41 protein-coding genes are annotated in these 57,671 nt (G+C 71.7%); 19 read left to right on the forward strand and 22 right to left on the reverse strand.

Annotated features, from left to right (window positions below):
* The 3 genes from ACRYCC_RS41500 to ACRYCC_RS41510 all read left to right on the forward strand — a co-directional run.
* Positions 1–723, forward strand: a 723-nt coding sequence (locus ACRYCC_RS41500) for an endo alpha-1,4 polygalactosaminidase (RefSeq protein WP_433819613.1), incomplete at its 5' end; no start/stop codon positions are given.
* Positions 724–1,467: 744 nt separating this feature from the next.
* The gene (locus ACRYCC_RS41505) at positions 1,468–2,175 is read left to right on the forward strand and encodes an RlpA-like double-psi beta-barrel domain-containing protein (RefSeq protein ID WP_433819614.1); all 708 of its coding nucleotides are present in this window, start codon (positions 1,468–1,470) and stop codon (positions 2,173–2,175) included.
* Positions 2,176–2,530: 355 nt separating this feature from the next.
* A complete protein-coding gene (locus ACRYCC_RS41510) occupies positions 2,531–12,589 on the forward strand; it encodes an amino acid adenylation domain-containing protein (protein WP_433819615.1) in 10,059 nt (3,352 codons plus the stop codon).
* 4 nt (positions 12,590–12,593) lie between these two features.
* On the opposite strand, the gene ACRYCC_RS41515 is transcribed toward ACRYCC_RS41510, so the two are convergent.
* Positions 12,594–14,237 (reverse strand): PucR family transcriptional regulator, encoded by a 1,644-nt coding sequence (locus ACRYCC_RS41515; protein ID WP_433819616.1) that lies wholly within the window; start codon positions 14,235–14,237, stop codon positions 12,594–12,596.
* A gap of 160 nt (positions 14,238–14,397) precedes the next feature.
* Here ACRYCC_RS41515 and ACRYCC_RS41520 point away from each other — a divergent pair, with 160 nt between their 5' ends.
* The 3 genes from ACRYCC_RS41520 (at position 14,398) to ACRYCC_RS41530 (ending at position 17,655) form a co-directional block, all read left to right on the forward strand.
* On the forward strand, positions 14,398–14,673 hold the full coding sequence (locus ACRYCC_RS41520) for a 4a-hydroxytetrahydrobiopterin dehydratase (protein WP_433819617.1): 276 nt from the start codon (positions 14,398–14,400) through the stop codon (positions 14,671–14,673).
* Positions 14,674–14,842: 169 nt separating this feature from the next.
* Positions 14,843–16,153, forward strand: a complete 1,311-nt coding sequence (locus ACRYCC_RS41525) for an aspartate aminotransferase family protein (RefSeq protein ID WP_433819618.1) — start codon at positions 14,843–14,845, stop codon at positions 16,151–16,153.
* The gene (locus ACRYCC_RS41530) at positions 16,150–17,655 is read left to right on the forward strand and encodes a CoA-acylating methylmalonate-semialdehyde dehydrogenase (protein ID WP_433819619.1); all 1,506 of its coding nucleotides are present in this window, start codon (positions 16,150–16,152) and stop codon (positions 17,653–17,655) included. The genes ACRYCC_RS41525 and ACRYCC_RS41530 overlap by 4 nt, the downstream gene beginning before the upstream one ends.
* On the opposite strand, the gene ACRYCC_RS41535 is transcribed toward ACRYCC_RS41530, so the two are convergent.
* The gene (locus ACRYCC_RS41535) at positions 17,591–19,195 is read right to left on the reverse strand and encodes a phospholipid carrier-dependent glycosyltransferase (protein ID WP_433819620.1); all 1,605 of its coding nucleotides are present in this window, start codon (positions 19,193–19,195) and stop codon (positions 17,591–17,593) included. The two genes, ACRYCC_RS41530 and ACRYCC_RS41535, sit on opposite strands and share 65 nt — an antisense overlap.
* A gap of 245 nt (positions 19,196–19,440) precedes the next feature.
* Between ACRYCC_RS41535 and ACRYCC_RS41540 the strand changes: the two genes are divergently transcribed.
* Together ACRYCC_RS41540 and ACRYCC_RS41545 are read left to right on the forward strand one after the other, a co-directional pair.
* A complete protein-coding gene (locus ACRYCC_RS41540) occupies positions 19,441–19,755 on the forward strand; it encodes a hypothetical protein (RefSeq protein WP_433819621.1) in 315 nt (104 codons plus the stop codon).
* Positions 19,756–20,142: 387 nt separating this feature from the next.
* Positions 20,143–21,330 (forward strand): ABC transporter substrate-binding protein, encoded by a 1,188-nt coding sequence (locus ACRYCC_RS41545; protein ID WP_433819622.1) that lies wholly within the window; start codon positions 20,143–20,145, stop codon positions 21,328–21,330.
* Positions 21,331–21,475: 145 nt separating this feature from the next.
* On the opposite strand, the gene ACRYCC_RS41550 is transcribed toward ACRYCC_RS41545, so the two are convergent.
* The 4 genes from ACRYCC_RS41550 to gabT form a co-directional block, all read right to left on the reverse strand.
* Positions 21,476–21,739 carry a hypothetical protein gene (locus ACRYCC_RS41550; protein WP_433819623.1) on the reverse strand — a complete coding sequence of 88 codons (264 nt, stop codon included), beginning with the start codon at positions 21,737–21,739 and terminating at the stop codon, positions 21,476–21,478.
* Between the two features lie 101 nt (positions 21,740–21,840).
* Positions 21,841–23,247, reverse strand: coding sequence for a carotenoid oxygenase family protein (locus ACRYCC_RS41555; protein WP_433819624.1), 1,407 nt, complete (start codon positions 23,245–23,247; stop codon positions 21,841–21,843).
* 32 nt (positions 23,248–23,279) lie between these two features.
* A complete protein-coding gene (locus ACRYCC_RS41560; protein ID WP_433819625.1) occupies positions 23,280–23,924 on the reverse strand; it encodes a TetR/AcrR family transcriptional regulator in 645 nt (214 codons plus the stop codon).
* Positions 23,925–24,179: 255 nt separating this feature from the next.
* The gene (gene gabT, locus ACRYCC_RS41565) at positions 24,180–25,523 is read right to left on the reverse strand and encodes a 4-aminobutyrate--2-oxoglutarate transaminase (RefSeq protein ID WP_433819626.1); all 1,344 of its coding nucleotides are present in this window, start codon (positions 25,521–25,523) and stop codon (positions 24,180–24,182) included.
* Positions 25,524–25,611: 88 nt separating this feature from the next.
* Between gabT and ACRYCC_RS41570 the strand changes: the two genes are divergently transcribed.
* Together ACRYCC_RS41570 and ACRYCC_RS41575 are read left to right on the forward strand one after the other, a co-directional pair.
* On the forward strand, positions 25,612–27,027 hold the full coding sequence (locus tag ACRYCC_RS41570) for a PucR family transcriptional regulator (protein ID WP_433819627.1): 1,416 nt from the start codon (positions 25,612–25,614) through the stop codon (positions 27,025–27,027).
* A 154-nt stretch (positions 27,028–27,181) separates the two neighbouring features.
* Positions 27,182–28,609, forward strand: coding sequence for an aldehyde dehydrogenase family protein (locus tag ACRYCC_RS41575; RefSeq protein WP_433819628.1), 1,428 nt, complete (start codon positions 27,182–27,184; stop codon positions 28,607–28,609).
* Here ACRYCC_RS41575 and ACRYCC_RS41580 read toward each other — a convergent pair.
* Both ACRYCC_RS41580 and ACRYCC_RS41585 read right to left on the reverse strand, forming a co-directional pair.
* On the reverse strand, positions 28,590–29,099 hold the full coding sequence (locus ACRYCC_RS41580) for a GNAT family N-acetyltransferase (RefSeq protein ID WP_433819629.1): 510 nt from the start codon (positions 29,097–29,099) through the stop codon (positions 28,590–28,592). The genes ACRYCC_RS41575 and ACRYCC_RS41580 overlap by 20 nt on opposite strands.
* A 60-nt stretch (positions 29,100–29,159) precedes the next feature.
* The gene (locus ACRYCC_RS41585) at positions 29,160–30,110 is read right to left on the reverse strand and encodes a trypsin-like serine peptidase (RefSeq protein ID WP_433819631.1); all 951 of its coding nucleotides are present in this window, start codon (positions 30,108–30,110) and stop codon (positions 29,160–29,162) included.
* A 164-nt stretch (positions 30,111–30,274) separates the two neighbouring features.
* Between ACRYCC_RS41585 and dxr the strand changes: the two genes are divergently transcribed.
* From dxr to ACRYCC_RS41615, 6 genes are all read left to right on the forward strand, one after another.
* The gene (gene dxr, locus ACRYCC_RS41590) at positions 30,275–31,474 is read left to right on the forward strand and encodes a 1-deoxy-D-xylulose-5-phosphate reductoisomerase (RefSeq protein ID WP_433819633.1); all 1,200 of its coding nucleotides are present in this window, start codon (positions 30,275–30,277) and stop codon (positions 31,472–31,474) included.
* A 50-nt stretch (positions 31,475–31,524) separates the two neighbouring features.
* A complete protein-coding gene (locus tag ACRYCC_RS41595; protein WP_433819634.1) occupies positions 31,525–32,718 on the forward strand; it encodes a M50 family metallopeptidase in 1,194 nt (397 codons plus the stop codon).
* A gap of 57 nt (positions 32,719–32,775) precedes the next feature.
* Positions 32,776–33,936 carry a flavodoxin-dependent (E)-4-hydroxy-3-methylbut-2-enyl-diphosphate synthase gene (gene ispG, locus ACRYCC_RS41600; RefSeq protein WP_433819635.1) on the forward strand — a complete coding sequence of 387 codons (1,161 nt, stop codon included), beginning with the start codon at positions 32,776–32,778 and terminating at the stop codon, positions 33,934–33,936.
* 410 nt (positions 33,937–34,346) lie between these two features.
* Positions 34,347–35,930, forward strand: a complete 1,584-nt coding sequence (locus ACRYCC_RS41605; RefSeq protein WP_433819637.1) for an alpha/beta hydrolase — start codon at positions 34,347–34,349, stop codon at positions 35,928–35,930.
* A 249-nt stretch (positions 35,931–36,179) separates the two neighbouring features.
* Positions 36,180–37,784 (forward strand): alpha/beta fold hydrolase, encoded by a 1,605-nt coding sequence (locus ACRYCC_RS41610; protein WP_433819638.1) that lies wholly within the window; start codon positions 36,180–36,182, stop codon positions 37,782–37,784.
* A 127-nt stretch (positions 37,785–37,911) separates the two neighbouring features.
* Positions 37,912–39,399, forward strand: coding sequence for an alpha/beta hydrolase (locus tag ACRYCC_RS41615; protein WP_433819640.1), 1,488 nt, complete (start codon positions 37,912–37,914; stop codon positions 39,397–39,399).
* Between the two features lie 32 nt (positions 39,400–39,431).
* Here the strand turns inward: ACRYCC_RS41615 and ACRYCC_RS41620 are convergent, their stop codons facing one another.
* From ACRYCC_RS41620 to ACRYCC_RS41630, 3 genes are all read right to left on the reverse strand, one after another.
* Positions 39,432–40,424 carry a TolB-like translocation protein gene (locus ACRYCC_RS41620; RefSeq protein WP_433819641.1) on the reverse strand — a complete coding sequence of 331 codons (993 nt, stop codon included), beginning with the start codon at positions 40,422–40,424 and terminating at the stop codon, positions 39,432–39,434.
* Positions 40,421–41,686 (reverse strand): MFS transporter, encoded by a 1,266-nt coding sequence (locus ACRYCC_RS41625; RefSeq protein WP_433819643.1) that lies wholly within the window; start codon positions 41,684–41,686, stop codon positions 40,421–40,423. Before ACRYCC_RS41625 ends, ACRYCC_RS41620 begins: the two co-directional genes overlap by 4 nt.
* 83 nt (positions 41,687–41,769) lie before the next feature.
* Positions 41,770–42,699: an alkaline phosphatase family protein gene (locus tag ACRYCC_RS41630; protein ID WP_433819645.1), complete on the reverse strand. Its 930-nt coding sequence runs from the start codon at positions 42,697–42,699 to the stop codon at positions 41,770–41,772.
* Positions 42,700–43,035: 336 nt separating this feature from the next.
* Between ACRYCC_RS41630 and ACRYCC_RS41635 the strand changes: the two genes are divergently transcribed.
* Positions 43,036–43,878 (forward strand): GNAT family N-acetyltransferase, encoded by an 843-nt coding sequence (locus tag ACRYCC_RS41635; RefSeq protein ID WP_433819755.1) that lies wholly within the window; start codon positions 43,036–43,038, stop codon positions 43,876–43,878.
* Positions 43,879–44,072: 194 nt separating this feature from the next.
* Positions 44,073–44,993: an MmpS family transport accessory protein gene (locus tag ACRYCC_RS41640; protein WP_433819756.1), complete on the forward strand. Its 921-nt coding sequence runs from the start codon at positions 44,073–44,075 to the stop codon at positions 44,991–44,993.
* A gap of 69 nt (positions 44,994–45,062) precedes the next feature.
* On the opposite strand, the gene ACRYCC_RS41645 is transcribed toward ACRYCC_RS41640, so the two are convergent.
* The 7 genes from ACRYCC_RS41645 to ACRYCC_RS41675 all read right to left on the reverse strand — a co-directional run bounded on the left by ACRYCC_RS41645 (position 45,063) and on the right by ACRYCC_RS41675 (position 53,361).
* Complete coding sequence (locus tag ACRYCC_RS41645; RefSeq protein ID WP_433819646.1) at positions 45,063–47,339, reverse strand: glycoside hydrolase family 3 N-terminal domain-containing protein; 2,277 nt, start codon at positions 47,337–47,339, stop codon at positions 45,063–45,065.
* Positions 47,340–47,565: 226 nt separating this feature from the next.
* Positions 47,566–48,747: an ROK family transcriptional regulator gene (locus ACRYCC_RS41650; protein ID WP_433819648.1), complete on the reverse strand. Its 1,182-nt coding sequence runs from the start codon at positions 48,745–48,747 to the stop codon at positions 47,566–47,568.
* A 178-nt stretch (positions 48,748–48,925) separates the two neighbouring features.
* Positions 48,926–49,303 (reverse strand): DUF3037 domain-containing protein, encoded by a 378-nt coding sequence (locus tag ACRYCC_RS41655; protein WP_433819649.1) that lies wholly within the window; start codon positions 49,301–49,303, stop codon positions 48,926–48,928.
* Complete coding sequence (locus ACRYCC_RS41660) at positions 49,300–50,139, reverse strand: HipA family kinase (protein ID WP_433819651.1); 840 nt, start codon at positions 50,137–50,139, stop codon at positions 49,300–49,302. The genes ACRYCC_RS41655 and ACRYCC_RS41660 overlap by 4 nt, the downstream gene beginning before the upstream one ends.
* 78 nt (positions 50,140–50,217) lie before the next feature.
* A complete protein-coding gene (locus ACRYCC_RS41665) occupies positions 50,218–51,111 on the reverse strand; it encodes a TIGR03619 family F420-dependent LLM class oxidoreductase (RefSeq protein ID WP_433819652.1) in 894 nt (297 codons plus the stop codon).
* Positions 51,112–51,272: 161 nt separating this feature from the next.
* Entirely contained in the window at positions 51,273–52,526 is a 1,254-nt protein-coding gene (locus tag ACRYCC_RS41670) for an LLM class flavin-dependent oxidoreductase (protein ID WP_433819654.1), read from the reverse strand.
* A 19-nt stretch (positions 52,527–52,545) separates the two neighbouring features.
* Entirely contained in the window at positions 52,546–53,361 is an 816-nt protein-coding gene (locus ACRYCC_RS41675; RefSeq protein ID WP_433819655.1) for an alpha/beta fold hydrolase, read from the reverse strand.
* A gap of 140 nt (positions 53,362–53,501) precedes the next feature.
* Between ACRYCC_RS41675 and ACRYCC_RS41680 the strand changes: the two genes are divergently transcribed.
* On the forward strand, positions 53,502–54,386 hold the full coding sequence (locus ACRYCC_RS41680) for a TIGR03619 family F420-dependent LLM class oxidoreductase (RefSeq protein ID WP_433819657.1): 885 nt from the start codon (positions 53,502–53,504) through the stop codon (positions 54,384–54,386).
* 21 nt (positions 54,387–54,407) lie between these two features.
* Here ACRYCC_RS41680 and ACRYCC_RS41685 read toward each other — a convergent pair whose 3' ends face one another.
* The 4 genes from ACRYCC_RS41685 to ACRYCC_RS41700 form a co-directional block, all read right to left on the reverse strand.
* Entirely contained in the window at positions 54,408–55,313 is a 906-nt protein-coding gene (locus ACRYCC_RS41685) for a DUF4870 domain-containing protein (protein ID WP_433819659.1), read from the reverse strand.
* Positions 55,314–55,456: 143 nt separating this feature from the next.
* Complete coding sequence (locus tag ACRYCC_RS41690; RefSeq protein WP_433819660.1) at positions 55,457–55,930, reverse strand: nuclear transport factor 2 family protein; 474 nt, start codon at positions 55,928–55,930, stop codon at positions 55,457–55,459.
* Between the two features lie 44 nt (positions 55,931–55,974).
* The gene (locus ACRYCC_RS41695; RefSeq protein ID WP_433819661.1) at positions 55,975–57,078 is read right to left on the reverse strand and encodes a zinc-dependent alcohol dehydrogenase; all 1,104 of its coding nucleotides are present in this window, start codon (positions 57,076–57,078) and stop codon (positions 55,975–55,977) included.
* Complete coding sequence (locus ACRYCC_RS41700; protein WP_433819662.1) at positions 57,075–57,653, reverse strand: carboxymuconolactone decarboxylase family protein; 579 nt, start codon at positions 57,651–57,653, stop codon at positions 57,075–57,077. Before ACRYCC_RS41700 ends, ACRYCC_RS41695 begins: the two co-directional genes overlap by 4 nt.
* Between the last annotated feature and the right edge of the window lie 18 nt (positions 57,654–57,671).

Here is a 57,671-nt window from a genome sequence, read left to right on the forward strand (position 1 = left end):
CCGGCCACGGCGGCCGGCGACCGGGCCCGCTGGTCGCCGCGGCCGGGCCATGCCTGGCAGTGGCAGCTCACCACCCCGGTCGACCTGCGGCCCGACGTGCCCGTCTACGACATCGACGGTTTCGAGAACAGCGCCTCGGTGGTCGCCGAGCTGCACCGCCTGCGGCGCCGGGTCATCTGTTACGTCAACGCCGGCGCCGCCGAGAGCTTCCGCCCGGACCACGGCGCCTTTCCGCCGGCGGTCCTGGGCCGGGCGGACGGCTGGCCGGGGGAGCGCTGGCTGGACATCCGGCGGATCGACGTGCTGGGCCCGATCATGGCCAGGCGGTTCGACATGTGCCGGGCCAAGGGCTTCGACGCCGTCGAGCCCGATCTGGTCGAGGCCTATCCGGAGCGGACCGGCTTCCCCCTCACCGCCGCCGACCAGCTTCGCTACAACCGGTACCTCGCCCGGCTCGCCCACGACCGGGGGTTGTCGGTGGGGCTGAAGAACGATCTGGGGCAGGCCGGCGAACTGGTGGGGGACTTCGACTTCGCGGTCGTCGAGGAGTGCGCGCAGTATCACGAGTGCCGGCGGGCGCTGCCCTTCGTCAGGGCCGGCAAGGCCGTGCTGCACGTGGAGTACGCGGTGCCCAACGCCGTTTTCTGTGCCGAGGTGAAAGGGCTCGGGTTCAGCTCGATGCGCAAGCGCCTCGCCCTGGACGCGCCCCGCCGGCCCTGCTGAGTCGCCTTCTCCCCATCGCCGGCCGCACCGCTTCGGCTTCTTCGGCTTCGCGCCTCCGCCGGGCCGCCTCGACCATTGAGCCGCCTTTACCGCTGCGGCGCCTCTGCCGTCCCAGCGGTCCCTGTGGCCCCGCCCGAGTCGCCGCGCCTGGGCGGCGGAACGCGTCGAGACCCGGCCCGGGTGCCCGGAACCACCGGCCTCCCGGCGGGCCCGCACAGGCTCCTGACAGACCTCCGTCAGGCGTCATAACCCGTTCCGTGTAAGGGATGGCGCAGGATACCCCAGGTGGCGGCGCTGCCCGGCTCGGTCTCTGACCGAAAAAGATCTACCTTTGTCAAGTCCACTTTTACGTACTTTGCCGTTAATGTGCCTGTACTCGACCAGTACATCACCAACCCCTCAACTCCATTGCTTTCGCAAGACTGTCGCTCTTCGCAGACGTGGCGAAGAGGTTCGGCCTCGTCGGAGAAGCCCGGTAGCTCCGGGCGGTGACGACCAGGTCAGCGAGTCAGATCTCTCGCGAAGGGGCCACGGACCCCAGCTTTCGGCCGCACGAAAGACCGTGACCCATTCCCCTTCCGGGATGTCGGAAAAGCGATCCCGAAATCGCGCTCAGGCAGTCTCCCATGTCCTCTCATGAGGCAGCTCCGACCCTTTTGCAAGACGGGTGCGAAGCAGCTGTGTCATGCCCAAATAGACGGGAACTCCATGGAGAACCGAGCGACCAAGATAATCCTGGCAGGCGTGGCTGCGATCGCCGTGACCACTAGTGTCTCGGCCGTCATCGGCGCCTACCAGGACGATGCCTCGCTCACCCCCGCGCGGAACGTCTCCGGCCGGCAGAACCCGGCGGCCCCCACCGCCGCTGCCGCCCGCACCGCCCCCCAGAACGCGGACCGCGCCCCCCAGAGCACCACCCCCCAGCAGGACGCGCAGAACCAGGAGAGCGTGCACCCCGCGAAGGAGCAGGCCGCGAGCAAGCAGACGGCCGGCGAGCAGACGGCCGACGAAGAGGCGGGCAAGCAGGCCGCGGGCAAGCAGGCGGCGAGTAAGCAGGCGGCCGAGAAGGCGGCCCGGAAGCCGGCGAAGAAGCCCCTGCCGTCCGGAACCGCCACGGCCACCTCGTTCTGGGACGCGGCCACGGCTTCCGGCAGGCCCATGTCCTTCCGGACCCTCGCCAGCCCCTACTGGCCACTGGGCACCCGAGTGAAGATCACTTATGGGGGCAAGAGCACGATCGGCGTCGTCGACGACTTCGGGCCGGCCGAGTGGGCCGTCGCCCAGCACGACATCCCCGCGATCCTCGACCTGTCCGAGAAGATGATGGCGTTCTTCACCGGTGTCCGGTCCAACACCGTGCACGCCCGCTTCCAGGTGCTGTCGTTCGGCCATGGCCGCTCCTACCGGTCGTCCGGTACCGGCTACCGTCTCGCCTACGGCACCGGCAAGTGACCGCGCGGGGCCCGGCCCCCGGCCCCGCGACCGCGGTGACCACTCGTCCGTGACGGGTCGCCCGCCCGCACCGGCGCGGGCGGCCCGGCGGACGACGCTCCGGCTCGGGGGGTCCGGGCTCCAGGGTGTACGGCGGCGCCGGACCGTACTACGGTCTGGGCCCATAACCCGTCGTATCCGAGCACGCTTCCTCGGGCCTTACTCAGTTCGGTGACAAAGAAGCGGCGCGAATTCGTCCTCTGGCGTATGTCTAATAGAGGACGATTCCTTCCGCTTGCACCCCACATGCCCGGCTGATTCACTTGCCTCTCTTGAGGCGCGGGGTCTTGCAGTGCTGCATCGGGTGGGGTCTTCCATGTCTGACATCGAGAACGAGCGCCGGCCTCTCACGGCCGCCCAGCTGAGTGTCTGGATGACCCAGCAGCTGGCCCCCGAGGCGCCGATCACCATCGGCCAGTACACCGAGATCAACGGCCCGGTCGACCTGGACCTGCTGGACTCGGTGGCCCGCCAGGTGGCCTCCGAAGTCGAGTCGATCAACGTCCGGTTCGGTGAGACCGGCGGGGTGCCCTGGCAGGCCCCCGGGCCGGCGCTGGAGCGGGAGATCCCCGTCATCGACGTCAGTGCGGAGAGCGACCCCCGGGCCGCGGCCGAGGCATGGATGTGGGACGACCTCACCACCCCGATCGACCTGCTCCACGACCCCGTCTTCACCTACCAGGTGTTCACGGCCGGACCCGGGCGTCTGTTCGCCTACGTGCGCAGCCATCACATCGCGCTGGACGGCGTCTGCGGGTCGATGATCATGAAGCGGGTGGCCGAGGTCTACACGGCGCGGGCACGGGGTGAGGAGCCCGCCGGGGACATGGGCTCGGTGGACCTGCTGGCCGAGCAGGACGCCGCCTATCGCGCGTCCCAGCGGTTCCAGCAGGATCGCGAGTACTGGACCCGGAGGTTCGCCGAACCGCCGGAGGTCACCAGTCTGTCCGGGCGGACGGCGCCGCCGTCGGCCCGCTACCTGCGCGAGACCCGCACGCTGCCACCGGAGCCGACCGAGCGGCTGACCGCGGCCGCCCGGAGACTGTCCACCAACGCGGCCGGGCTGGTGATCGCCGCGTCCGCCGCCTACACGGCCCGGCTGACCGGCAACCCCGACGTCGCCCTGGGCATGGCGGTGACCGGGCGGACCACCGCGGCCGCGCGCAGGACCCCGGCGATGATGGCGAACGTGCTCCCGCTCCGGTTCGACCTGCGGCCCGGCACGACGGCCTCCGACCTCGTACGCCAGGTCACCGCGGAGGCCGGCGGGCTACTGCGGCGGCAGCGTTACCGTCTGGAGGACCTGCGCCGGGACCTGCAGCTCACCGGTGACGAGCGACGGCTGTACGGCCCGATCATCAACATCATGCAGTTCGACCACACGGTCGACTTCGACGGCAGTACCGGCATCCTGCACGGACTGTCGACGGGCCCGATCGAGGACCTGGCCATCAACGTCTACGACGGCTGGGGCGGGCGCGGCCTGCGCATCGACTTCGACGCCAACCCCGCGCTCTACACGCCCGGGGAACTCGCCGCGCTGCACCGCCGATTCGTGGCCTTCCTGGAGGCGATCGCCGAGGCGGACCCCGACCTTCCGCTCGCCCGGATTCCCGTGCTCGGCGACGACGAGCGTCAGCGGCTGCTGATCGACTGGAACGCCACCGGCCGCGACGCCGCCTCCCCGGCTCCCCTCGGGCCGGCTGCGTTCTTCGAGGCACAGGCCGCCCTGCGGCCGGACGCCCCGGCGGTCGTGGACGGCGGGGCGACGGCGCATCCGACGGCGCATCCCGCAGTGATCACAGGGTCGCCCGGCGGAGGACCCGATGACTTCGGACCGGATGACCTCGGCCGGGTCTGGTCCTACGGCGAGGTCAACGGGCGCGCCAACCGGCTGGCCCGTCACCTGGTGACGTTGGGCGTGGGCCCCGAGTCGATCGTGGCCCTGGCGCTGCCCAGGTCGATCGAGCTGATCGTGGCCGTGCTGGCGGTGGGCAAGGCCGGCGGCGCCTACCTGCCGCTGGATCCGGACTATCCGGCGGACCGGCTCTCCTTCATGCTGGACGACGCCCGCCCGGTCCTCGGCCTCACCACGTCCGCCCAATCCGTATCGGAGCGCCCGGCGGGATCCGGGATCCGGGGGGACTGGCTGCTGCTGGACGATCCCGGCACCGCCGCCGCGTGCGCGCCGTACTCTCCGGACGACCTGACCGACGCGGACCGACGCGGGCCGCTGCTGCCCGGCCACCCGGCGTACCTGATCTACACCTCGGGCTCCACCGGGCGGCCCAAGGGCGTCGTCGTCACGCACACCGGCATCGCGGCCCTGGCCGCGACCGAGGTGGCGCGGTACGGGGTCGAGCCGGACAGCCGGACCCTGCAGTTCTCCTCACCCAGCTTCGATGCCTCGGTGCTGGAGCTGCTGATGGCCTTCCCGGCCGGTGCCGCCATGGTGGTCGCCCCACCGGGGGTATACGGCGGCGACCAGCTGGCCGGTCTGCTCCGCGAGCACGGGGTCACGCACGCGTTCGTCACCCCGGCGGCGCTGGCCGGCGTGCCTGCCGAGGGGCTGGAGCGGCTGCGGACCGTCGTCGTGGGCGGTGACACCTGCCCGCCCGAGCTGGTGGCACGCTGGGCCCCCGGCCGCCGCATGATCAACGCCTACGGGCCCACCGAGATCACGGTCGCCGCCACCATGAGCGATCCGCTCCGGACGGGATCCGAGGCGCCCGGGACGCCGACCATCGGGCGGCCGATCGAGGGCACTCGCGTCTACGTCCTCGACGCCGGGCTGCAGCCGGTGCCGCCCGGCGTCGCGGGCGAGCTGTACGTCGCCGGGGCCGGCGTGGCCCGTGGCTACCTCGGCCGTCCCGGGCTCACCGCGGAGCGCTTCGTGGCGTGCCCGTTCGGTGCCCCCGGCGAGCGCATGTACCGCACCGGGGACCTGGTGCGGTGGCGGACGGACGGGACGCTCGACTATCTGGGCCGGGCCGACCACCAGGTGAAGGTACGCGGCTTCCGCATCGAGCCGGGCGAGATCGAGTCGGCGCTGTCCCGCCACGGATCGGTCGCCCAGGTCGCGGTGGTGCCGCACGAGTCGGACGCCGGAGACGTGCGCCTGGTCGCCTACGTCGTGCCGGCCGGGGAGCCCCGGTCTGGGGAGCCGGCGCGGGACCTCGTGCGGGAGCTGCGGAGGTTCGCCGGGGAGACGCTGCCCGGGTACATGGTGCCGGCGGCGGTCGTGCTGCTCGGCGGCCTGCCGGTCAACCGCAGCGGCAAGCTCGACCGCACCGCCCTTCCCGCCCCCGACTTCGCCGCGGCGGCGACCGGCAGGGCAGCCCGGACGCCCCGCGAGGAGGCGCTCTGCGGGCTGTTCGCGGAGGTGCTCGGGCTGCCGCGGGCCGGCGTCGACGACAACTTCTTCGACCTCGGCGGCGACAGCATCATCGCGATGCGGCTGGTCTCCCTGGCCCGCGCCGCCGGGCTGGTCCTCACGGTGCGTGAGGTGTTCCAGCACCAGACGGTGGCCGCGCTGGCCGAGGCGGCCGTCGCGGCCAGCGCGGACGCGGAGCCGGAACCCGCCGCGCGGGCCGCCCTTCCCCTGCTCCGGCTGGAGGACGGGGTCCGTGCCGAGCTCGAGCGCGACCATCCCGGCCTGACGGAGGTCTGGCCGCTGGCGCCGCTCCAGGAAGGCCTGTTCTTCCACGCGCTGCTCGACACCGACGGCGCCGACGTCTACACCCCTCAGCTGGTCCTCGACCTGGTCGGCGCGCTGGACGTCGGGGCGCTGCGGGCGTCGATCCGCGACCTGTTCGCCCGGCATCCGGGCCTGCGGGCCGGGTTCGTGGCCACCGCCGACGGACAGCTCGTCCAGGTCGTACGGGACACCGTGGAACCGGAGTGGACGGCGCTCGACCTGTCCGGTGCCTCCGATGACGAGGTCCGGGCGGCGATGGCCGCCCAGCGGGCCCGCCGGTTCGACCTGGGCCGTCCGCCGCTGCTGCGCTTCGCCCTGCTCACCCTCGGCACGGTCGACGAGGGAGCACTGGCACGGGACACGGCGGCGCCCGGTCCGGAGGGCGGCGGGCGGTACCGGCTGCTGATGACCAACCACCACATCGTGCTGGACGGCTGGTCCATGCCGGTGCTGGCCGCCGAGCTGCTCGCCCTGTACGCCCTGCACACGGACGGCGGCGACGCCTCCGGGCCGCCCCCCGTGCCGTCCTACCGGGAGCACCTGGCCTGGCTGGCCCGCCAGGACGCCGGCGCCGCCCGTACGGCGTGGGCCGAGTCGCTGGCCGGCGGCTCCGGCGGGACACTGGTCGCACCCCAGGCCGCGGACCGGCCGCCGGTGCTGCCGGAAGAGGTGAGTGCCGAGCTGCCGCGCGAACTCACCGGCGCGTTCCTGGAGCGGGCACGGCGCGGAGCCGTGACGCCGAACACCCTCGTGCAGGCCCTCTGGGGCCTGCTGCTGGGCCGGTTGCTGGACCGCGACGACGTGGTGTTCGGCGCCACCGTGTCGGGCCGCCCGCCGGAGCTCCCCGGCGCCGACCGGATGATCGGGCTGTTCATCAACACCGTGCCGGTACGGGTGCGGCTGGAACCCACCGAGACCCTGGCCGATCTGCCGGCCCGCCTGCAGGACGAGCAGGCCCGGTTGTTCGCCCACCACCACCTGGGGCTGCGCGACATCCAGCGGCTCGCCGGGGGCGGCGCGCTCTTCGACACGATGACGGTGTACGAGAACTTCCCCCTGGACGCCGCGCTGCTGGAGTCGTCGGTGCACGGGGTCCGGCTCGCGGGCGCCGAGGTCGCCGACGCCACGCACTACCCGCTGGAGCTGCAGATCCTGCCCGGCGACGAGCTGGGACTGCGGCTGCGCTACCGCCCCGACCTGTTCGAGCGGGAGCCCGTGGAACGCCTCCTGGCGATGCTGGTCTCGCTGGCGGAGACCCTGGTCGCGGACCCGGACCGGCTCGTCGGCCACGTGTCGGTGCCCGGGGCGGCCGAGCTGGGCCGGCTGCTGGACGTCCCCCCGGCCGGACCGCCGCCGGCCGGACCGGACCGCCTCGTCGCCTACGTCGTCCCGTCGGCGGGGCAGACCGTCGACGTCGCCGAACTGCGCCGGTTCGTCGCCGAGTCGCTGCCCCCCGCCATGGTGCCGGCCGTGATGATGGTGCTGGCGGAGCTGCCGCTGACGGCCAACGGCAAGGTGGACACCAGGGCGCTGCCGGCTCCCGGCCCGCCGGACGAGACCGCGTCCTACCGGGCGCCCCGCACCCCGCAGGAGGAGATCCTGTGCGCGCTGTTCGCCGAGCTCCTCGGCGTGCCGCGGGTCGGGATCGACGACGGCTTCTTCGACCTCGGCGGTGACTCGCTGCGGGCCATGCGCCTGGTGTCGCGGGTCCGGTCCGCCCTGAGCGCCGAACTGCCGATCCGGGCGCTCTTCGAGGATCCGACGGTCGCCGGGCTGGCACGGCGGATCGCCCTGCGGGCCGGGGAGGGGGTGCGGCCCGCGCTGGTGCCGATGGCCCGCCCGGAGCCCCTTCCGCTGTCGTACGCGCAGCAGCGGCTGTGGTTCCTGAACCGGCTGGAGGGCCCGTCGGCGACGTACAACATGCCGATCGCGCTGCGGATCTCGGGGTCGCTGGACGTGACGGCCCTGCAGGCGGCGCTCGGCGATGTGGTGGAGCGCCACGAGGCGCTGCGGACGGTCTTTCCCGACAGTGACGGTGTCCCGCGCCAGGTGGTGCTGGACGCGGTGGCGGCCCGCCCCGAGGTACGGATCCACGACGTGGACGCGCCGGGGCTGCCGTCCGAGCTGGCCGCGGCCGCCGGGTACGGGTTCGACATCTCGGTGGAGCCGCCGTCGCGCGCCCACCTGTTCCGGCTCGCCGCCGACGAGCACGTGGTGCTGCTGCTGATGCACCACGTCGCGGGTGACGGGTGGTCGATGGCGCCGCTGGCCCGGGATCTGATCGAGGCCTACGCGGCTCGTACGGCCGGTGCGGCGCCCGGCTGGGCGGCGTTGCCGGTGCAGTACGCGGACTACGCGCTGTGGCAGCGGGAGCTGCTGGGTTCGGAGGAGGACCCGGAGAGCCTGGTCTCGCGGCAGCTCGCGTTCTGGACGGACGCTCTCGCGGGACTGCCCGACCAGCTGGAGCTGCCCACCGACCGCCCGCGCCCGCTGGAGGCGTCCTACCGGGGCGGCACGGTGCGGTTCACCTTGGACGCCGGAGTGCGCGCCGGCCTGGAGGCGCTGGCCCGGGAGTGCGGAGCGAGCGTGTTCATGGTCGTGCAGGCCGTGTACGCGGCGCTGCTGACGCGTCTCGGTGCGGGCACCGATGTGCCGGTGGGTTCGCCGATCGCGGGTCGTACGGATGAGGCGCTCGACGATCTGGTGGGGATGTTCGTCAACACGCTGGTGTTGCGGACGGACACGTCGGGGGATCCGTCGCTGCGGGAGCTGGTGTCGCGGGTGCGGGAGACGGACCTTGCGGCGTTCGCGCACCAGGACGTGCCGTTCGAGCGGCTGGTGGAGGTGCTCAACCCGGCCCGGTCGATGTCGCGGCATCCGTTGTTCCAGGTCGGGCTGGCGTTCCAGAACAATCCTGAGGCGCGGGTGGAGCTGGCGGGGTTCACCGCGGAGGTGGAGCCGTTGCACGCGGGGGTCGCCAAGTTCGATTTGCTGATGGTGCTGACCGAGCTGGACGGTGGCTTCGCGGGGGAGCTGGAGTTCGCGCTGGACCTGTTCGATCCGGCGACGGCGGAGTCGATCGTGGGGCGGTTCGAGCGGTTGCTGCGCGGGCTGCTGGCCGACCCCGGCGCGCCCATCGGCGCCGCTCCCCTCCTGGACGCGTCCGAGCGGCGGACCATCCTGCGGGAGTGGGCCCGCGGCGGGGCGCCCGCCGGTCCCGGCGCCTGGGACGCCGACGCCGATGTTGACGTTGACGTCGTCCTCGGGGGCACCCTGGCCTCCGCCGGTGCGGGGCTGCCCGGGGCCACGATTCCGGCGGCGTTCGAGGTGCGGGCGGCGCGGTGCCCGGATGCGGTGGCGGTGACGTTCGAGGGTGTGTCGCTCACCTACGGGGAGTTGAACGCGTCGGCGAATCGGCTGGCCCGGCTGCTGGTGGAGCGGGGTGCGGGTCCGGAGCGGTTCGTGGCGTTGGCGTTGCCGCGGTCGGCGGACCTGGTGACGGCGATCCTGGCGGTGCTCAAGACCGGTGCGGCGTATGTGCCGATCGACCCGGACTACCCGGCGGAGCGGATCGCGTACATGCTGGCGGACTCGGAGCCGGCGCTCGCGGTCACCGTGTCCGGCGCCGGGCGGGCGCTGCCGGCGGAGCTGCCCAGGATCGAGCTGGACCTCGCCGCCGGTGCCCTGGCGGGCCATCCCGGCACCGACCTCACCGACGCCGACCGGGCGGCTCCGTTGCTGCCGGGGCACCCGGCGTATGTGATCTACACCTCGGGTTCCACCGGCCGTCCGAAGGGTGTGGTGGTTCCGCACGCGAACGTGATGCGGTTGATGGATTCGACCGATCACTGGTTCGGTTTCGGTGACCGGGATGTGTGGACGTTGTTCCACTCCTACGCGTTCGACTTCTCGGTGTGGGAGTTGTGGGGCCCGTTGCTGTACGGCGGCCGGCTGGTCGTCGTGCCGTATGCCGTCTCCCGGTCGCCGGGGGACTTCCTGGCTCTGCTGGAGGCGGAGCGGGTGACGGTGCTGAACCAGACGCCGTCGGCGTTCTACCAGCTGATGGCCGCCGATCGGGAGGGTCCCGGCCGGGAGCTGGCGTTGCGGTACGTGGTCTTCGGCGGCGAGGCGCTCGAGCCGGGCCGGCTGGGTGACTGGTTCTCCCGGCATGCCGATGACGCTCCGGTGCTGGTGAACATGTACGGGATCACCGAGACCACCGTGCACGTCTCGCACCTGGCGCTGGACGAGGTGTCGTGTGTGGGGGCGCCGGGCAGTGTGATCGGGAGGCCGATCCCGGATCTGCGGGCCTATGTGCTCGATGCCCGGTTGCAGCCGGTGCCGCCCGGGGTGGTGGGGGAGTTGTACGTCGCGGGGGCGGGTCTGGCGCGGGGTTATCTGAACCGGCCGGGGTTGTCGGCCGAGCGGTTCGTCGCCGACCCGTTCGGTGTGCCCGGGACTCGGATGTACCGGTCGGGGGATCTGGCGCGCTGGCGCGTGGACGGGTCATTGGAGTATCTCGGCCGGGTCGACCAGCAGGTGCAGTTGCGCGGGTTCCGGATCGAGCTGGGTGAGATCGAGGCGGTGCTGGCCCGGCACGAGGGTGTGGCGGAGGTCGCGGTGCTCGCCCGCGAGGACCGCCCGGGAGACAGGAGACTCATCGGCTACGTCGTCCCCCGCAGACCACGGGACCGCGCCGAGGCCGTAGAGGACGCCGACGGCCCGGCCGGTGGCCTGGTGGACGGGGGCGAACTGCGCCGGTTCGTGGCGGAGAGCCTGCCGGACCACATGGTGCCGGCGGCGGTGGTGTTCGTGGACGCCCTGCCGCTGACGGCCAACGGCAAACTCGACCGCGCCAAGCTGCCCGCACCCGACTTCTCCGCCGCCGTCACCGGCCGCGCACCGCGCACCGAACGGGAGGAGACCCTGGCGGGGCTGTTCGCCGAGGTGTTGGGCCTGGAGCGGGTCGGGGCCGACGACGGGTTCTTCGACCTGGGCGGCGACTCCATCATCGCGATCCAGCTGGTGTCCCGGGCCCGGCAGAGCGGGCTGGTGATCACGGCACGGGAGGTGTTCCAGCACCAGACCGTGGCCGAACTCGCCGCCATCGCGCAGACCGCCGGGGAGACCGGCGCCGTGGAGACCGAGCCACCCGGCACGGGCGTAGGGCCGATCCCGCTCACCCCGATCATGGGATGGCTGCGCGAGCGCACCGAGCAGGCCGGCGACGCCGTCGACGGGTTCCACCAGAGCACGCTGCTGCGGGTGCCCGCCGGCCTGGGCGTCGAGCGCCTGACCGACGCGCTGCAGGCCGTAGTGGACCATCACGACGTCCTGCGGCTGCGGCTGGACCGCGAAGGCGGGCAGTGGCGGCCGTCCGTCCAGCCGCCCGCCTCCGTGCGGGCCGCCGAACTGGTGCGCCGCGTCGACGTGGCGGGCCTGGACGACGACGGCCTCGCCATGGTGATCGAAGAACAGGCCGTGGCCGCCCGCGACCGCCTCGCCCCGGAGCGGGGGGTCATGGTGCAGGTCGTCTGGCTGGACGCCGGGCCGGAACCCGCGGCCGGGCCCGGCCCCCAGGGGGAACCCCGGGGCCGGTTGCTGCTCACTCTTCATCATCTGGTGGTGGACGGGGTCTCCTGGCGGATCCTGCTGCCCGACCTGGTCACCGCGTGGGCGAGCATCGCCACCGCGCAACCGGCCGGCCTCGCCCCGGTGCCGACCTCGTACCGGCGCTGGGCGCAGCGTCTCGTCGCCGAGGCGTCCGCGCCCGGCCGCACCGCCGAGCTCGACCTGTGGACCGGCATCCTGGACGGGCCCAACCCCAGGATCGGCCGGCGGTCGCTGGACCCGGAGACCGACACGGCGGAGCGGGCCCGTACCCTCCGGCTCACCCTGCCCTCCACCGTCACCGGGCCGCTGCTCACGACCGTCCCGGGCGCCTTCCACGCGCGGGTCAACGACGTGCTGCTCACCGGGCTGGCGCTGGCCGCCGCGGGCTGGCGCAGGCGGCGCGGCGGCCGGGGCACCGGTGTGCTGGTCGACCTGGAGGGCCACGGGCGGGCGGAGATCGCCCCCGGCGTGGACCTGTCCCGGACGGCCGGCTGGTTCACCAGCATTCACCCCGTACGGCTCGACCCGGGACCGGCGGACTGGAGCGAGATCCGCTCCGGTGGCGAGGCCGTCGGCACCGCCATCAAGAAGATCAAGGAGCAGCTCAGGGACATCCCCGACGACGGGATCGGCTACGGACTGCTCCGGTACCTCAACCCGGCGACCGCCCGGGAGCTGGAGGATCTGCCGCGCCCGCAGATCGCCTTCAACTACCTGGGCAGGGTGGCGGCCACCGGGGGAGAGTGGAGTCTCGCCCCGGAGACGCTGCCCGGTGGTGAGGACCCGCGGATGCCGATGGCCCATGTGCTGGAGATCAACGCGGTCACCCACGACCGGCCGGAGGGCCCCGAGCTGGGCGTCGCCTGGACCTGGCCGGACGGGGTGCTGACCGGCGAGGACGTACGGGACCTGGCGGAGGCCTGGTTCGAGGCGCTCGCCGGGCTGGTCGCGCACGTCGAGGGGGGAGCCGAGGACACCGGCGGCTTCACCCCCTCCGACCTCCTCGTCTCGCTCGACCAGAGCGAGATCGACAAGCTCCAGGCGGCCTGGCGGACCAAGAACTGACCCCTCAGGGGCCCTCGCTGCGGACGGAGTCCAGGGCGAGCAGGGCGACGTGCAGGGACGCGCAGGACTCGACGTCGTCGAGGTCGGCGTCGAGGACCCGCTCGATCCGGCGCAGCCGCTCGTAGAACGCGGGCCGGGACAGATGGGCCTGCTGGGCGGCCACCGCCTTGTTGCGCCCGGTCTCGAGATAGAGGGAGAGGATCCGGGTGAGGTCCCCGGCGCGCTGGGCGTCGTGCTCCAGCAGCGGGCCGAGCTCGCGCTCGACGAAGGTCTGCAGGCGCGCGTCGTCGCGCAGCAGGTGCAGCAGACCCCGCAGCCGCAGGTCGGGCAGCCGGTAGAACAGGCGGTCCCCGCCCCCGCGGGCGGCGACGTCGGCCACCTGCTCGGCCTCGAGGAACGACCGGCGCACGTCCCGGATCGACTCCACCACCGACCCCGCCGCCATGACCGAGGTGTCGTCGCACTGCTTGCGCAGGTGCTTGGCCACCTCGGTGAGGGAGTGCTCGGCGTCGGCCCGCGCGGGAAGGGAGGCCAGCACGCCGACCCGGGCCTGCGGGGTGCCCTCGTCGAGCACGCCGACCAGCGCGGCGAGGTTGGCCTCCTTGCACGCCGCGGAGGTCGCCTCCGCCAGCTCGGCGAGCCCTTCCGGCAGCGGGCCCGCGGCCGGCGGCGCGTAGCCGCGGGGCTGCAGGTGGCTGCGCGGGCGCACCACCACCCCTACCAGCCGCCGGCCCGACAGCGGCACCCCGAGCGCCCGGGCCCGGGCCGCCGCCTCCTGCGGGTCGGAGTAGGCGTGGGCGAGGATGCCGCTGATGATCGTGCCGTGTGCCTGGCGCTCCAGGCCCTCCGCGTGCCGGTCCAGCAGCCGTCCCAGCGCCAGCGTGGTGGCCGCGCGCTCGATGAGCACGATCTCGCGGGACGTGGGCTCGGCCAGCCCCGTGATGATGAGCCGGCCCCAGTCCTCGCCCCGGGCGCCGACGGTCGTGACCAGCCAGCCGGAGGCCTCGTCGTGGGCGGTGAGCTGCTCCGGCCGCCCCGCCCGGGACCGGGTCTCCCACATGGACAGCAGCTCCGCCGGGCTGGTCCCGGCCGCGTCGGCGGCGAGCACCTGGTGGGCGAGGTTCTCCAGCACGACCGGCCGGGCGGCGATGGCCGCGACCTGGCGGATCACCTCGCCGGGCGGGGCGCCCTCCACCGACAGCTGGGTGAAGATCTCGTGCAGCTCCTCCGAGGCCCGCAGCTCGACCATCTGCTCCTCGAGGATGCGGGCGTGCACCGACTCGGTGACGTCGACGAAGACCGTCTCGCGGGCCAGCACGACCACGGGCAGCCCGTGCGCCTCGGCGGCCGTGATCAGCGCGGGCGGCAGCTCCCCGACGTAGCGGCGGCCCAGCTCGATCACCAGCCCGCTGATCCCGACCTGGGCGAGCTCGTCGACGTAGGCGCGCAGCCGGGCGGGCTCCTCGGGCAGCGCGATGCCGGTGGTGAGGACCAGCTCGCCGCCGCGCAGCAGGTGCGCGATGTCGGCCACCTCCGCGACGTGCACCCAGCGGACCCGGGCGTCAAGGTGCTCCGCACCGGCGACCACCCGTGGCTGACCACGCCGCACCGGGTCGAGCTGGAGCACGTCCGCGAGAGTGGGAAGCATTTGAACCGATCCTATGCCATCACACTGTCACGCATGAGCGTTGGCCCTTTACATTGTGCTCAGCGGTGTCCGGCCACGGGTCTCGGGCCCGGCGGTGCGCCGCCTCGACGGGACTCCCGGCGCGGGAGAGGCTGGGGAGACCCCTGCCGAAGGAGACGTCATGGCACTGCTCGACGAAGAGACGATCATCCGGGAGCTCGCGGCGACGCCGGGCTGGGAACGGGCCGAGGACTCCATCGTGGCCACGGTCACGCTCGCGGACTTCAAGGGCGCGGTGGCCTTCGTCGACCGGCTCGCGGAGGTCGCCGAGGCCGCCGACCACCACCCCGACATCACCATCCAGTGGAACAAGGTCATCCTCACCCTGTCGACCCACTCCGCCGGCGGCCTGACCGCGAAGGACTTCGACCTGGCCCGGCAGATCAACGCCCTCTGACCCGGGCCGGAGCGGCGATTCGACCCGTACGGGCGGTCCCGCCTGCGCACCGACCGGGGCGGCAGGGTCCGGCACCCCCGTGGATCATCCGGCACTGTGTCATGGATCCGGGGACGGAACCGACACGGTGTACCTGGTGGAGCGGACCGGAGACGGGAAGACTTGGCGTATGTCGGACCTTCTCGCACGCCACCGCGCAGTCATCCCCAACTGGGTGGCGCTTTACTATGACGAGCCCATCGAGATCGTGAGCGGCCGGGGCAACCGCGTGACGGACGCCGGGGGCAACACCTACCTCGACTTCTTCGCGGGCATCCTCACCAACATGATCGGGTATGACGTCCCCGAGGTGCGGGAGGCCGTCGAACGGCAGCTCGCCACCGGTGTCGTGCACACCTCCACGGTGTACCTCCTCCGCGGCCAGATCGAGCTGGCCGAGAAGATCGCGAAGCTGTCCGGGATCAAGGACGCCAAGGTCTTCTTCACCAACTCCGGCACCGAGGCCAACGAGACGGCCCTGCTGCTGGCGACCTACGCGCGCAAGACCGACCAGGTGCTCGCCATGCGGCAGAGCTACCACGGCCGGTCCTTCGGCGCCATTTCGGTGACGAGCAACCGCAGCTGGAAGAACAACTCGCTGTCGCCGCTCAACGTGCACTTCCTGCACGGGGCGGACCGCCATCTGCCGCAGTTCGCGCGGCTGTCGGACTCCGACTACATCAAGGTCTGCGTCGAGGACCTGCGGCACGTGCTGGCCACCGTCACCGGCGGTGACGTGGCGGCCCTGATCGCCGAGCCGATCCAGGGCGTCGGCGGCTTCACGATGGCGCCCGACGGGCTGTTCGCCGCCTACAAGGACGTCCTCGACGAGAACGGCATCCTGTTCATCTCCGACGAGGTGCAGACCGGCTGGGGCCGCACCGGCCAGAGCTTCTTCGGCATCCAGAACCACGGCATGACGCCGGACATGATGACCTTCGCCAAGGGCCTGGGCAACGGCTTCGCGGTCGGCGGCGTCGTCGCCCGGGGCGACCTGATGGACGCCCTGCACGCGGTCGGCCTGGCCACCTTCGGGGGTAACCCGATCTCCATGGCGGCGGCCAACGCCACCCTGGACTACGTCCTCGACCACGACCTGCAGGCCAACGCCGCCAGGACCGGCACGCTGATCATCAACGGCCTGCGCGAGGCCGCCGGCCGGTTGCCGATCGTCGGCGACGTGCGCGGCAAGGGCCTGATGTTCGCCGTCGAGCTGGTCGATCCGGCCACCGGCGCGCCGAGCCCCGCCCTCGCCACCCGGATGATGGAGGAGACCAGGAAGCGCGGTCTGCTCGGCGGCAAGGGCGGCCTGTACGGCAACGTCATGCGGATGGCCCCGCCGCTCACCCTGACCGAGGCGGAGGCCAAGGAAGGGCTCGACATCCTGGTCGACGCGCTGGAGGCCATCAGCGAGGCGGCCGCGGCGGAGGCGGGCGCATGAGCACCGGCAAGCACATCACGCACTGGATCAACGGCAAGCCGCACGACGGGCAGGCGGAGCGGCAGGGCGACATCTACGACCCCTCGACCGGCCAGATCACCGGCCGGGTCGACTTCGCGGCCCCCGCCGAGGTGGACGCCGTGGTCGCCGCGGCCAAGGCCGCCTTCCCCGGATGGCGGGACACCTCGCTCTCCAGGCGGGCCGCCATCCTGTTCCGCTTCCGGGAGCTGCTCAACACCCACAAGGGCGAGATCGCCAAGCTCATCAGCGCGGAGCACGGCAAGGTCGAGTCGGACGCCGCCGGCGAGGTGGCCCGCGGCCTGGAGGTCGCGGAGTTCGCCTGCGGCATCCCGCACCTGCTCAAGGGCGGCTTCTCCGAGAACGTCTCCTCCAAGGTCGACGCCTACTCGATCCTGCAGCCGCTCGGCGTCGTCGCCGGCATCACCCCGTTCAACTTCCCGGCCATGGTGCCGATGTGGATGTTCCCGGTGGCGATCGCCTGCGGCAACACCTTCGTGCTGAAGCCGTCCGAGAAGGACCCGTCCGCGTCGATGCGGATCGCCGAGCTGTGGGCGGAGGCGGGCCTGCCCGAGGGCGTGTTCAACGTCCTGCACGGCGACAAGGTCGCCGTCGACGGGCTGCTGGAGCACCCGGACGTCAAGGCCGTCAGCTTCGTCGGCTCGACGCCGATCGCCCGCCACATCTACGAGACCGCGGCCCGCCACGGCAAGCGCGTGCAGGCACTCGGCGGCGCCAAGAACCACATGGTCGTGCTGCCCGACGCCGATCTCGACCTGGCCGCAGACGCCGCCGTGAACGCGGGCTTCGGCTCCGCCGGGGAACGCTGCATGGCCATCTCGGTGCTCGTCGCGGTCGAGCCGGTCGCCGACGAGCTCCTGGAGAAGATCAAGGAGCGGGTCGCCGGGCTGACGATCGGCCCCGGCCACGACGAGCGGTCCGACATGGGCCCGCTGGTGACCCGGGCGCACCGCGACAAGGTCGTGTCCTACCTCGACAGCGGGGTCGCCCAGGGCGCCACCCTGGCCATCGACGGCCGGCGTACCCCGGTCCTCGGCGGAGGCGGTGACGGCTTCTGGCTGGGGCCGACCGTCCTCGACCGGGTGACGGCGGAGATGGACTGCTACCGGGACGAGATCTTCGGCCCGGTGCTGTCGGTGGTCCGCGTCGGCTCCTACGACGAGGCCATGGCGCTCCTCGACGCCAACCCCTACGGCAACGGAACCGCCATCTTCACCAACGACGGCGGCGCCGCCCGGCGTTTCCAGAACGAGGTCGAGGTCGGCATGGTCGGCATCAACGTGCCGATCCCGGTGCCGATGGCCTACTACTCCTTCGGGGGCTGGAAGGCGTCGCTGTTCGGCGACAGCCACGCGCACGGCATGGAGGGCGTGCACTTCTACACGCGTACGAAGGCCGTCACGGCGCGCTGGCTCGACCCGAGTCACGGCGGAGTGAACCTCGGCTTCCCCACCAACGGCTGATCGCCCTCGCCACCTCGCGGCCCCGCCGGACCTGCTCCGGCGGGGCCGCCTCGTCTTCGGCGTCCGCCCCGGCCTCCGGCTCCGGGTCCGGCTCCGGGTCCGGGGCCGCAGGGGCGGTACGCCGTCGCGGGGCCAGCGCGAGTCCCGCGGCCAGGCAGGTGAACGGGACCACCGGCAGCACGTAGCGGTAGTCGAAGTCGGCCACCGCGATGGGGAAGACCAGCAGCGCCACAGAGGCCGACCAGGCCGTCAGCACCGCCCCCCGATGCGCCCGGCCGGCCCGCCGGAACAATCCCGCCGCGCCGACGACGAAGAGCAGGCCGAGCACCGGGCCGGGCAGGAAGGCTCGCGACTGGTAGGCCCGCAGGAAACCGGCCCACGGCTCCACCACCCGGGACGGGTTCTGCCGTCCGTAGGCATGGGCGGCGTCCCCGGGCAGCTGGCCGGTCAGCAGCCGGTTCGGCGGGAACCGGTGCGGTCGGCCGGGGAAGTGGTAGAGCGCCTCGGTGGAGGGGTTCGGATACCGCAACCGGTGCGGCCCGACGGCCATCCCGATCCCCGCGGCCACGGAGGAGAGATAGTCGGCGGGCTGGGACTCGATCGCGTGGATCGAGAACGAGCGCAGCAGGCGGTTGTTGTCCGGGGTGATCGGCCCGCCCGGCAGCCGTCGTGGCGGAGCCTCCTTGCGCCAGATGATCGTGCCGGGGGCCTCCCGGCCGTCCGCCGGGCCCTTCAGGCACAGGCCGCGCTCCTCCGGCGGGAGGTCGAGCTTCTCGCAGGTGGCGAACGTGGTGGTGCGGCCCCACAGATAGAGGCCGTCGGCGCTGGTGAGACCGTAGCCGCCCTGGTGGGCGTGGAACCACATCGCGTATCCGGCCAGGGGGAGCACGCAGCCCGCGGTGGCGGCGGCACAGGCCCGCCAGCCCACCTGCCGCACGACCAGGCACCCCAAGAGGACCGGCAGCGCGCCCGCGCCCGCCGAGCGCACCAGCACCGCCCAGCCGAGCAGCAGCCCGGCGGTGAGCCCGGCGGCCGACGCGGACCAGGCGGGCCGGCGGCCGGTCCAGAGCATGAGGGTCATCGCGCTCATGATGAGGAAGGTGAAGAGGGTCTCGGCCATCAGCAACTGCTCGAGCTCGATCTGGTACGCGTCGTACAGCACCGGGACGGTCAGTGCGGCGGCCGCCCAGCGCGGCAGCCGGGCCCTGCGCAGCAGCGCATAGATCATCACGGCGATGGCCAGGCCCATCAGATGCTGCACCGCCGCCACCAGGGTCAAGCTGTGGAACGGCTGCAGCAGCTTCAGCAGAAAGGGATAGCCCATCGTCTTGCTCGGCGACGGGGTCAGGCGCAGCGTGCGGGTGAGGTAAAGGTAGGAGTCACCGGTGAACCACAGAATCGGGGGAAAGCCGAGCATCGCCAGCACCCGGAGTACGGCTCCGCCGGTCACCAGCAGTACGAACCCGGCATTGCGCCACAAGAGGCTTCCCAGGCCGTGGGCGTGCGGGAACGGGACGCGGACGATCGGGAGGGTGCTCACCGGCCGCCACGTTAGGGACCCGGGGTGACGGGCGGGTGAACGGGGAATGACGGGGCGTGCTGAGCCGCTGCTCAACCGGCCCGCCATTTTCTGCTGTCAAGCGGTCCTTCCCGTTAATTTCCTTCGCTCTCTATCCGACAAATGATAGCTACGACTCTTGACCCCATCTGTGTCGCGCGACACAATGTATTTGTCTCGAATTAAAGGGACGGTATAACGAATACCCTGGTCGCAGGGAGCGTGCCATGCCTGCTGATGACCGCGTCGCCGAGACGGTCGCACTTCGGACGCGTTATCCACGCTGGGCCATTTGGTTCGGTCCCGCAACCGGTCACTGGTTCGCGCTTCCCCCGCGTGACCGGGATATCGGCGGGCTGGTCGAAGTCGCCACCATCCAAGAACTCATCTCCGTCATCGAGGTGGTGGAGCACGCCCCCCTCCACGACGACTCCCGGCAGGACCTGCGGAATCCCTCGGATCTCCTCCGGCCCGAGGGTGACCCCCGACCGCAGGCCCGCCGGGTGCCGGTGGACGCGTGGCCAGGCAGCATGTCAAGGTGATCCGCTGTTCCCAACCTGGTCACGCCCACCGGTGTCGCCGCGGCCCCGGCGGAGCAGAAGCCGCGCCATGCCCCTCTCCCGTAACCTCCGTGAGCGGCGCGGCCCGTCAGCACCCACTGCTCTTCCGGGCCCGCGGCGGCGTTATTCTCATCGTGTTTTCGCCGTGATGAGTCCGTGCTCGAAATGAGATAAATGCGATGAAACCGCAAAGTCGTTAGAGTCGATTCTGCGGTAATCGGCGGGAACACTTCATCGGAACGGGTGACGGCGCGGTGAACCTCGCTACGCTCGACGCCTGTCCCCGGGTCGCCGCTCACGTCACCCGGGCACCCCACTACGCTGCGCCGGAGGGCAACGCGGTGGAGAACGGACGTACCGGGGAGACGCATGAGGCATCCACACACCGCTCTGCGGGCGGCCGCGGCGCTGGCGGGGGCTCTCGTGCTGATGGCCGCGGTGCTCGCCGGCTGCAGCGAGGGCGGCCGGCAGGCCGGCACGGTGGGGGTCGCGCGGGCGATCGGGCAGGGCGAGGGCGCGCTGACCCTGGTCACCTGGCCCGGCTACACCGAGGGCGGCGCCAGCGACCCGCGGGTGGACTGGGTGACGCCCTTCCAGGAACGCACCGGGTGCAGGGTGGACATCAGGTACGCCTCCTCCGGGGCGGACATGGTCGCGCAGATGTCCAACCCGAGCCGCCGCTTCGACGGCATCGCCGCCCCGCCGGAGGTCGCCGGGCAGCTCATCGCCGCCAAGCAGGCGGTCCAGATCAACCCCGACCTGGTCGATGGCTACAAGGACCTCCAGCCGCGGCTGCGGGGGCTGCTCAAGAAGAGCGGCAAGGTGTACGGCGTGCCGTTCGTCTGGGGCTCGAACGTGCTGATGTACGACCCGAAGGTCGTGCAGCCGGCTCCGACGAGCTGGTCGGCGCTGTTCGACCCGGCCCAGGCGAAGAAGTACGCCGGCCGGCTGGTCGTCCGCGACGGGCCCCTCACCATCGCCGACGCGGCGCTGTACCTGAAGTACCGTCAGCCCGGTCTCGGCATCTCCGACCCGTACGAGCTGACCCCCCGGCAGCTCACCGCCGTCACCGACGTGCTCAGGAAACAGCACCCCTACGTCAAGTCGTACTGGACCCACCCGTCGGACGCCATCAGCGCGTTCGCCAGCGGTGACGCGGTGCTCGGCGAGGTCTGGCCGTACCACGTGGACGTGCTCCAGCGCGCCGGGCGCTCCATCGAGGGGGTCACGCCCAGGGAGGGCGTGACCGGGTGGCTGGACTCATGGATGATCGGAGCCCGGGCGGAGCACCCCAACTGCATGTACCAGTGGCTGAACTGGATGACGTCCCCGGACGTGCAGCAGCAGGTGTCGGAGTGGACCGGGGTCGCGCCGGCCAATCCGCAGGCGTGCTCGCAGTACCGCCTCAACCCGGAGTTCTGCACCACCTATCACGTCAACGACCGCGCCTATCTGGACAAGGTGCTGTTCGCCCGTACCCCGGTCAAGGAGTGCGGCCGGCACGTCTGCACGGACTACGCGCAGTGGACCCAGGCGTGGAGCGACGCCCAGCGCTAGAGACCGCACCGACCGGACGCGTCCCGACCCCCCGGTGGGCGCGTCCACACGGAACGCCCCGGACCATCCCCCCATGGCCCGGGGCGTTCCTCTCCTCAGAGGTTCTTCCCGAGCCGCCCGCAGGCGGCTCTTCAGAGACCGATTTTCAGAGCTGGACTCCCGCCGGGACGGGCCGCCGGGCCGCTGGCCCGGTGTCGCCGACGGGAGTCGTGAGCGGCTCCGTGGCGTGCGGGTCCGGCAGGGCGGGTGCGCAATCGGCGCACACGAACACCCCTGAGCCGGCCGGCAGGCGACCGATGCGCACACGCGGGCGCGGCCACTTCTTGTGGCAGACGACGCAGGCGTCGCCGGCGCGTTGCGCGGCGCTCAACGCGCCGGGGTCGAACGTCAACTCGTTCGCACGGCTCATTCGCTCACCCCTCACGCGACGGAGTCGGCCTCACTTACCTCCGTTATATGCGCGGGCGGGTGGGGCCCCGGTGAACCCGGGTGCAAGGACCGGCAAAGTCTTCACCGGGGCGATGGGCCGGCGGGTGGTCCCGGGGGCGGGCCGGGGAGCCAGGGGTCGGGGACCCAGCTGCCGTGGAACCCCATGGGCACCCGCACGGGGAGGTGGACCACGGCGACCGGCTCACCGGTGAAGTCCCGCGCGGCCACGATCACCAGGTCGGTCGCCCCGCGGGCGGGGTCGAAGACGAACGCCATCACGTAGCCGTCGTCCTCGGCGGCGTCGGGTGCGGCCGGGGCGAACACCGCCTCACCGACGCCGGACCCCCTCGGGAACGGGCGCACCTCGGTGGAGCCGGTGGAGTAGTCGCGCTTGAGCATGGCCTCGCCGGCCAGCATGTCCACGACCCCGTCCGACGAGACGGTGTAGCCGTACCGGTGCGGTACCGACACCACCCGCTCGTCGACCCGGGGGAACTCCTGGCCCCGGTCATCGAGCGTCTCCTGCAGCACCTTGCCCGCCACCGGGTCGATCGTCCAGCGGTCCAGCACCGGCGGCGGGTTCCCCTCGAGCCGCCCGTGCTGCAGCATCCTGGGGAACTTGGCCAGATCGACCACCACCCGGTCGCCGTCGTCGTAGGCGTTGAGGGTGTGGAAGACGAAGCAGGGGTCGATGTCGAACCAGGTGACCTCCGGCGTCGTGCCGTCATCCGGCGGGTCCTTGGGCAGCAGGCCGATCCGGGCCGGGTGGGCGTCGTTCCAGGCGTAGGGCAGCAGCGAGCCGCCCAACGCCATGTCCAGGCTGAAGGTGATCGGCAGATCGTAGACGACCACGTAACGCTGGGTGAGCGCGAAGTCGTGCACCATCGGACCGTCGCTCACCGGGATGTTCACCGTCCGCCGGACGGCGCCGGCCGCGTCCACGACGACGTGCTGCAGGTACTCCCAGCCGAAGAAGTAGGCGATGGCGTGCAGGTCGCCGGTCAGCGGGTCGCGCTTGGTGTGCGCGGTGTAGCCGCCGGGCAGCCCACGGCCGCCCGCCGTGCCGAAGTCGCACGGGCCGAGCGTGTCGAGCTCGTAGCTGAGCTCGTACGGGCGCGGACCGGCCTCCACCAGCGCGAACGTACGGCCCGCATGGCCGATGACATGGGTGTTGGGAGCCCAGTCCATGTTCTGGAACACCGGGCCGGCGGGCCACGGCTCGTTCAGCTTGGCCGACACCGATCGGGACCGGACCCAGCGGTTGCGGTACCACTCGGCCTTGCCGTCGCGGAGCCGCACGCCGTGCACCATGCCGTCGCCGAGGAACAGGTGGTAGGCCTCGGGGTCCTCCAGCCCCAGGGGATTGGGGCCGTTGCGCAGGTAGCGGCCGTGCAGGCCGGCGGGGATCCGGCCGCTGACCGGCAGGTCGTAGGCTGTCACCTCTTCGGTGACGGGGGCGAGCAGCCCTTCGAGATGGCGGTCGGCCATGGTGAATTCCCTCCAGGGGTGGCGGATGGGGCTCAGGTGGCGGTGGGGGCGAGGAGACCGGCGGCGGTGACCCTCATCGCGGTGTCGAACACCGCGTCCGGGTCGGGAAGGTGCCCGGCCAGTTCCAGGCTGACGAGGCCGTGCGCGGTGGCCCAGAGCACCTCGGCGACCACGGCAGGGTCGCCGACGGTCAGCAGGCCGGCGTCGGCGCAGGCGGAGACGGCCTCGCCGAGGATGGCGAAGGAGGCGCGGGCTCTCGCCTGGGCCTCGGCACTGGGCACGAAGCCGGCGATCGGCCTGTCGAACATCAGGCCGTAGTAGTTGCGCTCCAGCAGCGCGTTGTCGCGGTAGGCACGGCCCAGCTCCGCCAGGTGCACCCGCGGGTCCGGGTGCCGGGGCACGGCGGCCAGCCTGCGGCGGAAGCGCTCGAAGCCCTCGATGTAGAGCCCTTCGGTGAGGCCGTCCTTGCCGCCGAACATGCGGTACAGGACCGTCGTCGAGCAGCCGACCTCGTGCGCGATCCGGCGCATCGACAGCGCCTGCGGCCCCTCGGCGACGAGCAGCCTGCTCGCGGCGTCCAGCAGCGTGGTGCGGAGCGTCTCGTCGCCGTGCCGCTGGGCCTGCTCGTACGGGGTGAGCGTCCCGGTCGTGGGCGGCCGGTCGTGGGCGTCTGTCATCGGAGCCTGCCTCGAGCCATCTGCCTTGAGCCGCCTGTCTTGAGCCGCCTGCCGTGAGAGGCCCGCGCCACCGGGTCCCGCCGACGGTCCGCCGCCGGTACCCGATAACGCTGCCATTAAGCGATAACACTGTTATCGCACAGCCAGGGCAAACCGGCAAGGGTTTCCGATGACGGGACGCTGGGCCCGGCGAATCCCTGCTGCGCAAGGGGACGGGCAGCGGGACCCGGCGGGCCCAGCGCGATCAGACCGCGGTCACACCGCGGCGAAGACCTCGTCGAGGATGTCCAGGCCCTCCTCCAGGAGGTGCTCCGGGATCACCAGCGGCGGGAGGAAGCGCAGGACGTTGCCGTAGGTGCCGGCGGTCAGGACCAGCAGGCCGGCCGCGTGGCAGCGCCGCGCCACCTCGGCGGTCAGCTCGGGGTTCGGTACGGCGCCGTCCTTGACCAGCTCGATCGCGATCATGGCGCCGCGGCCCCGGACGTCCCCGATCGCCGGGTGCCGCCTGGCCAGGGCGCGCAGCCGGGGCAGCATGATCTCGCCGATCCGGCGCGCCCGCTCGGTGAGCTTCTCGGCCTCGATCTCCTCGATGGCGGCCAGGGCGGCCTCGCAGGCGAGCGGGTTGCCGCCGAAGGTGCCGCCCAGCCCACCGGGGTGGACCTTGTCCATGATCTCCGCGCGACCGGTCACCCCGGCCAGCGGCAGCCCACCGGCGATGCCCTTCGCGGTGGTGATCAGGTCCGGGACGACGCCCTCGTGCTCACTGGCGAACATGTCGCCGGTGCGGGCGAAGCCGGTCTGTACCTCGTCGGCGATCAGGACGATGCCGTTGGCCGCGCAGAACTCGGCGATCGCGGGCAGGAAGCCGGGGGCCGCCTCGATGAAGCCGCCCTCACCGAGGATCGGCTCGACCACCACGGCGGCGACGTTGCCGGCGCCGATCTGCGCGCTGATCTGCCCGATGGCCTGCTCGGCGGCCTCCGGGCCGCAGTTGTCCGGCCCGGTCGGCCAGCGGTAGGCGTAGGCGAACGGCATCCGGTAGACCTCGGGGGCGTAGGGCCCGAAGCCGTGCTTGTACGGCATGTTCTTGGCCGTCAGGGTCATCGTGAGCAGCGTCCGGCCGTGGTAACCGTGGTCGAACACCACCACGGCCTGCCGTCCGGTGGCGTACCGGGCGATCTTGACCGCGTTCTCGACCGCCTCGGCGCCGCTGTTGACCAGGAAGGAGCGCTTGTCGTGGTCGCCGGGGGTGAGCCGGTTGAGGGCCTCGCACACGCTCACGTACGACTCGTACGGGGTGACCATGAAGCAGGTGTGGGTGAACCGCCCGACCTGGTCCCGCACCCGCCGCACCACCCGGGGGTTGGCGTTGCCGACGCTGGTCACGGCGATGCCGGAGCCGAAGTCGATCAGTGAGTTGCCGTCCACGTCGACGACCACGCCGCCGCCCGCGTCGGTGATGTAGACCGGCAGCACACTGCCGACCCCCTGTGGCACCGACGCCCGCCGGCGCTCCTGCAGTTCCTGGGACAGCGGCCCGGGGATCGCGGTGACGACCCGGCGCTCCTGCGGCAGCTCTCGCTGGTCAGAGACGGTCATGGCGTGAACATAACCCCGAAGCGGCATACGCTGAATGGTACGGAGTGGCCAGTGCGGGCCCTCCGGCTGGACATGTTGGAGCTCACCGATGCCGCCCACCCTGGCCGCCGTGGCGGCACTGCCGCAGCTCGGTCTGCTCGCCCGCACGAGCGCCGCGCCGGACGTACGGGTCCGCTGGGTGGCGGTCAGCGAGCTGGAGGACCCGACGCCCTTCCTGGAGGGCGGCGAACTCCTGCTGACCACCGGGATGCGGCTGACCGACCCCGCGGCCCAGTCGGGGGAGTACGTCGCCCGCCTCGTCGGCCGCGGCGTGGCCGGGCTCGGCTTCGGCGCCGGCCTCAGCCACCAGACCGTGCCGGACGCACTGGTCGAGGCGGCCCTCGCCCATGGCCTGCCGCTGCTGGAGGTGCCCCGCTCGACACCCTTCATCGCCATCGGCAAGGCCGTCTCGCGGATGCTGGCGGCCGAGCGGTACGAGGACCTCACCCGCGCCTTCCAGGCCCAGCGCGAGCTGACCCGGGCCGCGCTCCGGGGGCCGGGTGAGCTGGTCGCCCGGCTGGCCCGGGAGCTGGACGGCTGGGCCCTGCTGCTGGACGGCTCCGGAGCGGTGCGCCACGCCGCGCCGGACCACGCCCGCTCGCGTGCCGCCGATCTCGTGTCCGAGCTGGGGAGACTCCGGGGCAGCGCGGCCCTGTCCGGACGGGGCGACCACGTGGTGCTGCAGCCGCTGGCGCTGGGCGGCCGGCGCCGCGGGTTCCTCGTCGTCGGCACGGTCGACCGGCTGCCGCCCGTCGCGCACACCATCGTCGCCACCGCGGTGTCGCTGCTGACCCTGCAGATCGAGGAGCCGAGAGCCCGGCGGGAACTGCGCGCGGCCCTGGCCGGGCTGCTGCTGGGGTACGGCCCGGCGCCGGGGCTGCCCGAACCGCCGGTCCGGGTCCTGGCCTGCGCGGGCGAGGACGACGTGCTCGACGCGCTGGAGGGCGACCCGGCCGGGGAGCACTGCCTGGCACTGACGCGGCCCGGCCTCTGCGCGGTCATCGTGCCGGACCGGCTGGCCGAGGACGTCATCGGGCTGGTGCGGGACTGCGGGGCGGTCGGGGTCAGCGAGGCGAGCGGGCTCGACGAGCTCGCGCAGGCCCTGGGCCAGGCGGAACAGGCGCTGTCGGCGGCACGGCGGGCCCGCGGCGCGGGGGAGCACCTGGTGCTGCGCCATGCGGACCTGCCCGGCCAGGGCGTCCTCGGGCTGCTCGACCCGCAGGCGGCCCGGGGTTTCGCGGCCTCGGTGCTGGCACCGCTGCGGGCCCAGGACCCCGCGCTGGTCGACTCACTGCGCGCGTACCTGGAGGCCAACGGACAGGGCGAGGCCGCGGCCCGGGCGCTGGGCGTGCACCGGCACACGCTGCGCTACCGGATGCGCAAGGTCTCCGAACTGCTCGACCGCGACCTCGACGACGCCGCCGTCCGCGCCGAGCTCTGGATCGCCCTCAACATCCCCTCCTGACCCACCCCCTCACCTTTTCACTCCGTGATCATGCAATCCATCGACGATTGATTGCGTGATCACGGAGGAGTGGCCCGGGTGGACAGTGGGGGGTGGCGGATTGGCCGGGGTGTACGGGGTTGGGCAGGGGATACGCGGGGTTAACGTGAGCGGCATGGACGTGACGCCCTTCTGGCTGGCCGGCAAGCCCGCGACCGGTGACGACGAGATCGTGGTGACCCACCCGTACGACGGCCGGGTGATCGGAGCGGCCTCGGTCGCGACGCCCGCGCAGGTCGAGGAGGCCGTCGCCGCGGCCGACGCCGTGCGCGCCGAGGCCGCCGCGCTGCCCCTGCACGTGCGTGCGGAGGCGCTCGCCCACGTGTCGCGGCGGCTCGCCGAGCGGTCGGAGGAGATCGCCCGCCTGATCACCGGGGAGAACGGCAAGCCGCTGCTGTGGGCGCGCGCCGAGGTCGGCCGTGCCGTGTCGGTGTTCCGGCTCGCGGCCGAGGAAGCCCGGAGGTGGAACGGCGAGACGCAGCGGCTGGACACCGACCCCGGCGGCGCCGGGCGGCTGGCCTACGTCTCCCGGGTGCCGTACGGCCCGGTACTGGCGATCACGCCCTTCAACTTCCCGCTGAACCTCACCGCCCACAAGGTCGCGCCCGCCCTCGCGGTCGGCGCCCCGGTCGTGGTCAAGCCCGCCCCCGCCACGCCGTTGTCGGCGCTGCTGCTGGGTGAGCTGCTGGCCGAGACCGACCTGCCCGCGGGCATGTTCTCGGTGCTCCCGGTGCCCAACGACCGGGCGGCCGGCCTGGTCCAGGACCCGCGGCTGCCGATCGTGTCGTTCACCGGTTCCGGCCCGGTCGGGTGGAGCATCGCCGACAGCGTCCCGCGCAAGCACATCACGCTGGAGCTGGGCGGCAACGCGGCCGCGGTCGTCTGCGCGGACGCCGATCTCGACTGGGCCGCCGGCCGCATCGGGCTGTTCTCCAACTACCAGGCCGGGCAGAGCTGCATCGCCGTGCAGCGGGTCTACGTGGCCCGCGAGGTGTACCAGTCCTTCGTGCCCAAGCTCGTCGACGCGGTCGGCGCCCTGGTCACCGGTGATCCCTGGGACGAGCAGACCCAGGTCGGGCCACTGATCAGCGAGGACGCCGCGCTGCGGGTCGAGCGCTGGGTCGAGGAGGCCGTCGCGGACGGCGCCCGCGTGCTGACCGGCGGGCAGCGCGACGGCTCGGCCTACGCCCCGACCGTGCTGGCCGGCGTGCACGCCGACGCGAAGGTCGCCTGCGAGGAGGTCTTCGGCCCGGTGCTGATCGTGCAGCCGGTGGACTCCGTGGACGAGGCGTTCGCGCTGGTCAACGGGGGCCGTTACGGCCTGCAGGCGGGTGTCTTCACCCGTTCGCTGGATGTGGCCTTCAAGGCGCACCGGGAGCTGGAGGTGGGCGGCGTCGTCATCGGCGACGTACCGTCCTACCGCGCCGACCAGATGCCCTACGGCGGGGTCAAGGAGTCCGGAGTGGGTCGTGAGGGGCTGCGCAGCGCGATGGCCGACTACACCTACGAGAAGGTGATGGTCCTCACCGGTCTGCCCCTCTGAGCAGGGACGACCTCGCGTCGCCGTCCGGGGCCGCCTGGAGGTGCAGGTGCTTCTCGAAGCACAGGCTGTGGACGGAGCCGAGGTAGGGGCCGAAGACGGGGATCCGCCGGTAGCCGGTGGACTGGTAGAGGCCGATCGCCTCGGGCTGCAGATCCCCGGTCTCCAGCCGGAGGGTGTGCACCCCGCGGCCCCGGGCCATGCCCTCCACCGCGGCCAGCAGCATCCGGGACACCCCCTGGCCGCGGTGCGCGGGCCGGACGTACATGCGCCTGACCTCACCGACGCCGGGTTCCAGTAGTTGCAGGCCCGCGCAGCCGACCGGTTCGCCGTTGATGCGGGCCAGCAGGAACGAGATCTGCGGGTCGAGGCCCTTGGGCGCCTCGTCTCCGCCGTCATAGCGCCGTTCCAGCTCCTCCTGCTGCTCCGCGCAGAGCGCGATGACGGCCGGAGCGTAGGGAGGGGCGGCCTCTATTTCGGTCAACACGGTCATGTGCTTCATCCCTGCACGATACGAAGCGGACGTTATCGGCGTGTTACATCGGCGTGGCCATCAACTGTGCTGGGCCTGTTCGTACAGCTTGCGCACGGTGGCGCCGAAATACGGTCCGTACATGGTGCCGCCGTCGTCGGCGTACTTGAAGCTGCTCACCGACGTGATCACGCCGGTGCCGGTGGCGGGATCGAACCCCGACAGCCAGGCCCCGCCGCTGGACCCCTGCGTCATGTCACAGCGCAGGCCCTGGCTTCCGGTCAGGCCGTGCGGGTCGCGGTGCGGCCTGCCGCTGCAGTAGTCGAGCTCCTCGCCGTCGTAGCGCCCGGTCGCCGGGTACCCGAAGACCCACGCCTGTCGGCCGCGCGGCTGGTCGAACGCGATGGGCTGGGCGCCGGCCACGTCCCCCGCGTGCCTGCCGTCGGCCGTCGCCAGCGCCACCATCGCGACGTCGTAGTCGTCGTCGGCGGAGCCCGACCACTGGTTCGGCACGAACATCCGCCGGGCGGTGAATCCGCCGTGCGGGCTGCTGTCCTCGCGGTAGCCCGGTACGAAGATCCAGTTCTCCGCCCAGGTGCCGGTGTCGCTCATCGCGCAGTGACCCGCGGTGACGACGACGTCCCGGTTCGCGCTCTTCGCGGTGGTGGCCGAGCAGACGTAGTCGCGCCCGGACATGGAGAAGAAGACCTTCCCCATGGAGTCGCGGATCGCGCCCCGGACCGGCCATTCGGCGCCCCCGCTGATCGCTGAGGGGGCGACCGGCCGCGCGGGCCGGCCGGCCACCGAGGCCGCTCCCCGCGACGCGTGCCGGGCGGCCGGATGTACGGGTCGTACCGGATTGATGGCGCGGACCATCCGGTCCAGCGTCCAGTAGTGCAGGATCTGCTCGCGCCGGGCCGGGTCCCGGGAGACCTCATGAGTGATCACCTTGGCGCCGTGCGACACCGATCCCGGTAACGCGCCCGCGGCCGGGACGCCGGTCAGCGAGGCGAACAACGGAAGCAGGAGCATGACGGGAGTGTGCGTGCCCATGAGCCAGGAGTGTGCGACACACCTGGTGATCGTGTTGTGACTTTCCGTGAAGAGACCACGGGGCGGGCACCTTGCTGTTAGGGGGGTGTCAGGAGGATCCCGGCGGTGCCCGGCAGGTGGATCGGGTGGGTCAGAATGTGGGGGTGACAGCTACTTCGCCAGCCGCCCGCAGGGACGTCGTCGTGCTCGGCTCCACCGGCTCGATCGGCACCCAGGCCCTCGACGTGATCCGCCGCAACCCCGACCGATTCCATCTCGTCGGGCTCGCCGCCGGAGGCGGCCGGATCGAGCTGCTCGCCGAGCAGGCGCTGGAGTTCGGGCCGGACGTGGTCGCCGTCGCCAAGTCCTCCGCCGTCCAGGATCTGCAGCTGGCCTTCTACGCGGAGGCGCAGCGGCGCGGGTTCTCCTCCGGCGACTACCGCATCCCCAAGATCGTCGCTGGTCCGGAGTCCGTCGCCGAGCTCGCGGCCTGGCCGTGCGACGTGGTGCTCAACGGTGTCACCGGGGCGCTGGGGCTGGCCTCGACGCTCGCCGCCCTGGACGCCGGCCGCACTCTCGCGCTGGCCAACAAGGAGTCGCTCATCGTCGGCGGCCCGCTGGTCAAGGCCAGGGCAAAGGCCGGCCAGATCGTGCCGGTGGACTCCGAGCACTCGGCGCTGGCCCAGTGCCTGCGCGGCGGCTCGGCCGCCGAGGTGCGGCGGCTCGTGCTGACCGCCAGCGGAGGGCCCTTCCGCGGCAGGTCCCGGGCGGAGCTGGCGGGCGTCACCCCGGAGCAGGCCATGGACCACCCCACCTGGGACATGGGGCCGGTGATCACGATCAACTCCGCGACCCTGGTCAACAAGGGCCTGGAGGTCATCGAGGCGCATCTGCTGTTCGACATCCCGTTCGACCGGATCGAGGTCATGGTGCATCCCCAATCCATGATCCACTCGATGGTGGAGTTCACCGACGGCTCGACCCTCGCCCAGGCCGGACCGCCGGACATGCGGCTGCCGATCGCGCTCGGCCTGGCCTGGCCGGACCGGACCCCGGACGCCGCCCCCGGCCTCGACTGGACCCGGGCGCACACCTGGGAGCTCTTCCCGCTGGACGATGAGGCGTTCCCGGCGGTCGCGCTGGCACGGGAGGCGGGGGAGCGCGGGGGCAGTTTCCCAGCGGTCTACAACGCGGCGAACGAGGAGTGCGTGGAGGCTTTCCGGGCCGGCCGATTGCCGTTCCTGGGGATCGTCGACACCATCGCGCGGGTAGTGGGCGAGCATGAGGCACCGTCCGCCGTCACTCTGGACGATGTTCTGGCCGCCGACGAATGGGCACGAAGCAGGACACGCGAACTGACCTGAGGGCCTGCGGGGCCTGCCGGGCCTGCAGCCGGGCCTCTAGAGGAGGCGTAATGACCTACCTGCTGGGTGTGGTCGCCTTCGTCTTCGCTCTCCTGGCCTCGGTGATGCTGCACGAGGCGGGCCACTTTCTCACCGCCAAGCGGTTCGGCATGAAGGCCACCCAGTTCTTCGTCGGCTTCGGGCCGACGCTCTGGTCGTGGCGCCGGGGCGAGACCGAGTACGGCGTCAAGGCCGTACTGCTCGGGGGTTATGTACGAATCGTCGGCTATACCCCGCTGGAGGAGATCGAGCCGGAGGACGAGCCCCGCGCCTTCTACCGGCAGCCCGCGCTACGGCGGATGATCGTGATCTGCGGCGGGGTGGTCATGAACTTCGTCATCGCCTTCGTGCTGCTGGCGGCGCTGGCGCTGACCATCGGGGAGCGGATCCCGGGCACCCCGAGCACCACCGTCGCGGTCGTCAGCCCGTGCACCCCGTCCGCCCTGCAGTCCAGGTGCAAGCCCGGGGACCCGCCGTCGCCCGCCGCGCAGGCCGGGCTCAGGCCCTCGGACAAGATCCTTTCGCTCGCCGGAACCCCGGTCCGGGACTGGACGGCGCTGCGGGCCGCCATCAAGGCGCAACCGCCCGGATCGACCGTCGCGGTGGTGATCGAGCGCGGCGGCCGGCAGCAGACGCTGCGGCTCAAGGTGACCTCGGTGGGCGGCAGTTCCTTCGTAGGGATGACCGCGCAGGTCCAGGGCGGCGGCTACCGGCGGTTCGGCCCGGCCGGTGCCGCCGGCTACGCGGCCTCCACCATCGGCCGGACGGTGGCGGGCATCGGCACGGTGCTGGCCGACCTGCCGTCGGCCATCCCCAAGCTGTTCTCCCCGGACCGGGCCAGCAGCCCGGGAGGACAGGTGGGCAGCGTGGTCGGCGCGACGGAGGTGTCCGGCGAGATCTTCGCCGCGGACGCGGGCTGGAAGGAGAAGCTGGACGCCTACCTCCAGCTCGTCGTGTCGGTGAACATCTTCCTCGGCGCTCTCAATGTGCTTCCCCTGCTGCCACTGGACGGTGGCCACCTGGCGGTGATCGGCTACGAGCGGATCCGGGTCCGGATCAACCGGCTGCGCGGCAGATCGGACCCCGGTACGGTCGATATGACCAAGTTGATGCCGGTGACCTACCTGGTCTTCCTGGTGCTGGTGGGGTTCGGCATGCTGCTGATCCTGGCCGACGTGTTCAACCCGATGACCCTGCCACGGTAGGTGGTATCGGACACCTTTGGGGCGTCGCATTCCCCTCGCACGCTTACGCTAGGAGCCGTGAGTGTCGAACTGGGAATGCCCAAGATCCGCCCGCTGGTCGCCCCCCGTCGCAAGTCCCGCCAGATCATGGTCGGCTCGGTGCCGGTGGGCGGTGACGCACCGGTCTCGGTGCAGTCGATGACCACCACCCTCACCTCCGACGTCAACGCGACGCTGCAGCAGATCGCGGAGCTGACGGCGTCGGGGTGCCAGATCGTGCGGGTGGCGGTGCCGTCGCAGGATGACGCGGACGCGTTGCCGGCGATCGCGCGCAAGTCGCAGATTCCGGTGATCGCCGATATCCATTTCCAGCCGAAGTACGTCTTCGCCGCGATCGACGCGGGCTGCGCGGCCGTCCGCGTCAACCCGGGCAACATCAAGAAGTTCGACGACAAGGTCGGCGAGATCGCCCGCGCCGCCAAGGCCGCGGGCACCCCGATCAGGATCGGGGTCAACGCGGGCTCGCTGGACCGGCGGCTGCTGGAGAAGTACGGCAAGGCCACTCCCGAGGCGCTGGTGGAGTCGGCGCTGTGGGAGTGCTCCCTGTTCGAGGAGCACGACTTCCGCGACATCAAGATCTCGGTCAAGCACAACGACCCGGTCGTCATGATTGAGGCCTACCGCCAGCTGGCCGCCCGCTGCGACTACCCGCTGCACCTCGGGGTCACCGAGGCCGGCCCGGCCTTCCAGGGCACCATCAAGTCCTCCGTGGCCTTCGGCGCCCTGCTCTCCCAGGGCATCGGCGACACCATCCGGGTCTCCCTCTCCGCCCCGCCGGTGGAGGAGGTCAAGGTCGGCCTGGCCATCCTGGAGTCGCTGCACCTGAAGGAGCGCGGCCTGGAAATCGTGTCGTGCCCGTCGTGCGGCCGGGCGCAGGTGGACGTCTACACCCTCGCCGAGCAGGTCACCGCCGGGCTGGCGGGCTTCCCGGTGCCGCTGCGGGTGGCGGTGATGGGCTGCGTGGTCAACGGCCCGGGAGAGGCCCGGGAGGCCGATCTCGGAGTGGCCTCCGGCAACGGCAAGGGCCAGATCTTCGTCAAGGGCAAGGTCATCAAGACCGTGCCCGAGGCCCAGATCGTCGAGACCCTCATCGAGGAGGCACTGCGCCTCGCCGAGGAGATGGGCGTCGAGGTCGACCTGGACGGCGACGGACCCGGCGCGGCGGTCACCGTCGCCTGACGGCCCGGCCACCTACCGGCCACCTACCGGCCACCTACCGGCCACCTCCCGGCCACCCGGCTTCAGCCGCCTGTCCTCACCGACCTCTTCACCGACCTCTTCACCCACGTCTCTTCACCCACGTGTCTTCGCCCGCCCTGTGTTAAGCCACCGTTTCGGCCACCGGTTTCGGCCGCCTGTTTTCGGCCGCCGGTTCCGCTCGCCGTGGCCGCTGAACGGCGCCCCACCTCCCCTCACCAGCATTAATGCGAGTTTTGTGCCTTTTGTCGCATTCTGCGCCGTGCAAGAAATCTGTCACGATTCTGCATCCTCTTGACGCCGCATCTTCTATGACAAAAGCGGCTACCGTAACAATTTCCCCTTGTGACTTGAAGCGGACTCACTGTCGAGTCCACGGCGAAGGGGATTATGTGAAGAGACTGGTTGTGCTGGCGTCCGCCGCGAGCCTGGGGCTCGGCAGCCTCGCCGCGGCGCCGCTCGTCGCGCAGGCGGCGACGGCGAAGACTCCGGCGGTGAGCTGGGGGGCCTGCTCGAACGAGACCATCGCTTTCTACGAGAGCGTCTTCGGGGTGACCGCCCAGTGCGGCAACCTCCAGGTACCGCTCGACCATCGGAACCCCAACGGCAAAAAGATCACGATTGCGTTGTCCCGGGTGCAGCACACCGGCACCGCCGCACAGTACAAGGGCGCCCTGGTGGTCAACCCCGGCGGCCCGGGCGGCACCGGAGTGGACTTCGGGGTGCGGGTCGCGGGCCAGTCCTCGGCGGCCCTCAAGGCGGCCTACGACTTCATCGGGTTCGACCCGCGGGGTGTCGGGGACAGCGTTCCCGCCCTGACCTGCGACGCCGACTACTTCAAGCCGGTGCGGCCGGACTACGTGCCGCGCAGCAAGGCCGAAGAGGCCGCCTGGCTGAAGCGGTCCGCGGCGTACGCCAAGGCGTGTGGCCAGAAGTGGGGCTGGATGCTCAGCCACATGAAGACCACGGACGCCGTCCACGACATCGACGCCATCCGGGCCGCGCTGGGCCAGAAGAAGCTCAACTACTACGGAGCCTCGTACGGCACCGCGCTCGGTTCGGTCTACGCGACCCTGTTCCCGACCAAGGTCGGCCGCATGGTGCTCGACAGCAACGTCCGCCCGAGCGGTGAGTGGTACGACGACAACATCGACCAGGACTACGCGTTCGACCGGAACGCGCAGCTGTTCTTCGCCTGGGTCGCGAAGTACGACTCGACCTACCACGTGGGCACCACGACGGCCGCCGTCCGGAAGTTCTTCTACGACACCCGGGCCGCGCTCCGCAAGGCGCCCGCACAGGGCATCGTCGGCCCGGACGAGTACGACGACACGTTCCTGGTCGCCGGTTACCGGCAGAGCGCGGCGATCTGGGGCGAGCTCGCGAGCGCCCTGTCGGCGTACAAGGCCGGAGACGACGGGCCGCTCGTCGGCGCCTTCTCCGACTTCGCCGAGACCACCGACGACAACGGGTACGCGGTCTACAACGCGGTCCAGTGCACCGATGCGGCCTGGCCGAAGAGCTGGACCAAGTGGCACAACGACTCGGTCAAGGTCTACAACAAGGCTCCGTTCATGACCTGGGGCAACACCTGGTACAACGCGCCCTGCTTCTTCTGGCCTGCCACGTCCGGCAAGCCGGTCGACGTCAAGTCCACCAAGGGCCTGCCGGGGATCCTGCTGTTCCAGGCCACGCTCGACGCCGCCACCCCCTTCGGTGGCGGGCTCGAGATGCACAGGCGCTTCAAGGGCTCCAGCCTGGTGATCGAGGACGGTGGGAAGACCCACGGCATCGTCCACCGGGGCAACGCCCCGATCGACGCCTACTTCGACGCCTACCTGCTCAACGGAACCCTTCCGGCGAGCACGGTGCACGTCCCGGCGCTGCCCGACCCGGTGCCGCCGGCGGCGGCCGCCGCGGCGCGGACCCGCACCGCCGGAGCACCGGTCGCGACCGACCTGATCGGCCGCAGGTGAGCACCACCCGCCGGTGAGCACCATCCGCCGGTAAGCACCATCCGGCGGTAGCCATATCCGTGGGACGGAGGACCCCCGACCTGGCCGGTCGGGGGTCCTTCAACGTCCGGGGGCGCTCAGAAGTTCGCCGACCCGTGTCACGATTTGGCAACCACTGCTCTGACATCTCCCGGCAAATACCCCACAAAGACCACAATCTTCCCCAACAAGCGCAGGCTCTCCGGAGAGTCAGCGGGTGGAGGGGAATTCGTGAAGAAACTCGTAATGATCATTGCTGCGGGGGCCCTCGCCCTCGGCGGCGTCACGGCGGCCGGTGCCGCCAGCGCGTCGCCGACGACCCCCGCCGCCGCGATCAGCTGGTCCACGTGCTCGGGCCCGTACGGCAGTTACTACGGCGCGGAGTGCGGTTTCCTGTCGGTACCGCTGGACTACGCGCACCCGAGCGGCACGAAGATCAAGATCGCGGTCTCCCGGATCAAGCACAAGACCGCCAAGTCCCAGGGCGTCATGCTGGTCAACCCGGGTGGTCCCGGTGGATCGGGCCTGACCCTGCCCGCCTTCTTCACCTCGCCGGGCGTCGTGCCGAAGAACGCCGCCGACGCCTACGACTGGATCGGGTTCGACCCGCGCGGGGTCGGGTCCAGCCAGCCCGCGCTGAGCTGCATCCCGACCTACTTCGGCTACGACCGGCCGAACTACATCCCGACCACCAAGGCCCTCGAGACGTACTGGCTGAAGCGGTCGAAGGAGTACACCACCGCCTGCGAGCAGAAGAACGCGGCGATCCTGCCGCACATGAAGACGATCGACTCGGTCAAGGACATGGACGGCATCCGGGCCGCCCTGGGGGCCAAGCAGATCAACTTCTACGGCTTCTCGTACGGCAGCTACCTTGGGCAGGTCTACTCCTCGCTGTGGCCGTCCAAGGTGCGCCGCATGGTGCTCGACGGCAACGTCGACGAACGCCGCGTCTGGTACGCCGCCAACCTCGACCAGGACATCGCGTTCAACAAGAACATCAAGATCTGGTTCAAGTGGGTGGCCGACAACAACGCCGTCTTCAAGCTCGGCACGACCGAGCAGGCCGTCGAGAAGCTCTGGTACGCCCAGCGCGCCAAGCTGGACAAGACCCCGGCCGGCGGCAAGATCGGCCCGGACGAGTGGACCGACATCTTCCTGCAGGCCGGTTACTACGTCTACGGCTGGGCCGACATGGGCAAGGCGTTCTCCGACTGGGTCACCAAGGGCGACCAGGCCTCGGTCGACCAGCTGATCGACCTGTACGACAGCGCCGCCGGGCCCACCGACGACAACGGGTTCGCCGTCTACAACGCCGTCCAGTGCACCGACGTCCAGTGGCCCACCAGCTGGGCGAAGTGGAAGAAGGACAACTGGCGGACCCACTTCCAGGCGCCGTTCGAGACCTGGGACAACGCCTGGTTCAACGCGCCGTGCCTCACCTGGCCCGCCAAGGCCGGCAAGCCGGTGCACATCGACGGCAAGAAGGTTCCGGGCATCCTGCTGATCTCCGAGACCAACGACGCCGCGACGCCGTTCACCGGCAGCCTCCACGTCCGCAAGCTCTACCCCCGGTCGAGCCTGATCGAGGGTGTCGGCGGGACGACGCACGCCGGCTCGCTGTCGGGCGTGGCCTGCACCGACGACAAGATCGCTGATTACCTGCTGACGGGCAAGCTGCCCAAGCGGCTCCCCGGCGACCGGTCGGACGTGAAGTGCGCCCCGGTGCCGCCGCCTCCGGCGGACAGCGCCTACCCGCAGGCCGCGGCCAGGTCGCAGGCGGCTCCCGCCGCCGGTGGCCTGGGTGCCCACCCGTCCTTCGGGGGACGGCCGTAGCTCGCCTGTTTTCCCCGCATATGGGCCCCGGCGTCGCTCTGGCGCCGGGGCCTTTACCTACCCTTGGCCCGTCGTGGCGAGTCATCGGCGGGCCGACCGAGCCGCGAGGCCACACAATTTCGGACTTGTGAAGAGAATCGTCGCGGCGGCAGCGGCCGCCGGTCTCGGCCTCGCCGCCCTGTCCGCCGTGCCCGCCGGTGCCGCAGCGAGCCCGTCCACGGGGGTGCGGGGCTCGGTCGGCTGGCAGTCCTGTCCCAGGACGTTTCCCGCCGGGATGGAGTGCGGCATGCTCGCCGTGCCCCTCGACCACGCCGACCCCGCCGGCCGGCAGATCGGCATCGCGGTGTCCCGGGTCCGGCACACCGGCCCGGCCGCCGGCTACCAGGGCGTCCTGCTGGTCAACCCGGGCGGTCCCGGCGCCGCGGGGCGGGAGTTCGCCGGGAGCGTCGCCGCCCAGTTGCCGCCGCGGCTGCGGGCGGCCTACGACATCGTCGGGTTCGACCCGCGCGGGGTCGGCGCCAGCAGGCCGGCGCTGAGCTGTGTGCCGGACTACTTCTCGCCGGTGCGGCCGGACTACGTGCCGGCCTCCCCGGCCGACGAGCAGGCCTGGCTGGACCGCTCACGCGGCTACGCGAACGCGTGCGGCCGCAGGTACGGCGCGTTACTCGAGCATCTGAAGACGGTCGACGCCGCGCGCGACCTGGAGAACCTGCGCGTCGCCCTCGGCCACGAGAAGATCAACTACCTGGGTGCCTCCTACGGCACGTACCTCGGAGCGGTGTACGCGACGCTCTACCCGGGCCGGGTCCGCCGGATGGTGCTGGACAGCATCGTCCAGCCCAGCCGGTTGTGGTACGGCAGCAACCTGGACCAGGACTTCGCCTTCGACGCGTCGGTGAAGTCCTTCTTCGCCTGGGTCGCGAGCCATGACGCCGTCTACCACCTGGGCGGCACCGCCGCCGTGGTCGAGAAGGCCTACTACGCCCTGCGGGGCGAGCTGAAGGCCCATCCGGCGCACGGCATCCTGGGGCCGGACGAACTCGACGACACCCTCCAGCTCGGCGGCTATCTCGCCGCGGCCTGGCCCCTGCTCGCCAGGGCGTGGTCGTCCTACGCGGCCAAGGGCGATCCCACCTCGCTGCTGAGCAGTTACCGGACGTGGGGCACCAGCAAGGAAGGGGAGTTCGCCGTCTACAACGCCGTTCAGTGCACCGACGCGGCGTGGACGCGGGACTGGCCGGCCTGGCGCGCGGACACCGCCCGCGTGTACGCGTCCGCTCCGTACCAGGCCTGGAGCAACACCTGGTACAACGCCCCCTGCCTCTTCTGGCCCGCCAGGGCGGGCACCCCGGTCCATCTGGAGGCCAGGAGGGGACTGCCGGACATGCTGATGTTCCAGGCCACGCTGGACGCGGCGACGCCCTACGCCGGAGGGCTGGAGATGCACCAGATCTTCCGGGGCTCCCGGCTGGTGATCGAGGACGGTGGCCGGACCCACGGCGTCCTGCAGCGCGGCAACGCCTGCCTCGACGACAAGCTGAACGCCTACCTCGCCACGGGCGCGCTGCCTCCCGACGTCTCGCACTGCGCGCGGCTGCCCGACCCCGTCCCGTAGCGAGCCGGGCCGGGCGGCCGGCCCGGCCCGCGTCACGCGGGGGAGATCGCGGCGGCGATCCGTTTCCGCGGCGCGCCGGTGCCGTCGGCGGGCACCGACCACAGGTCGGCGGTGAAGTCCCCGGGCAGCGCGTACATCACGGTGCCGGAGTCCGTCCAGATCACCTGGTCGTCCACGCTGCGCGTCTCCGCGAGCGGGCGTTCGGCCATCGTCCGCAGGTCGAGGACGTAGAGCCGCCATGGATCGCCCGACGCCACCGACCGGACCCGCTTCTTGAACACCAGCCGGGAACCGTCCGGCGACAGCGACGGGCACTCGACGTTCTCCCGCAGTGTGCGCACCCGCCGGTCCCGTACGCTCCCCTCGACGAGGTAGGTCCTCCCCGCGGTGGCGAGCGTGGCGTAGAACCGGTCGTCGTCGGCGAAGGTGACGCCCCAGAAGTTCACGTCGGCCGCCCGGTAGGGGGAGGAGCCCCTCTGGATGGAGAAGGCCTCGAGGCTGGGGATGTACGCCCCCGTGCGGGTGTCGAGCACACCGGTCCGGGTGGAGAAGTTCAGGCCCCCGTAGGAGTCACCGCTGACGAACACCGTCCAGGCCGCCATCCGGCCGCTCGGCGAGACGCGGGCCCGCGTCGGGGCGCCCTCAATCCGGATGCGCCGCCGCTCGCTCAGCCGACCGTCCAGGATCACCGCCTCGTAGGACGGGACCAGGCCGCCCCGGCCGCGCAGGCAGACCCCGGTGCCGGCCGAGGCGTGGAAACGCAGGCAGCTCACCCGGCTCACGGTCCGGGCCCCGCCGGGGTCGGTGGCGGCGACCGTGGCCAGATGGTCCTTGCCCGGCCCCATCCCGGTGTTGCGGAACACGATCCGGCCGGGCGTGCCCAGCGCGATCCGGTCCCCGGCCGCCCCCGCCCCGTCCGTGCCGCCCGAGCCGCGGCCGGCCGCGTACAGGACGTACGCGCTCGCGACGGCGAGCAGGAGTGCCGTCGCGCAGGCGAACACGGTGACCCGTCCCCGGCCGGTCACCGGGCCTCCGCCTCCCGCGCGGGCACCGGCCGGAGCAGGACCACCGCGGCCCCGGCGGCGAGCAGCGCCGCGGTCCCGGCCCACAGTGCCCGCTGCGGCCCCCACCAGGTCCAGGCCGCTCCGAACGCCAGCGAGCAGGCGAACCGGGCGAGTGCCTGGCCGGTCTGCAGGATGGCCAGGCCGCCGGCGCGCGACGGGCCGGGCAGCAGCGGGCCGGCGAGGGCCATGAGCACTCCGTCCGTCGCGGCGTAGAACCCGCCGTGCAACGCCAGGACCGCCACCACCAGCACCGGTCCGGCGACCGGTCCGAGCAGCAGGGCGTAGCCGGCGAGGAGCGCGGCGTGCCCGGCGAGGAAGACCCGCCAGCGCCCGAGGCGGTCGGCGGCCATGCCCAATGGCACGGCCAGGGCGAGGAAGCCGGCGGCGGTGCCCACCGGCAGCAGCGGGAACAGCCGGGCCGGCAGCCCGACCCGGTGCTGGAGGAGGAGGTAGATAAAGGCGTCGCTGAGCGTCGCCGCCCCGAGCAGCGCGGCACAGCAGCAGATCCGGGCGACGCCCGGCAGCCGCAGCGTGCCGAGCGCCGTCCGCAGCGTGGGGCGGCTTCCCGCACCTCCCCGGGCTCCCGTGCCCCGCACGAACAGGACCAGCACCAGCACCCCGAGCAGCGCCACGCAGGTGCTCACCACGAACACCGCGTCGTAGCCCCCCGGCGCCGCCGCCAGCACCCCGAAGGCGGCGAGCGGTCCGAGGAGCGCACCCGCGGTGTCCATGGCCCGATGCACGCCGAAGGCCCTGCCCTGCCCGGCCGGCGGGCTGGACAGGGAGATGAGCGCGTCCCGTGGTGCGGTCCGCAGTCCCTTGCCGGTACGGTCGACCGCCAGCACGGTCGCGATCAGCGGTACCGAACCCGCGAGGAGCAGCGCGGGCTTGCACGCCGCGGAGAGCGCGTACCCGGCCCCGGCGACGAGCTTGTGCCGCTGCCACCGGTCGGCGGTGTGGCCGCCGAGCAGCCGGACCAGCGCGGTGACGCCGCCGTACAGCCCGTCGAGGAAGCCGAAGGCCAGCGGGGACAGCCCGAGCCCCGCCACCAGGTAGAGCGGCAGCACCGCGGTGACCATCTCCGCGGAGACGTCGGTGACCAGGCTGACCAACCCGAGCGCCAGGACGTTGGCGGCCACGAAGCCGCCGGCGCGGCGGACGGGGACCTCGGCGCGCGGGATCCCCTCGGCGGCGTCGGCCGAGCGGCTGACCGATAGGTACACCCCGTGCTCCTCCTCGGCGCGGGCGCTCCTCCGGGTGGCGGCACGAGGCCGTCACCCGTGGGAGGGGATCTCGGACGGTACGCCTACTGCCAGATGGCGGTGATGGGGCTGGCCGACCCGGCGTTGCCGGCGTGGGTCGTGCCGTACATGTCCTCGATCGTGCGGAGCAGGTTGTAGTGGTTGTACTGCGTGGAATAGGTGCCGGTCTTCACATGGGCGCCGTAGAAGACCGTGGCGATCTTGTTGAAGTAGAGCCAGTTGTCCTCGTCGAACGTGACGATCAGTGCGCTGTTGTGTGTTTTAGCCCATGTGGCGTAGGTGCCCAGATTGTTCTTCAGCCATGTGTCCCCGGTGCTCACCGAGCAGTCGTGCATGTCGCTGCACAGGTCCGGTACCACGAAGGACACCGTCGGCAGGGTGGTGAAGTCGGCAGGCCACTGGGCGAACGTGCGCCCGGTCGAGGCGGGCACGTTGCCGAACGAGAACCAGGGGTTGTGCTTGCGGGCGTACTTCGTCGCGCTGTTGGAGCACGCGGAGGAGCCCTGCGCGGGCAGCCCCTCGTTGTAGCTGCCCCAGGTCCGGCCGACGCTGATGATCTCCTGGCCGAGGTTGGCGGTGGCGTAGGGCGATCCCGGCGGCGGGCAGGCGTCGTTGGTGACGCCCTGGGTGCTACCGGAGAACATCGCGAAGTAGTTGGGCTGGCTCGGATGGGTCTCGGCGAAGAAGTTGGACATCTTCGCGCCGTCGGCCGCCAGCGAGGTGATGTACGGCGCGTTGGAGTTGCCGACGACCTGCGGGGCCGCGTGGTTCTCGAAGACGACCACGACGACGTGGTCCAGAACGGGGATCGCCGCCGCGTCCGCGGTCTCCCGGAGACCGGCGAACGCCGCGAGTGACAGCACTCCGGCGGTGGCGACGGCGGTGGCCCGGCGCCATCGGCGCGTCCTGCCGGGGAGGACGGCCGATCGTTCCCGCTCGGCCGATCTCTTCTGCCCAGTCGATCGTTTCTGCACAGCCGGTTGTTCCTGCACGGAGCCCTCCTGCGGAGTTCGTCAGGGATGCGGAACCGGTTCTCGATCTCCGAACGGTGGCATCGTCCCGGGGACGTCTTATGGCCGAATGATTGCCAGCAGGTTCAGCGAAAGTAAACGGATATATCTACGAATTCCGCCCACATACTTGTGCCGGAAGTGAATACCGGAGACCGCTCCCGGCTCCGTGCGGAGTGAGCGGGGGCTCTCCCGGGACCCGCCCGCCGCGCCGGGGAGCCGGTGGATGCGAGCAGGTTTCCCCACCGTATTCTGGTGCCGGTGAAGTCGACGACGTCCGGGGACGGGTAGATCATGCGCATGCTGGGGTCGTTGCCGGTGCGGGTCCTCGACGACCGCTACCGCGACGAGGCCCTGGCGATCCTGGACTCCGATCCGGTCGCGAACGTCTTCGTCAGCTCCCGGGTGCACGCCGTCGGGCTCGACCCCGGCCGCCTGGGTGCCCAGATGTGGGGATATGTCAGCGAAGGCCGGCTGGCCTCGCTGTGCTACTCCGGTGCCAACCTGATCCCGGTGGCCGCCGGCTCCGAGGCCGTCCGCGCCTTCGCCGAGCGGGCCCGCGCGCAGGGCCGGCGCTGCTCGTCGGTCGTGGGGCCGGTCGGGACCGTGACCGAGCTGTGGGAGATGCTCCGCCCCTACTGGGGGCCGGCCAGGGCCGTCCGGGCCGCGCAGCCGGTGATGGCGATCTCGGGGCCGCCCGCCGTCGGCGCGGACCCGGCCGTACGGCGGGTGCGCATGGAGGACTTCGACCTCGTCTACCCGGCCTGCGTCGCGATGTTCACCGAGGAGGTCGGGGTCTCGCCCAACGGCGGCGACGGCGGGGTGCTCTACCGCGCCCGGGTGGCCGAGCTGATCCGGGCCGGTCGCTCGTTCGCCCGGATCGAGAACGGCCGGGTCGTCTTCAAGGCCGAGATCGGCGCGGTCACGCCGTACGCCTGCCAGGTGCAGGGCGTCTGGGTCCACCCCGACCTGCGCGGCCGCGGGATCTCCGCCCACGGCATGGCCCAGGTGGTGAACGAGTCGCTGCGCACCATCGCGCCGACCGTCACCCTCTACGTCAACGATTACAACACCCGGGCCCGTGCCGCCTACCGGCGCGTCGGTTTTACGGACATCGATACCTTTATGTCCGTTCTTTTCTAGCGCGGCGTCCACCGGCCGCCACTCGTCCGCTCATCCTGCCTGCCTGCCAGGCCGGATTGATCATTAATGCGAGCTGTGGTTATTGCGAAGAATCTGCGGACTGTCCTTATCGCATGGTTTGATGCCTTCTTGGTATGCATTGGTGACCAGCCGAAATGGGAGCTCGGGTCATGAGATATGGGTCGTTGTCCAGGGTGTTTCTGCTCGGGTCGGCGCTGGTGATCGCTCTCGCGGGATGCGGGTCGGACGGGTCCGGCGGGTCCGGCGGGTCCGGCGGCGGCGAGGCGGCCGGTGGCGGGCCGCCGCCGGGTGGCTGGCCGCAACCGGAGAACGGGCGGCTCACCGAGAAGATGTGCGGCCTGCTGACCAATGCCGACTACGCCAAGTACGGCCACCACCGGTTGCCCAGCGTCTCGGCGAAGCCCGTCGAGGGCGGCAACGGGGTCGAATGCCTCTACATGACCCAGGACGAGCTCTCGCTGGGTCTCCAGCCCACCGCGCAGGCCGCCAAGCTGGTGTACGCCGCCGGACTGAAGGAGCACAAGGACCGGCTCGCCTCGGACCACCGGTCGACGATCCTGGCCACCGGCGTGGTGCCCGGCGCCGACGAGAGCTGGTTCGACTACTGGACGCTGGGCACCGAGGGCGCTCAGTACAAGGAGCACGAGCTGCAGTTGCGCCGCGGCTCGCTGCTGGTCACCCTGATCCTCAGCGGGCTCCGCGGGAAGAGCGAGAAGGATCCGCGCGAGGTCCTGACCGGGCTCGCCGGCCTGGTGCTGGAGCGGATCCCGGACGTAGGCAAGACCGACACGGGGGTCACGCACAAGGTCCAGTACGAGGTGACCGGTTCCGGCACCGCCAAACTGATCATGTATTACGACCCGGCCGAGAGCAAGACCGTGCAGCGGAAGAACGTGCGCCTGCCGTGGCGCCTGGAGCTGCCGATGGCCGGGCAGGGCGGGCAGCAGATACCGCTGACGCTCAACGCGACGTCCTCGGGGCCGCTGGCCGTCATCGGCTGCAGCGTCTCGGTCGACGGCAGGTCGGTCAAGGCGCAGCCGCCTCAGATCGGCCTCGCCTTCTGCACGGGTACCTTCACCGAAGGCGCTCCCTGAGAGCGGGTGACATGCGCGCGGGCGCAGGCCCGGTGGCCTGCGCCCGCGCGGCGGGGTGGGTGAGCGGGACTACCGGACCGTGAGGTCTGAGGTCTTGTCCCCGGCGATGACCTGGTAGGCGCCCGGCTGGACGACCGGGGTGCCGGCGCCGTTGATGTCGCCCGGGGTCACGGCAAGCCGCGACATCGGGAACGACAACGTGACGGTGCGCGCCTCTCCGGCCTTGAGGGTGACCCTGGTGTAGGCCACGAGCCGCTTCGGCGGGACGACGATCCGGCTGACCGGCTGCGCGGCGTAGACCGGAACCACCATGTCGCCGTCCACCTTGCCGGTGTTGGCGACCTTGACGTCGACCCTGACGGTGGACCGCGGCGAGGCAGACGCGCTGCCGAGGCTCACGCCCTGGAACTCGTATCCGGTGTAGGACAGTCCGAAGCCGAAGGGGAACAGCGGGTCGTACGCCGAGCTCGTACCCCCGTTGGGGCCGGGCAGCTGCTGGTAGTACATCGGCTGGTCGCCGATGCTCTTCGGCCACGAGACGGGGAGCCTCCCGCTCGGGTTGGCCTTGCCGAACAGCACGTTCGCGACGGCGGTGCCGCCCTCGCTGCCCGGCAGCCAGGCCATCACCAGCTGCTTGGCGGCCGTGGCCTTGCCCAGCACCAGTGGCCGGCTCGCCATGACCACGACGATGACCGGTTTGCCGGTTGCCTGCACCTGGGCGATGAGGTCCTGCTGGTCGGCGGCGAGCTCCGGGGTCTCGCTGTCGTTGACGCCTTCCGCGCCGGGCTTCTCACCGACCACGACGATCGCGGCGTCGGCGTCCTTGGTCTTGTCGACGGCCTCCGCGGTGGTCTTGGCGAGGTCGACCTTGCCGGCTCCCAGCAGGGTCCGCACGCCTCCGTACACGGTGACGCCCGGGTCCTGCACGCCGTCGGGGATCCCCTGCCAGGCGATCGTCCAACCGCCGTTCTGGTTGGGCACCGAGTCGGCGCTCGGCCCGGCCACCACGACCTTGCCGATGCCGGTCGGCAGCGGCAGTGCGTTGCCGTCGTTCTTGAGCAGGGTCAGCGACTCCGTCGCCGCCTTCACCGCGAGGTCCTTGTCGGCGCCGAGCACCGCCGCGTCGGCCTTCGCGGCGTCGACGTAGGGGTTCTCGAACAGGCCGAGCCGGAACTTCAGCGTGAGGATCCGGGACACGGCCTCGTCGAGCCGTGCCCGGGAGACCTTCCCGCTCTTGACCTGCGCGGTCAGGCCGTCGATGTAGCCGTCGACGCTCCCGGGCGGCAGCATGGCCATGTCGACGCCGGCGTTCATCGCGATCCCGGTCGCCTCGGCGTAGCTGCCGGCGATGTGATGGGCCGTCTGCAGGCTCTTCACGTCGTCCCAGTCACTGACCACGACGCCCTTGAACCCCCAGCTCTTGCGGAGCAGGTCGGTGAGCAGGTAGTGCGAGGAGTGCGCGGGGATGCCGTTGACGGCGCCCGAGTTGACCATGAGGGTCTGGGCCCCGGCGTCGACGGCCGCCTTGTAGGCCGGCAGGAACGTGTCCTGGAAGTAGCGCATGTCCAGCTGGGCGGGGGAGCGGTCGTGGCCGTTCTGCGGTTCGGAGTAGCCGCCGAAGTGCTTGACCGTCGCGGCGACCTGGCCGCTCTGCTGCAGCCCCTTGACGTTCTCCGCGCCCAGCGAGCCGGCGAGGTAGGGGTCCTCGGAATAGGTCTCGTAGTACCGGCCCCACCGGGTGTCGCGGGCGATGTCGAGGACCGGGGCGAAGTTCCACATCGGGCCGGTGGCCTTCACCGCCTTGGCCGTCGACTGCCCCATCGCGTTGCTGACGGCGGGGTCCCAGCTCGCGCCGATCCCGAGCTGCTGCGGGAACTTCGTCGCGCCGAGCACGTTGTTGTGCCCGTGCACCGCGTCGACGCCGTAGACGATCGGGATGTGCAGCCGGTTGTTGTCGATCGCGTACTTCTGCACGGCGTTGACCATGTCGGCCCAGTCCTTGGGCGTGTTCCTCGGCGGGGCCTGGCCGCCGCCGGACAGGACCGAGCCGACGTGCTGGTCGGCGAGCTCGTGCTTCATGCACGCGGGGACGAGCTCGCCCCCGGACCAGTTGCAGTCGCCCTGGAGGGTGACGACGGCCGGTTGGGCGGTCTGGCCGATCTTCTCTTCGAGGTTCATGCGCCGGAGCAGATCGGCCACCCGGCGCGAGATCGGCGCCTGGGCGTTGAGGTAGGTCGGCTGGCCGGATTGGGCGGTCGCCGAGGCCGGGACCACGCCCAGCGCCAGCAGCATGAACACGGCGGTCAGGGTGGCACGAAGACTCTGGCGGGGAACGATGGGCTTCACAGGCACTCCATCGGGGGGTGGGGAGGCACGGAGGATCACCTCGCCTGCAGTGAATAGCTAACTTTCCTTACAGTCAAGACTTGAACAAAGACCTGGCGGATGACCCCGTCATGTGTTCACTTCTTGAAGCCGCCGCTGCTCGAGGGAATCCCCGCGTCCCCAGTGGTCGCACCGGCGGCCCGCGTCCGGGAGGCTCGCCCGGGGCGGGAGTGGCCGGAAGTGGCCGCTAGTGGTCGGCCGGTGCCGCGCCGGCCCGTTCCCACTGCCGGACGGCCAGTGCCAGCGCGCCCAGTGCCTCCGCTCGTTCGCCGAGCGCCCCCGGCTCGATCGACAACTCGCGCGTCACCCCGGGAATCGCGTAGCGCCGCACGCCCTCGATCACGGAGTCGAACAGCAGCGCGCCGGCGGCAGCGAGGTCGCCGCCGATGACGACCCGGCCGGGATTGAGGAGATTGCACAGGCTGGCCACCCCGACGCCGAGATGGCGGCCGGCGTCGCTGACGACGCGCCGGCAGGCGGGATCCCCCTCCAGCGCCAGCCGCACGATACGGGTGGTGGTGAGCTCGCCGTGCGCGGGCCGCAGGATGTCGGCGAGGTGCCGCCCGCCCGCGAACGTCTCCAGGCACCCCCGGTTGCCGCACCGGCAGAGCGGGCCCGTCTCGTCGATGGTGAGGTGCCCCAGCTCGCCGGCGATGCCGCCGTCCCCCCGGTAGACCTCCCCGCCGATCACCACCCCCGCCCCGACGCCCCAGCCGATCTTGACGTACACCGCGTTCGCGCAGCCGCGCGCCGACCCCCAGGTCGTCTCGGCGAGCGCGCCGAGGTTGGCGTCGTTGTCCACGCACACGCTCGGCCCGAACCGGCGGGTCAGCTCGGCCACCGGATTGACCCCGACCCAGCCGGGCAGGATGGTGCTGGAGCCCAGGGTCCCGGTGGCGACGTCGATCGGCCCCGGCAGCCCCACGCCCAGGCCCAGGACGCTCGAGCGTTCCCCGCCCAGCCCGTCGAGCAGGGCGTCGGCGAGCCGCTCGGCGGCGGCCAGCCCATCGTCGGCGGAGGCGTCCACGTCGAGCGGGATGGCGTCCTCGGCCAGGACCTCGTGCGCGAGGTTGCCGACCACGACGCGCAGATGGGTGTGGCCGAAGTCGGCTCCCAGCAGCAGGCCCGTCCGCGACGACAGCGAGACCGCCTGCGCCCGCCGGCCGCCCGCCGAGGTCGGGGTCACCACGAGGACGCCCTGGTCGCGCAGCTCCCGCACGATGTTGGAGACGGTCGCGGCGGAGAGCCCGGTGGCCCGGGCGATGCCCGACTGGGTCATCTCCTGGGTGCCCCGGACGGCGCTGACGACCCTGCGCTGGTTGGCCGCCCGGAGCCAGGCCTGAGAGCCCGGCGTCACCCTCGTGGCCATCAGGCCTCCTGACTAGTGACCCTGACCATGAGCCGGCGCCGGAGGCCCCGGCGACGATCGGCGCCGACAACCGGTACGTCCGGGCGAGCGGGCACACCTGAGACAGCGGCGTACAAAGCTTGGACGCGACCCATCCCAAAGCGTAGCGCGGAGCGCGGCCCGGCTTCAGCGGGGAGCTTCAGTGGATCAGGAGCGCGGCGAGGCGGTCGAGCTCGGCCGCGGGGTCGTCGGTGAGGCCGGCATGCACCGGGCCCGGCTGGACGATGGTGCTGCGGGGCGCGGTGAGCCAGCGGAACCTGCGGCCGGGTGACTCCGACCCCGCCTGCCCGGCCCGCTCGCCGCCGCAGCACAGGGCCTCGACGGCGCCCAGCGCGACCCGTACCCCCTCGAGGTCCAGGGCAGGCGCGAAGGCGCGCAGCCGGGGCTCGTCGAGATGGGTGCGGCAGCCGAGGAAGTCCAGCGCCCGGCAGTAGACCAGGAGCCCCACGTTGATCGACTCGCCGCGCTCGATGCTGGGGATGACGCGGAGCACCGAGTACTCGTAGACGGTGCTCACGGCCCGTCCCCCGGCTCGCCGAGCCAGTTCTTGATCCAGCCCGGCCGGCCGGTCACCGGCGGTGCGCTGCGGGCCGGCGCGTCCGCGATCCCGGGCAGCCAGTCACGGGGCCCGGTGACCCGGGCCATCAGCTGCCCGACATAGGCGTCCCGTACGGCCTGGGCGCCGGCGAAGCCGGGCTCGCCGTCCAGCCACGCGTCGGGCACCAGCGCGGTGACCTCACGCAGCAGTGCCTCGGTGACCAGGGGGCCGAGCTCCGCGTCGGCCTCCGCGAGGTTCTTTGCGAAGGGGGACAGCACGTGGTCGGCGGCGTCGTACGGCCGGGCGACCAGCTTGGCCGCACTGGGCCAGGCATGGTGGAAGTACAGGCTCGCGCCGTGGTCGATCAGCCAGACGTCGCCATGCCAGACCAGGAGGTTCGGATTGCGCCAGCTCCGGTCGACGTTGCCGATGAGCGCGTCGAACCACACGACCCGGCTCGCGAACGCGGAGTCGGCCGGCCAGGCCAGCGGGTCGTAGCCGAGCGAGCCGGGCAGGAAGTCCACGCCGAGGTTCCAGCCCGTACTCGCCTTGAGCAGGTCCTGGACCTCCTCGTCGGGCTCGTGCCGGCCGATCGCCGGATCGAGATCGACGATCACCTGGTCGGGAACCCGGAAGCCCAGCCGCCGTCCCAGCTCACCGGCGACGATCTCGGCCACCAGCGCCTTGCGCCCCTGGCCCGCGCCGTGGAACTTCACCACGTACGTGCCCAGGTCGTCGGTCTCCACGATGCCGGGCAGCGACCCGCCCTCGCGCAGCGGCGTGACGTACCGCACCGCGGTGACGAGGGGCAACATGGGGTCGATCCTACCTGTGCCGATCTTGGTGCTCGCCCCGCCGCCGCCCGCCCCGCCGCCGCGGTCACGGCTCGGCGGTCACATCTTCGCGATGATCTCCTCGGCGAAGCGTTCCATGGTGGCGACCTTGAGGGGGAGGCCACCGGACCGCTTGGTGCCGTACTTCGCCGTCTCCTCGGGCGTGGCCATCCACCAGGGGGCCGCCAGGGTCCCGTCGACACCGCGCTCGTGCCACTTGCGGTAGAGGTCGGCGCTGGGCATCGCCCCGATGGGTGCGATCACCCGCAGGTCGTCGAGGGTGCGGCCGTGCGCCGAGAGATGGTGGCTGAGCCGGTCGAGCAGCTCGCCGAGCTGGTCCTCGCCGTAGATGCGGTTGCCGATCCAGCCGTCGCCGATCCGGGCCGCGCGGGCCAGCGCCGCGTCGCTGTCGCCGCCGACGTAGACCGGGACGGGCCGCGACGGTGTGGGGGAGATGCTGAGCGGCCCGAAGTCGTAGCACGTGCCGTGGTACTCGACCATCCCGCCCTGCCACAGCGCGCGCAGGGCCGGGATCATGTCGTCCAGCCGCTTCCCCCGGGTGTGGAAGTCCTGGCCGGTCTGCAGGAACTCGTCCTTGCACCAGCCGACGCCGACCCCGAACAGCACCCGGTCGTCGGCGAGCACGGCGGCCGTGGACACCGCCTTGGCGACGGTGAACAGGTCCCGCGCGGGCGGGATGTAGACGTTGGTGGCGAACCTGACCCGTTCCGTCACGGCCGCCATGGCGCCGATCAGGACCCAGGGGTCCGGCCAGTGGGTGTCCGGCCGGTACGGGGGCGCGCCCGCCTCCGAGTAGGGATAGGGCGTGTCGTACTCGGCGTAGAAGAAGTGGTCCGACACCGCGACGGCGTCGTACCCCAGCCGGTCCGCGGCTTGCGCGAGCCCGATCATCTCGCCGGTGTCCGCGAACGAGGCCCCGAGCCAGAACTCCATCAGCTACTCCTGTCATGCCGTGTCAGGGACCGGTATGCGGTCCTGCGGCCGCCCGAGGGGAGGAGGCTCAGGCGGCCACAGGGACCACGCCGGGGGAAAACATGCGCGGGCGGGCACGTGGAGGAGGCCCGGCCCGGGAAACGCCGCCGCGCGGGACCGGATCAGTCCTGGAACTCGGGGATGACCTTGGTGGCGAACATCTCGAGGTTCCGCTTCACGGTGTCGAGCGGCAGCACGCCCTGCTGGCCCTGCATGAACAGGCCGAACCACTCCAGGTCGGGCATCCGGTCGAGCATCCGCTGGATGCCGCGCTTGACGTCGTCAGGGGTGCCGAGCAGCGCCATCTCGACGTCGTTCATGCGCTTGAAGTCGCCCTTCTCGGGGCTGATGGCCTGGTGCTTGTCGTCCTCCTTCTTGCGGAGGACCTCCAGGTAGCCGAACGGGCCGAAGAACTTGGCGAAGTCCTTCTGCATGCCCTTGCCGTAGGTGGCGATGGCCTCCTCGCGGCTGTCCGCCATGCCGATGATCTTGAGGATGCCGGTGTGCTCGCCGAGCTTGTAGTCCTTGCCGACCTTGGCGCACTCCTCCTGGTAGAGCTTGGCCTTCTCGGCGTGCTCGTCGGGGTTCGGGGTGAACATCCACGGCAGGATGCCCTCCTGGGCGGCACGGACCACCGAGCGGTTGGAGATGGTGAACGGCTGCCACAGCTCGGGGTGCGGGTACTGGTAGGGCTTCGGGCAGACCGACACGCCCTGGATGACGCCGTTCTCATCGATCTCGCCCGGGGCACCGAACTTCTGCGTCCACTCCTGCGCGGGCCAGCCCTCGATGCCCGTGTCGAAGGGCTGCGGGACCTCGTAGTCGAGGACGTCGCTCTTGTAGCGCAGCAGGTCCTCCGACCACGCCAGCTTCATGATCTTGAGTACTTCACCGAACACGTCGAAGTTGCGGGTGTCGGCGGCCTTGCCGTCCGACGCGGCCGCGGCGGCGTGCCAGCGCTGGCCGAGCACGTCCATCCAGCGCTTCTGGTAACCGCGGGCCACCCCGAGGCGCAGCCGGCCTTTGCAGAAGTGGTCCAGCAACGCGACGTCCTCGGCGGCCCGGATCGGGTCCCAGGACGGCAGCACCAGGCCCAGCGGGGCGAGCAGGATCCGCTCGGTGCGGGCGGCGAGGTCGGTCAGGAACATCAGCGGGTTGACCGAGAACTCGAACCCCTCCGAGTGGAAGTGGTGCTCGGTCATCATCAGCGCGTCGAAGCCGATCTGGTCCGCGTGGACCGCGATCTCCCGCACCTCGTGCAGCAGCTTCTGGTACGACTCGTTGTCCCGGCCGATCGGACGCTTGGCGACGGCGTTCTCCTCGGCCGCATAGCCCGACCCGGGAATCTGCGGGTTGAGGAAGATCGAGAACTTCACGGCAAACTTCTCCTCTGAATCAGCTGTGGTCGAGCTTTTCGAGCCAGTTCCGGACGACGAGCAGGAACTCCGCCGGACGCTCCGCGTGCAGCCGGTGGCCGGATCCGGCCCAGGTCACCGTGGTGGAGACCGGATCCTTGAACAGGGCCGCCTCCCAGGCGGACTGCTCGGGGTCGAACGAGAAGGACAGCACCGGGCACTCCCGCCCGGCCAGGTAGGCCTCGCTCGCCGACCGGATTCCCATCTGGTCGTCCGCGCTGAACATCGCGGTGAAGGCCGCTGCCAGCACATGCGGGGGAGTGCCGAGGATCTTCCGGGCGTGCCAGTTCCGCAGGAACGCGGGGCTCGCGGAGGTGTAGCACCACTCGTCGTTGGCCAGTGCCTGCCGGTGCGCGTCGTCGCGCATGTTCGCGGCGAGGGTGGCCAGGTAGGGGGCGAGCGCGTCCTGTTTGCCGTATCCGGGGTCGACGCACACCAGGGCCCGCACCCGGGCGGGATGCTCGACCGCCAGCGCGCTGACGACCAGTCCGCCCATCGAGTGGCCGAACGCCACGACCCGCTCGATCCCGAGCGCGTCCAGCAGCCGTACGAGGTCGAGCGCCAGGTCCTGCGGCCGGTATCCGTCCTCGGGAGCCGAGGAGTAACCGTGCCCGCGCAGGTCGACCGCGATGACCCGGTGTTCCTCACTCAGCGCCGGGATGTGCCAGACCCAGTCGTGCGAGTCGGCGCCGAAGCCGTGCACGAGCAGCAGCGGGGGCCGCTCGGCCGTCGCGGTTCCGGTGGGTCCGTCGTCCGTGTAGAACAGACGAACATCGCCCAGGTCAGCGAATGGCATCTGCCGAATCCTCCTCCCGACTTCCCGAACAAGCGCACGCTACATCAAAATGGAACAACCGAGCAATCGCTTGGTCGATGGATGTGACGCTCGTCGCCCGGCCGAAAGGCCGGCCGGCGCCGACGAAAGGGACTGCGCGCATGCGGCTGGGGATCACGATGATCGCGACGGATCGGGCGATGCCCGCCCACCTGCTGGCGCGCGAGGCCGAGGACCGCGGCTTCGCCTCCCTCTACCTGCCCGAGCACACGCACATCCCGGTGGCCAGGACGACCCCGTCACCGGCCGGGCCGGGGGCGGGAGCCACCTGGCAGGCGTCCTACCTGAAGGGTACGTCCGGGGACGAGACGCTGGCCGAGGACTACGCCCGGATGGTCGATCCGCTGATCGCCCTCGCCGCCGCGGCGGCGGTGACCTCCCGCATCACCCTCGGCACCGGTGTCTGCCTGCCGGCCCAGCGCGAGCCGATCGTCACCGCCAAGGCCGTCGCCACCCTCGACCAGATCTCCGGCGGCCGGTTCGTCCTCGGCATCGGCTACGGCTGGAACGTCGAGGAGGCCGCCCACCACGGGGTGTCCTGGGCGCACCGCCGCGCGGTCGTGCGGGAGAACGTGCAGGCCATGCGGGCCCTGTGGACCCAGGAACAGGCCCGCTACAAGGGGGAGTACGTCGGCTTCGACGCGAGCTGGGCGTGGCCGAAGCCGGCCGGGAGGGTACCGGTGCTCATCGGCGGCGCCGCCGGGCCCAAACTCTTCGCCGCCATCGCGGACTACGCCGACGGCTGGCTGCCGATCGGCGGCGCCGGGATCCGCGAGGCACTGCCCCGGCTGGCCCAGGCGTACGAGAGCGCGGGCCGGGACCCCGCGACGGCCACCGTCGTCCCGTTCGGGACCCTGCCGAACGCGGCGAAGCTGGACTACTACGCGTCGCTCGGCATCGAGGAGGTCGTGCTGCGCCTCCCGGGCGGCGGCCGGGACCAGGTGCTGCCGGTGCTCGACGAGTACGTGGCGACGTACCTGAACTAAGGGCGCGTGCCCGGCACGGGGTCAGCGGACCATCCGGAAGCAGGTCCACTTGGGCAGCGTGTACCACTCGCCCCGGCTGCTGCGGATCGTGCCCAGGATCATCCACACGTACGGCGCGATGACCTCGTACAGCCACACCACGGCGACCGGGACCAGGAAGGCGGGCTGGTGGGTCACGATGGCCAGCACGCCCAGCGGAACCAGCACGCCGACCAGCACGATCAGCTGGGTGAGCGTGTAGTTCAGTGCCTGTGCCGCGTGGAAGCGCACGAAGCGAGATTCGTTCTTCTTGATCAAGTACAGGATGAGCGGTACGAGGAAGCCGCCGAGCAGCGCGCCGACGTAGCAGAACAGCGCCATGGTGGTCTCGTCGCCGGTGGGCGGCCCGTACTCGGGATGCTCGGGGTTGCCGGGCGGCCCGTAGCCCCAGCGGGGGTCGTACCCGCCGTAGGCCGGATCGTACGGCTGGGCGCCGTAGACGGGCGGCTGCTGTCCCGGCTGCGGGGGGCCGTACGGCGGTTGTCCCTGTCCCTGTGGCTGCGGGCCCCACTGCGGTTGTCCCTGCTGTGGTCCCTGCGGTGGGCCGTACGGCTGCCGGCCGTACGCGGAGGGCGGCGCGCCGGGCGGCTGCCCGTACACGCCCCGGTAGGGCGGCGGCTGCGGCAGGCTCGGCTCCGATGCGGCCGGCTGAGCGTCCTCCTGAACGCCGGGCGCGTCCGCTTCTCTGCTGTCGGCACTGTCGGTGCTGTCGGTGCTGTGGGCACTGTCGGTGCTGCCGGTCGGCTCCGCGTCGCCGGGCGCGGGTGTCGCGGTGTCAACAGGGTCGCCGGGCGGCTCGGACGAGGGCGATGACGAGGACGCGGCGGGCGGGGTGGGTTCCCCGGCGGGCCGGGGGTCGTCCTGGGGTTGCTGGGGAGTCTCGGTCACCTGCGGTCCTCACGCTCCTGGGCGGGTTTCCGCCTGAACCTACCGACTCTGGGACGCCGCACGCACCGCATCCGTTCCCCGGACCCGGCCCGCGCCTCGAAGCCGGCGGGACCGGGGAATCGCCGGGGCGGGGGGTGAGGCGCTCAGCGGGCCGGCCGGCGGGCCGCCGCGGGGTTCGCCCCGGGTACGACGTCGAGCCCGAGGACGGCGGGGTTGCCGTCGAACCAGACAGCGGTGCCCTTCCGGGAGGTGATGAGCCAGCGCCCGCCGATCCGGGCGAACTCGTCCTCGACCCATCCGCCGATCATGAGCAGCGGGTCCGGGGCGAGCTCGTTGCGCGCGTGCTGGGCCTGGTAGTAGCTGTGCGCGGCGGCGTGGTCGCCGTCGACGGCGACCCGCACGTTGGAGAAGACGTGGTGCGTGGCGTCCAGGGTGGCCAGCGTGGCCTTCGCCTTCTCGCGGTAGTCGGCGGGGGAGGGGTAGCGGCCCGCGACGCTCATCCGGATCGCCGCGTCCGGGGTGAAGCAGCCGTCGAGGAGGTCCCAGTCGCACGTGTCGATGGCCACGGCGTAGCGGTAGACGACCTGTTCGATCTCGTGGGCGTCCTGAAACGTCATGCGGCGTGTCATGTGGGATGTCATGCGGCGTGGCATGCGGAGTCTCATGCGCGGGGCTCCCCGGGGGTGAAGACCGCGTGCATGGGGGGCGGGTCGCCGGTCTCCCCGGCCATCGTCAGAAGCAGCCGGGACAGGCCGTCGAAGCCCGCGACGGCCCGCGACAGAGAGCCGAAGGGGAAGCGTCCTGCGGCCAGCAGCCGCAGCGCCTGCTCGTGCGCGCCGGTCGCCACTCCGCGCACCCCGATCAGCCGCAGTTCCCGGGACACGATGAGGTCGGGTTCGCAGGAGGCGAGCACGCCCTCGCCGCGGATGCCCGCGATGACGACCCGGCCGCCGAGCCCGGCCAGCGCGACGGCCTGGCCGAACGCCGCGGGGGCGTTGGCGGTGGCGTCCACGACGACGTCGGCCTGCCCGCCGGTCGCCTGGCGCAGCGCGGTCACCGGGTCCTCCTGGGCGGTGTCCACCACCTGGTCGGCGCCGAACTCCAGCGCGGCGCGCAGCCTGGGCCCGTCGCGCGGGCCGAACCCCGTCAGCAGCACGTGGCGGGCGCCCGCGGCCTTCGCGGCGGCCACCGCGCAGATGCCCCGCATCCCGGGCCCCAGCACCGCCACCACCTCGCCCGGGCGGGTGGCGGGCACCTGGACCGCCCACGTGTGGCCGCCGGCCAGCGGGTTGAACAGGGTGGCCGTGACCGGATCCAGGGTGTCGGGCACGCGGTGCACGACCGACTCGGGGGCGAGGTAGTGGTGGGAGGCGTAGCCGCCCCACAGGCCCGGGGGCACCGCGACCCGTTCCATGCCGTAGGAGGTCCAGGGGCCGAACCGCTCGCATCCGGCCAGATCGCCGGCCGCGCACGGCCCGCACTCGCGGCAGGCCCGGCGGTTGCTCACCGCCACCCGGTCGCCCTGGCGTACTCCCCAGCGGGCGGCGGCGGCCGGCCCGAGGCGCTCCAGGACGCCCACCGTCTCGTGGCCGGGCACGAAGCCGACCGGCCACCGCATGCGGCCGGTGTAGACCTCGTGGTCGGTGCCGCACAGCCCGCACGCCTCGACCCGCAGCAGCGCGTCGTCGTCGCCGATGTCGGGCAGGGGCAGCTCCCGGCGGACCAGCCGCCGGTAGTCCTCCAGCACCAGCGCGGTGGCCGTCACCAGGCGATCGTCTCGCCGTCCCAGGGGGTCAGGACTCCCTGGGCGTCCTTGAAACGCTCCGGGAGATGGTCGATGTTCATCCAGGTGGCGTTGAGCCTGCCGAACCCGATCGTCCGTGCGCACCGCAGGCCGAGCTCGACGATCTGGCCCTCGTCGAAGTGCCGCCGCAGGTCGTCGTAGACGGACTCGTCGATCGACAGGTGGTCGGTGGCCAGCAGGTCGGCGAAGCGCAGGGCCGCGCGCTCGGCGGGCGTCAGGTCCGCGGCCTCGGCGGGCCTGGCGAGCGAGCACACCAGCTCGTCGGTGACCCCGGCGTCGATGCCGGACCGGTAGCGGACCGCCATGCAGCTGCGGCACTGGTTGTGGAAGGCCAGCCGGATCCGGACCAGCTCGACCAGCCGGTCGGGCAGCGTGCCCTCCTCGTCGAGGGCCTGCCGGTACGCCTCGTTGACCGCATGCGCGATCTTCGGGCGGTGCGCCAGGATGGAGGCGTGGACCTGTCCGATCCGTTCGCGCTGGTCGAGTTCCCCGACGGAATCGAGGTCGAATTCCGCTGGAGGACGGATGCGGGCCATGGCAGCTCCTTGAGCAGG

The organism is Actinomadura scrupuli (genome assembly GCF_050971785.1).
GTDB lineage: Bacteria > Actinomycetota > Actinomycetes > Streptosporangiales > Streptosporangiaceae > Actinomadura_E > Actinomadura_E scrupuli.

What these genes read in the sequence shown, in the direction of transcription:
- ACRYCC_RS41575 (WP_433819628.1), top strand. Translation starts at nt 27,182, where the DNA reads ATGGACGTGACGCCCTTCTGGCTGGCCGGCAAGCCCGCGACCGGTGAC.
- ACRYCC_RS41520 (WP_433819617.1), top strand. Translation starts at nt 14,398, where the DNA reads ATGGCACTGCTCGACGAAGAGACGATCATCCGGGAGCTCGCGGCGACG.
- gabT (WP_433819626.1), bottom strand. Translation starts at nt 25,523, where the DNA reads ATGACCGTCTCTGACCAGCGAGAGCTGCCGCAGGAGCGCCGGGTCGTC.
- ACRYCC_RS41690 (WP_433819660.1), bottom strand. Translation starts at nt 55,930, where the DNA reads ATGACGTTTCAGGACGCCCACGAGATCGAACAGGTCGTCTACCGCTAC.
- ACRYCC_RS41675 (WP_433819655.1), bottom strand. Translation starts at nt 53,361, where the DNA reads ATGCCATTCGCTGACCTGGGCGATGTTCGTCTGTTCTACACGGACGAC.
- ACRYCC_RS41585 (WP_433819631.1), bottom strand. Translation starts at nt 30,110, where the DNA reads ATGCTCCTGCTTCCGTTGTTCGCCTCGCTGACCGGCGTCCCGGCCGCG.
- ACRYCC_RS41530 (WP_433819619.1), top strand. Translation starts at nt 16,150, where the DNA reads ATGAGCACCGGCAAGCACATCACGCACTGGATCAACGGCAAGCCGCAC.
- ACRYCC_RS41560 (WP_433819625.1), bottom strand. Translation starts at nt 23,924, where the DNA reads ATGACAGACGCCCACGACCGGCCGCCCACGACCGGGACGCTCACCCCG.
- ACRYCC_RS41665 (WP_433819652.1), bottom strand. Translation starts at nt 51,111, where the DNA reads ATGGAGTTCTGGCTCGGGGCCTCGTTCGCGGACACCGGCGAGATGATC.
- ACRYCC_RS41545 (WP_433819622.1), top strand. Translation starts at nt 20,143, where the DNA reads ATGAGGCATCCACACACCGCTCTGCGGGCGGCCGCGGCGCTGGCGGGG.
- ACRYCC_RS41525 (WP_433819618.1), top strand. Translation starts at nt 14,843, where the DNA reads ATGTCGGACCTTCTCGCACGCCACCGCGCAGTCATCCCCAACTGGGTG.
- ACRYCC_RS41680 (WP_433819657.1), top strand. Translation starts at nt 53,502, where the DNA reads ATGCGGCTGGGGATCACGATGATCGCGACGGATCGGGCGATGCCCGCC.
- ACRYCC_RS41510 (WP_433819615.1), top strand. Translation starts at nt 2,531, where the DNA reads ATGTCTGACATCGAGAACGAGCGCCGGCCTCTCACGGCCGCCCAGCTG.
- ACRYCC_RS41660 (WP_433819651.1), bottom strand. Translation starts at nt 50,139, where the DNA reads ATGTTGCCCCTCGTCACCGCGGTGCGGTACGTCACGCCGCTGCGCGAG.
- ACRYCC_RS41595 (WP_433819634.1), top strand. Translation starts at nt 31,525, where the DNA reads ATGACCTACCTGCTGGGTGTGGTCGCCTTCGTCTTCGCTCTCCTGGCC.
- ACRYCC_RS41555 (WP_433819624.1), bottom strand. Translation starts at nt 23,247, where the DNA reads ATGGCCGACCGCCATCTCGAAGGGCTGCTCGCCCCCGTCACCGAAGAG.
- ACRYCC_RS41700 (WP_433819662.1), bottom strand. Translation starts at nt 57,653, where the DNA reads ATGGCCCGCATCCGTCCTCCAGCGGAATTCGACCTCGATTCCGTCGGG.
- ACRYCC_RS41540 (WP_433819621.1), top strand. Translation starts at nt 19,441, where the DNA reads ATGCCTGCTGATGACCGCGTCGCCGAGACGGTCGCACTTCGGACGCGT.
- ACRYCC_RS41635 (WP_433819755.1), top strand. Translation starts at nt 43,036, where the DNA reads ATGCTGGGGTCGTTGCCGGTGCGGGTCCTCGACGACCGCTACCGCGAC.
- ACRYCC_RS41650 (WP_433819648.1), bottom strand. Translation starts at nt 48,747, where the DNA reads ATGGCCACGAGGGTGACGCCGGGCTCTCAGGCCTGGCTCCGGGCGGCC.
- ACRYCC_RS41515 (WP_433819616.1), bottom strand. Translation starts at nt 14,237, where the DNA reads ATGCTTCCCACTCTCGCGGACGTGCTCCAGCTCGACCCGGTGCGGCGT.
- ACRYCC_RS41550 (WP_433819623.1), bottom strand. Translation starts at nt 21,739, where the DNA reads ATGAGCCGTGCGAACGAGTTGACGTTCGACCCCGGCGCGTTGAGCGCC.
- ACRYCC_RS41570 (WP_433819627.1), top strand. Translation starts at nt 25,612, where the DNA reads ATGCCGCCCACCCTGGCCGCCGTGGCGGCACTGCCGCAGCTCGGTCTG.
- ACRYCC_RS41580 (WP_433819629.1), bottom strand. Translation starts at nt 29,099, where the DNA reads ATGACCGTGTTGACCGAAATAGAGGCCGCCCCTCCCTACGCTCCGGCC.